This window comes from Kitasatospora sp. NBC_01287, assembly GCF_026340565.1.
GTDB lineage: Bacteria > Actinomycetota > Actinomycetes > Streptomycetales > Streptomycetaceae > Kitasatospora.
In genome coordinates this window covers 967,934-1,025,604 of record NZ_JAPEPB010000001.1, presented here as the reverse complement: position 1 = coordinate 1,025,604, position 57,671 = coordinate 967,934, and the positions used below count along the sequence as shown (strand labels likewise).

The window sequence follows — 57,671 nt, the reverse complement described above, 5'->3', positions numbered from 1 at the left end:
CAAGCCGACATCGACAGCCTGAACTTCCGCTACCGACACGTCTACGGCCAGCAGCCCGCTGTCCGCTGAAGGAGCAACCCCCAGTGACTGAAGTCTTTTCCGGGCGTGAGGTCTGGTTCCTCACCGGAAGCCAGGGCCTCTACGGCGAGCAGACGCTGCAGCAGGTCGCCGAGCAGTCCCGCGAGGTCGTCAACCAGCTCGCCCGCGCCGGGATCCCGGTCCGGCTGATCTGGAAGCCCGTCCTCACCGACGCCGCGTCGATCCGCCGCATCTGCCTGCAGGCCAACGCCGAGGACTCCTGCGTCGGCCTGATCGCCTGGATGCACACCTTCTCCCCGGCGAAGATGTGGATCGCCGGCCTCGACGCGCTGCGCAAGCCGCTGCTGCACCTGCACACCCAGGCCAACGAGCACCTGCCGTGGGCGACCATCGACATGGACTTCATGAACCTGAACCAGGCCGCCCACGGCGACCGCGAGTTCGGCCACATCCAGTCCCGCCTGGGCGTCGCCCGCAAGACCGTCGCCGGCCACGCGAGCGACCCCGCCGTCGCCGGCCGCATCGCCGACTGGGCCCGCGCCGCCGCGGGCCGGGCCGAGCTCGCCACGCTCAAGCTGGCGCGCTTCGGGGACAACATGCGCGACGTCGCCGTCACCGAGGGTGACAAGGTCGAGGCGCAGCTGCGCCTGGGCGTCTCGGTCAACACCTACGGCGTCAACGACCTGGTGGCCGCCGTGGACGCAGTGGCGGACGCGCGGATCACCGACCTGGTCAAGGAGTACGACGACCTCTACCGGCTGGCTCCCGAGCTCCGCGCCGGTGGCGAGCGCCGCGACGCGCTGCGCTACGCCGCTCGCATCGAGCTGGGCCTGCGCGATTTCCTCACCGACGGCGGGTTCCGTGCCTTCACCACCAACTTCGAGGACCTCGGCGGCCTGCGGCAGCTGCCCGGCCTGGCCGTCCAGCGTCTGATGGCCGACGGCTACGGCTTCGGTGGCGAGGGCGACTGGAAGACCTCCGTCCTGCTGCGTACGCTCAAAGCCGCCGCTGAGGGCCTGCCCGGCGGCACGTCCTTCATGGAGGACTACACCTACCACCTGGAGCCCGGCAGCGAGCTGATCCTGGGCGCCCATATGCTGGAGGTCTGCCCCTCCATCGCGGCCGGCACCCCGTCCTGCGAGATCCACCCGCTCTCCATCGGCGGCCGCGAGGATCCGGTGCGCCTCGTCTTCGACGCCGAGCCCGGCCCAGCCGTCGTGGTCGGCCTGGCGGACATGGGCGAGCGCTTCCGGCTGGTGGCCAACGAGATCGACGTCATCGAGCCCGCCGAGCCACTGCCCAGCCTGCCGGTGGCCCGCGCGGTCTGGAAGCCGCAGCCCGACCTGCGAACCTCCGCCGAGGCATGGCTGACCGCCGGCGCCCCGCACCACACCGTACTCAGCCGGGCGCTCGGCATCGACGTCCTGGACGACCTCGCGGAGATGCTCGCCGTCGAGCTCGTCGTCATCGACGAGAGCACCAGCATCCGCCGGTTCACCCGCGAACTGCGTTGGAACCAGGCCTACTACCGCCTTGCCCAGGGTTTCTAGGGCGTCCGCCGTCCGGGCCGGACTTCCGGCCGCCCCGGCACACCCGGTGCCCAGCCTGGGCGGCCCCCGTCCCACCAAACCGACTCGCCTCCACCGTCCTGCGCCCGGGGGAGCCGTTGCACCCCACCACTGCCCACCGCTCCAGCGCTACCGCGGCCGGTCAGCGGCCGGCCGGCGCACCCGTGCTGGAGCGGACCACGAGCTCCGGCGGGAGCGTGGTGTGCACCGGCGCGGTGGAGGGGTCCTCGATCCGCTGCAGCAGCAGCTCGACACCCGCCCTGCCGATCGCCGCGAAGTCCTGTCGGACGGTGGTCAGCGGAGGCGCGAAGTAGTCGGACTCCGGCAGGCCGTCGAACCCCGCCACGGCCACGTCCTCCGGGACGCGCAGCCCGGCCTCCCGCAGCGCCCGCAGCACCCCCAGGGCCATGTGGTCGTTGGCGACGAACACCGCCGTCGGTCTGGAGGCCCGGTCGAGGCCGGCGTGGGCCGCGGCCAGCAGTTTCCCGGCCTGGTAGCCCGACGCGGCGCTCCAGTCTCCACTCAGGTACTGCGGGACCGGGGCCCCCGCGTCGTCGAGGGCTGCGCGCCAGCCCTGGAATCGGCCCTCCGCCTCCAGCCACTCGCGGGGTCCGGCGACGTGCCACACGGAGGAGTGGCCGAGCGACAGCAGGTGCTCGGTGACCATCCGGGCGCCGGCGTACTGGTCCAGCGCCACGCCCGGCACGTCCAGGTCGTGGCCGCCCTCGACGGTCACGATCGGGAAGGGCGCAGCCAGCCGCAGCAGGGCGGTGACCGTCCGTTCGTGCGGCGTCATCACGACGCCGCCCTCGACGCCCCAGGCCGCCAGGTGTTCCAGCGCCTTGCGCAGCGCCGTCTCGCTCAGTTCGTCCAGGCTCACCGTCGCGATCAGGTACCCCTTGTCGCGGGCGGCGTGTTCGAGGCCGGCCAGGATGCTGGCCGGCCCGTACAGGGTGGTGTTCGCGGCGACGACACCCAGCGTGCGGGACCGCTTGGTGACCAGGGCACGGGCTGCCTGATTGGGACGGTAGTCGAGCTCGGCGATGACCTCTCGCACCCGGGTGCGGGTGGATTCGCGCACATTGGGGTGATCGCTGAGAACGCGTGACACCGTCTGGTGGGACACGCCCGCCACCTTGGCGACGTCGGCCATCGTCGGCGCACGCCTGTCGGCGGCCTCGCTCACATGCCCCTCCACGGCTCTGTCCCACTGCGGCACTCACGAACCAGCTTCACTCCGCAGCCTACTCAACCCGGGCCGGGCAGCGGACCCCCGGCGTCGACTCCTGGGTTCGGCCGACCCGCGCGAGCCCGTGCACCGCACCCACTCGGCCGCGAGGCCGGGACGACTCCTCGGGCCTCGCCGGATCACTGGTCCGGCGAAGCCGTTGACTCCCAGAGTGTTAGCGCCCACGATCTGAAATCCCAGCTGCTCACCCCTGGCCTCCGGTATTCGGTATCCGGTGGTGCGGACGCGACGAGCCGGCGGCAGTCCAGCCCGGCCCCTCCGGTGCCCGGTGCGCGGCGCTGCTGCGGGAGGCCGGCAGCGGGGCACTGCCTGCCCCTGCCGGGCTGTTGGGAGTGTCGAAGTCTCTGTCGGCGGCCGTGGCCGTTCCGCTGCCGCAGCGGCCGCCGACAGGGGTCCTGTCGCCGCGTGTGCGGCGGGACCGGCAGGCGGGTGAAGGGCGTGCAGTGCCGCACGCGGTCACCTCCACCCGTTGTGGTCGGCACGCCCTCGGGCGTGCCGACCGTTCGCCCTGGTGCCTCGATCGGCGTCCGCGCGTTCAGGCCGCGGACGCGGGGGCGACCCCTGGGCGGGGGCGGCACCAGTGACCCAAACGTGACCCTCCCGCCCCATTGACGGAACGTTTTGTGAGCGCTAACAATACGACGTCGGAAAGGGGATGGCGGTCGGCCGCCCCCGCGCAGCCCTTGAGATCCTCGCAAGCCCTGATTCGGGAGAGGTCATGCCGGAAACTAGAACCGCCAACGGGGCGCAGCCCGTGATGGCGGATGTGGCCGCTCTGGCCGGCGTGTCCCACCAGACCGTCTCGCGTGTGTTGAACGGCAGCCCGAACGTGCGGGCGCAGACCCGGGAACGCGTGCTCGCGGCGATTCGGAAGCTGGACTACCGTCCCAACACCGCAGCGCGGGCGCTGGTCACCCGTCGTTCCCGGACCCTGGGTGTGATCAGCTCCGACACCACTCTCTACGGGCCTTCTCAAATGCTCTACGGAATCGAGCAGGCCGCCCGGGCCGCAGGCTACTACATCAGCATTGCGAGCCTGCGCGACCAGGACACCCTCTCCGTCCACGAGGCCGTGGACCGGCTCCGGGGCCAGGCCGTCGAGGGAATCGCCGTCATCGCCTCGCGAGTCTCCGCGATGGTGGCGCTGGCACGGCAGATCGCCACCGTTCCCATGGTCACGGTCGGGCCCACGGATCCGGGTCGGCTGCCCGGCGCCGGCGTGGACAACGAGGCCGGCGCCCGGGCAGCGGTCCGCTACCTGCTCGACCAGGGGCACGGAACGGTCCATCACGTCGCGGGACCGGACGACTGGCTGGAGGCCAAGGCCCGTCGGGCGGGATGGCGGCGCGCACTCGAGGACCACGGGCGGCCGGTGCCCGACAGCCTGCTGGGGGACTGGTCGGCGCGGTCGGGATACCAGGCGGCCCTGCGGCTGGCCGACGACCCGCGGGTGACCGCGGTCTTCTGCGCCAACGACCACATGGCGCTGGGAGTCGTCCGTGCCCTCCACGAGACGGGGCGACGGGTCCCCGAGGACGTGAGCGTCGTGGGATTCGACGACATCCCCGAGGCCGGATTCCTCACCCCGCCGCTCACCACCGTCCGCCAGCATTTCGGGGAGCTCGGGCGCCGCGGTCTCGAACTGCTGCTGCACCGCGTCCAGTTTCCTGATCCAGAAGCCGCCGAGGGTGACAGAACCCACCAAGTGGCCGTAGTTGCACCCGAGTTGATTGTCCGAGCCAGCAGTGCGAGGCCCGGCCGCTGACTCCCACCGGATGTGAATCCGGTCGGTCCGCTCCCGCCTCCGATCAAGGACAAGAGCACCGCCGGCATCCCTCCGTCCACCGCACCATTTCGCATCGCCCGGTACAGATCAGAAGAGGACACACATGAGCGCCACCAGCATCCGCTCCAGCAGAGGCCTGCGCCTCGCCGCCATCGCCGCCGTCGCCTCGCTCGCCCTGACCGCGACCGCGTGCTCCAAGCAGGGGGCCGGCAGCAGCGGCAGCGGCGCCGGCTCCACCGGGACCACGGCCGCACCCGTGATCCAGGGCGACATCACCTTCAACGACGCGAACCTGACCAAGCTGGACGACGCGCTCAAGGGCGCGCTGCAGGGCAAGGACCTGTCGAAGCTGGACCTGGCCATGGTGGTCAACGTCTCGGTGGACTACTGGAACGCCGGCAAGGTCGGCTTCAACAAGGGTCTGGCCGACCTCGGCGTGCAGGGCACCTTTCAGGCCCCGGCGAACGGTCGGCTGGACCAGCAGCTCTCGATGATCCAGACCATGCGGGGCCAGAACATCTCCGCATTCTCGGTCTCGGCGATCGACCCGACCGCCATCAAGGCGCCCATCCAGGAAGCGAATTCGGCCGGCATCCCGGTGCTGGCGATCGACTCCCCGCTGCCCGCCGAGGACGGTGCCGCGCTCTACCTGGGCACCCCCAACTACCAGGCCGGGCAGAAGGCCGGCGAGGCCATGAAGGCCGCGCTGGGCGGCAAGGGCGAGGTGGTGGTGCTGGTCGGCTCGCTCACCGCGTCCAACGCCGTGCAGCGGATCCAGGGCTTCGAGGACGCGCTCAAGGGCACCGACATCAAGGTGGTCAACAAGCTGTCCGACAACATGGACGCCTCGAAGGCACTGACCAACGCGCAGACGGCCATCCAGACCGACCCGAACGTGACCGGCCTCTACGGCGTCTACTCCTACGACGGACCCTCCGCAGCCCAGGCCGTGCAGGCCGCCGGCAAGTCCGGCAAGGTCAAGGTCATCTCGGACGACTCCGACGCGCAGACCCTGAAGTTCATCCAGCAGGGCGTCATCCAGGCCACCGTGGTGCAGTCGCCCTATCAGCAGGGCTACACCGGCGCCTACCTGCTGGCCGCGCTCAAGGTGCTCGGCAAGGACGCCACGATGGCTCTGGTCAAGCAGTACCTCGAGTCCGACGGGACGACGTTGAGTTCCGGCGTCGGCGTGGTCACCCAGGTCAACCTGAGCGACTACCAGGCCAAGCAGACCCAGCTCGGCATCACGGGGTGAGGAACGTGACCACCAACGCTTCCCCGACCCGCACCGGACCGGCCGCGGTCCTGCGCGCGGTGCAGAAGAGCTACGGGCCGGTCACCGTGCTGGACATCCCCGAGCTCGAGCTGAGGCGTGGTCAGGTCACCTGCGTGGTGGGGGAGAACGGCGCCGGGAAGTCCACCCTGATGGGTGTGCTCTCCGGCACCGTCTCCCCGACCTCGGGGGAGATCCTGATCGCGGGGCAGGCCCTCCAGCCGGGCCGGCCGGACCACGCCAAGGCGCTCGGCGTCAGCATGGTCGCCCAGGAGTTCCCCCTGGTGGGCGGGCTCAGCGTCGCGGAGAACCTGCTGCTGGGCCGCCACAGTCGCGTCGCTGAGCAGGCAGGCCGGTTGCGGCGCGTGCTCTTCGACCGGTCAGGAACCCGCAGGGAGGCCCGGGAGCTGCTCGCGGACGTCGGAGTGGACGGCATCGATGTCGACCGCCCGGTCGAGCAACTCCCGGTACCGCTGCGGCAGATGATCGAGATCGCCAAGGGCTGGGGCAACCGCCCGCTGGTCCTCATCCTGGATGAGCCCACGTCCTCTCTCGGCCCCGTCGAAGCCGCCAAGGTCCTCGACCTCGCCCGCCGGCACACCGAGAACGGCGGGGCGGTCCTGTTCATCGGCCACCGCCTGGACGAAGTCCGCGACATCGCCGACCGCGTGGTCGTGCTGCGCGGCGGCCAACTGGTGGCCGACCTCACCCCCGAAGAGGCCACCGAGGAGCGCATGATCCGCGAGATGGTCGGCAGCGAGCTCGCCCACTCCGACGGCGCTCCGCCCGCCTCCCGGAGGGACCGCACCGTCCTGGCCGCCCGCTCCCTGACCGCCGACGGCCTCGGCCCCGTCGACCTGGAGCTGAAGGTCGGCGAGATCGTGGGTGTCGCCGGCCTGATGGGCTCCGGCCGCAGCCGCCTGCTGCACACGATCATGGGTGCCCAGCCGCGCACCGGCGGCGAGACGGAGCTGAACGGCAGGCCGTTCCGTCCGCGGCACCCGGCTGACGCCGTCGCGGCCGGGATCGGTCTGGTCCCCGAGGACCGTAAGGAGCAGTCGCTGCTGCTCCAGCACCCGGTCCGGTGGAACGCGACCCTGGCCACCCTGCGACGCGACTCCTGGAACGGCGTCCTCACCCCTGGCGGGGACAAGGAACGCTCGCGGCAGATCGTCAAGGACCTGGGGGTGCGGATGCACTCGCAGGAGCAGCCGATCGGCGACCTGTCCGGCGGCAACCAGCAGAAGGTCGTCTTCGGCCGCTGGCTGCACGTCGAGCCTGACCTACTGCTCCTGGACGAGCCCACCCGGGGCGTGGACGTCGGGGCGAAAGCCGAGATCTACCAGCTCATCGACAACGCCGCGCAGAACGGCCTGGCGGTCCTGGTGGCTTCCTCGGAGCTGGAGGAACTACTCCGGATGTGCCACCGGATCGTCGTCATGGCGCAGGGTCGGATCGTCGCCGACCTGCCGCGCGAGCACTTCAGCAAGGAACGGATCATGACAGCGGCGGCGGGCACGCAGCCGCTGACCGCAGGCTCGGAGGCAACGGCATGACCACTCAGATCACCCCCGCCACCAGGGGGGCAGGAGTGACCTCGCGCAGCCGGTTGCGCTCGCTGGTCGAGACTCCCGAGGTGGGCGTCGTCGTCGCGTGCGCCGCGGTGTTCGTCGCGCTCGCGCTCGCCAGGGACACCTTCGCGAGCGCGGTCAACCTGCAGGGCATGGGCTTCGACCTCGCCCAGTACGGCCTGATCGCGATCGGCGAGTCACTGGTGATCCTCACCGGCGGCATCGACCTGTCGGTCGGAGCGCTGCTGGGCACCTCGGTGATCCTCATCTCCTGGTTCAACGTGCGTGCCGGACTGCCGGCCGGGGTCGCCATGCTGGCCACCCTGGCCATCACCGGGCTGATCGGACTGTGGCACGGCTTGGCGGTCACCAGGCTGAAGATGCCCCCGTTCGTGGTCACCCTGGTGACCTACACCGTCGCCCAGGGCGTCACCCTGGCGATCACCTCCGGGACGTCCATCGTCGGCATCTCGGGCTTCTTCGGCGACATCGGTCAGTCCTACCTCGCCCAGATCCCGGTCCCGTTGATCCTCTTCGTCATCGTGGCGGTGGCGGCCTGGTTCTTCCTGGAGCGCACCTTCGTCGGACGGCAGGTCTACGCCGTCGGCGGCAACCCCGAGGCGGCCCGGCTGGCGGGTATCCGCGGCGACCGACGGATCGTCTCGATGTACGTGACCAGCTCGCTCCTCTCGGGCTTGGCGGCCATGCTGGTGCTGGGCCGGATGGGCGTCGGCTCCGCGAGTGGTGTCGGCGTCGGGTGGGAGCTCCAGGCCATCGCGGCTGCCGTCATCGGTGGGGTCAGCCTCACCGGTGGCCAGGGGCGGATCCTGGGCATCGTGGCGGGCACCGTGCTGCTGGAGCTCATCACCAACGGCCTGACCACGCTGCAGATCAACTCGAACTACACCAACATCGTCCTCGGCTGTGTCCTCGGCATCGCCATCCTCGCCGACCGGCTCCGCGCCAAGCACTTCTCGAGCAGGGCCTGACGCCGCGACACCCGAAGCGGGCGTGCGGGCCGGGCTGCGGCTGCTGACCTCAGCAGCCGCAGCCCGGCCCGCACGCCCGCTTGCCGCAGCAGCGTTGCCTGACCCGGGACTTACCGGTTCGCACGCCCAGGAAGCCGCGATTGCTCCACGGCCCTGGAGGATTCGTGTTCGGGCCATATCCGCCGCGTGAGAAGCCTTGACTGGCTCCCGGGGTGTCTCCATAGTGATGCCGAGGCCCCCCGCATCCAACGGGCCCTCCTCCCCCGCCGTGGCGAGCCCGCTGAGCCGCACTGGAATGTTAGCGCTAACAGTTTTGCACCCCCCACCCAACAGGGGAGTTCGTCTTGCTCAACCTACCAAGGTTGCGTCGCGGCAGTGGGAATACCGACACCAGCCGGCCGGTCGACCAGCCCTGGAAGTGACCCCTCGTGGTCAGGCGCCCGCAGAGGCGGGCCGTCGAAACGAATCTCCCTGCTCCGGTGGTGCCGAGGGGCGTGGACCCACGCTGTCCGATCCCCGCGGAGCCGCCGGGACCGCCGGACGCAGTCCGCGGTCACGGCCATCCCCGATGCGCCGAAATCCTGGCACCCGAGCCCGCGTCGACACGTGGCGCGACGCGGTGGCCCGTTGCCGCTCCCATCCGACTTCCTTCCCACTCGGAGGAGTTCAACCATGACCATGAGACCGTGGGTGCGCCGTGTCCGGCGCACCCTGATGGGGGCCGGGGCGACCCTCGCCCTCGCCGCCGGTGTGATCGCCGGCTCGGCCGCGCCCTCGCAGGCCGCCGTTCAGGGCCCGTGTGACATCTACGCGGCGGGCGGCACGCCGTGCGTGGCGGCGCACAGCAGCACCCGAGCCCTGTACGGCGCGTACAACGGCCCGCTGTACCAGGTGAAGCGGGTCTCCGACGGCACGACGAAGGACATCGGCGTGCTGAGTGTGGGCGGCTACGCAGACGCGGCCGCGCAGGACTCCTTCTGTGCCAACACCAGCTGCGTCATCACCGTGATCTACGACCAGTCGGGCAAGGGCAACAACCTCACCCAGGCGCCCGCCGGTGGCGCGGCCAGTGGCCCCGACAACCTCGCCAACGCGGTCGAGGCGCCGGTCTCGGTCGGCGGGCACAAGGCCTACGGCGTCTACATCGCCCCGGGCACCGGCTACCGCGACGACCACACCAACGGCATCGCCACCGGCGACCAGCCCGAAGGCATGTACGCCATCCTCGACGGCACCCACTACGACGGCGGCTGCTGCTTCGACTACGGCAACGCCGAGACCAACGACCACGACACCGGCAACGGCCACATGGAAGCCATCTACTTCGGCAACATCAAGGTCTGGGGCTACGGCAGCGGCAACGGCCCCTGGGTCATGGCCGACCAGGAGAACGGCCTGTTCTCCGGCGTCAACGCCGGCTACAACGCCAACGACCCGAGCGTCAGCAACCGCTTCCTGACCGCGATGGTCAAGGGCGAGCCCAACCAGTGGGCCATCCGGTCCGGCGATGCCCAGTCGGGCGGCCTGTCCACCTTTTACAGCGGACCGCGCCCCAACGTCTCCGGCTACAACCCGATGCACAAGGAAGGCGCCATCATCCTCGGTATCGGCGGTGACAACAGCAAGGGCTCCTCGGGCACGTTCTACGAGGGTGTGATGACCTCCGGCTACCCGAGCGACGCCACCGAGAACGCCGTCCAGGCCAATGTCACCGCGGCGGGTTACAGCAGCGCCAGCACCACCGGCAACACCCTGACGCCCGGCTCCCGTGTCTCGCTGCAGGCCACCACCACCTGCTGCACCGGGGACTACATCACGCACGACGACACGGACAACAAGGTCGTCATCTCCGCCGTCGACTCCTCCAGCTCGTCCGCAGTCAAGGGCGACTCGTCCTGGATCGTGCGGGTGGGGCTGGCGAACAGCTCCTGCCTGACCTTCGAGTCGGCCAACGACCCCGGCCGGTTCCTGCGGCACTACAACTTCGAGCTCTACCTGAGCCCGGACGACGGGGGCGCCACGTTCGCCCAGGACGCCACCTTCTGCCCGGGGGCCGGAAACAGCGGCACGGGCTTCTCGTTCCAGTCCGTCAACTACCCGACCAAGTATCTGCGCCACTACGACCACACGCTCTACGTCGCCAGCAACGGTGGCGCCAACGCCTGGGACAGCAGCAACAGTTGGAGCGCCGACACCAGCTGGTCGGTCGACCAGCCCTGGAGCTGACTCCGAGTTCGACAGTCGGGCGGCACGTAAGCGTGGCGGATTTGCGGCTGTGAGCCGGGGAATGGCCTGGCGGTGCCGACGGGGTCGTGTGTCCACGGCTCCGTCGGCCCGTTGCCCCGTTCAGGGCCGGCACGTTCATTGGAGTCCACTTCGCTTCCCGTGGCAGCATCCCGCTCCCCGCCGGTCGGCGTCGTCCGGTGGTCCGTGCGGCTGGTCCACGGTGCCACCGGCCGCCCCACCCCCGTCGTCGACTTCCGGACCAACGGCCCGGGCAGCCTACGTGCCGCCCCTCAACTTCTCGTGTCCGGAGCGTCCATGCCTCTCGATCCCTTCCTCGCTGACAAGGTGCACCTCCTCGACGGCCTCGACGGGCCGGACGCCCTCAGCGACCCGCAGGCCGCAGCGCGGTTGAGGGAGTACCTCCGCGATCCCGGCGAGTGGACCGCTCCGGACGTCTCGGTGGAGGACCGCACGGTGCCGGGCCCCCATGGGCAGGTCCCGATCCGGATGTACACCCCTGCCACCGAGCCGAGCCGCGCGCTGCTGTGGTTGCACGGAGGTGGTTTCCTGGGCGGCGGCCTCGACATGCCCGAAGCGCACCAGGCGTCCGCCGAGCTCTCTGCCCGAGCCGACGCGCTGGTGGTATCGGTCGACTACCGCCTGGCCGTGAAGGGTACGCACTATCCGGTTCCCGTCGACGACGCGCACGCCGCCTGGCTCTGGCTTAGCGAAACCCTGCGGCTGCGGTCCGGTTCATTCGGTCCGGTCGCTCTCGGCGGTGCGAGCGCGGGTGCCGCCATCGCCCTGTCCACGGCGATCCGACTCCGCGACCTGGACCAACTGTGCCCCGATGCCCTGCTGCTCGCCTATCCGTTCGCGCACTTCCCGAACCCGGCGCTGGACGTGGACACGGAGGCCGAGATGGAGGCGTTGCCGGCGTATCTGCGGTGCACCCCCGAAGCGATCGAGTTCCTGGTGAGCAACTACGTAGGGCGCCTGAGCGATCTGCCCGCGTCAGCGATGCCCGGAGCGGCAGATCTCGGCGGCCTTCCCGCGACCGGCATCGTCCTTGCCCAGTACGACGACCTGAGGCCGTCGGGCGAGCTGTTCGAACAGCGACTGGAGGAGGCCGGCGTCGGCGTACGGTCCTACTTGGCCGCGGGCATGACGCACGGTCATCTCAGAGCGTTGTGGTGAACCGTGCGGCGTTCGAGGTTTGCAGGTGGGGAGGGTGAGCGTTCGCACGCAGGTGCCCGTGACCGCTTGGGCGTGAAGCAACGGGCCCCTTGGTAGAGAGCTGGTTGTCGAGACCGCTTTCGCCCGAGGAGGCCCGTTGCCCAACCAGTTCAGCACTCCCGGTGCCGGCGAGTCCACTGCGCTCACTCCGGGGTGTGACTGCTACGTGCACCTGTACGGGGCGATCGGGGAGGGGCACCGCGCGCCGCGCTACGACAGCGACATGACGGACGCCGAATGGGCGGTGATCCGCGGCGCGATGCCGATGCCCGCCTGGCTGGAGGGGAAGGGCGGACGCCCTGAGGCGCACTGCCACCGGGGGGTGATCGACGCGGTGCGCTATCTGGTCGACAATGGCGTCAAGTGGCGCAATCTACCTGCGGACTACCCCTTCTGGCGGGCGGTGTACGACTTCTTCCGCCGCTGGCGCCGCCACGGCTACATCCGCGAGCTCTACCAGCGCTTGCGCCGCACCGAGCGCAAGAAGCAGGGCAAGGCGACGGAGCCGAGCGCGGGCATCATCGACTCTCAGTCCGTGGACGGCTCGGAGACCTGTCCGGCCACCTCACGCGGCTTCGACGGCGGCAAGCTGCGCGACGGGCGCAAGCGCCACGTCCTGACCGACACCGGCGGACTGCTGCTGGAGGTCACCGTCACCGCGGCCAACGTGCACGACTCCAAGGCCGCCCCGGAGTTGCTCGAGGCATTCATGGCCGAGCCCGGACGGCTGCTCGAACTCGTGTGGACGGACTCCGCCTACCAGGGCCAGGAACTGGCCGACGCCTTCGCCGCGCACGGGGTGAGAGTGGAGGTGGTCAAGCGCACCGACGGAACCAAGGGGTTCAGGGTACTGGCGCGCAGGTGGGTGGTGGAGCGCACGCTCGGCTGGCTCTCGCGCTCGCGGCGCCTGAACCGCGACCACGAGCGCCGCGACGACCACCACGTGCAGATGGTGTGGTGGGCCGCCTCGATCACCCTCGGCCGGCGGATGGCCCGCCAGCGCCTGCACTGGCCCGAGTTCCGCCCGCACCGGCTCCCCGCGCCGGGCCCGGCGCGGGGATGAACAACCCGCCCGGCACCCGCCCCAGCCAGCCCCTGGCCTGCAGCGCATAGGCCCGGTGACGGACCTTCTCGATCTCCTTCAGCCGCTCTGCGTCCCGCCCCAGCGCGACAGTCAACGCCTTGACCGCCACCGGGGCACCCGCACCCGCGACCACATCGAAGACCTGCCGATAGGCCCCGGCCAGCACCTCCACGCCCAGGCCCGGCTGCCACGCAGGCGGCCGCGGATCGTAACCCGTCCGCAGGACCGAAGGCACCGCGGGCACTGCCGGCTCCGGCACGCCGTCCCCCGCCTCGTGCGGCGGCTGCGGCGGCACTTGCGGTGCCGTCACCGGCGCCAGCGCGCGAGCGGTGGGCGTCACCGCAGTCAGCGGCTGCACCATCACGGCCTCGGCCTCCTCCGCCAGCGCACGCAGCACCTCCTCCCGGCCGATCCGCGCACACTCCAACCGCTCCTGATGGACAGCCACCTGCTCCTGGGCCTCGCGCAGCAGCTCCTGCCAGGCATCCAACTCTTCCCGGGCCCGCGCCTCACGACGCTCCAGCAACGCAATCACCGACGGCACGAACGACACCTCCACCACCGACCCAACCAACCGTCAGCTGGCTGCCCTGAAGAAGCCATCCACACACCACCGTGCTGAGGAAACCGCAGCTCATCGAGCTACAGAGCGGTTCACCACAACGCTCTCAACCGCGGCCCGTCTCTCAAGGAGGTCGACCGCTCGCTCGACTTCTTCGCCGCCATGCTCGCCGACTGACGAGGTGGCGAGCATCATGGACGGCGACGACGGCATCGCCATCAAGGGCGGCAACAGAGCCAGCAGTAACATCACCGTCAGCGGCAATCACTTCTACGGCACCCACGGCATCTCCATCGGCAGCGAGACCAGCAGCGGCGTGACCAACGTGCTCTTCCGCGACAACACCCTCACCGGCACCGATGCCCTCGGCAACACCAGCGGCTCCAGCGCCGGCATCCGGATCAAGAGTTCACCCACCAACAACAACAAGGTCAGTGACATCGGCTACCTGAACACCTGCCTGGACGCCGTCCGGGCACCGCTGGTGTTCGACACCCACTACTCCGGTGGCAGCGGCTCCAACACCCCCTGGTTCACCGGCATCGTCGTCGACGGTGTCACCGCACTCCACTCGCCGAGCGGCGCCAAGTCCACCCTGGTCGGCCTGGACGACGCCCACCCGCTCGAGGTGGCCCTGGAGAACGTCAACCTCGACGTCGCCACTTCGACCGCCGCCCACGCGAAGATCACTTCCGCAGGCAGCGACCTGGCCCCCAGCGGTGCCGGGGTCACCGTGACCCAGGGCGCTCGTGAGGGCACCGCACCCTCCTGCGTGTTCCCCGTGTTCCCGGCGCTCTGACCCGCGCGGACGACGGCCGGGGGCCGGGCCGGATCTCCTCGGCCCGGCCCCCGGCCATGCCGTCTGCCGCGGGTGCTGCCGGTCGCCGAATTCGCTGCGGATTCGAGGGGCTTCACTGCGACGCAGGTGGCCGGGAGGCCTTCGGTGGCGACGTCCGGAGAGGTCGGGGTCGGCGCAGATGGCGGCGGTGGCGGTCAGGCCGTCGGTGCCGGGCATGCGGATGTCCATTGTAGTCATCGCCAGGCGCAGGCCGACATCGAGCGGGTCCGTGCTGAAGGCGCGGGGCGGCCAAGTGGGCTGACGCATCGTCAGCGCTTCATCGGCTGACGCGAGACCTACCCCGACACCTGGCCGTCGCCGGCCTCGTCTGCGACCGCGCCGCCCGACGGGCCACCCGGCACAAGCCGAGCACAGAACTGGTACTCGCCCGACCCACCGCCTGCTGATCACCGACCAGCCGAACCGCCAGGCAGGCACGCCCCGAACCCGATTTCATCCGAGGTCGTGAGCTGGGTACTCGTACGCGACGGTCACGGGAGCGTGGTCGGACCAGCGCTCGGCGTGGGTGGCGGCCTTCTCGGTCTTCGTCCAGAGCGCTCGTTCAGCTAGGCCAGGGCTTGTAAAGTGTGCGTCGATCCGCCAGCCGGAGTCGTTGTCGAAGGCGCGGCCGCGGTAGGACCACCAGGTGTAGGGGCCGGTCTGCTCGGGGTGCAGCCGGCGGACCACGTCGACGTAGCCTGCTTCGTCCAGGACGCGGGTCAGCCAGGCGCGCTCCTCGGGGAGGAAGCCGGCGGACTTCTGGTTGGCCTTCCAGTTCTTGAGGTCGGCCTCCTGGTGGGCGATGTTCCAGTCGCCGCAGACCACGACCTCGCGGCCGTCGGCGGCGGCGCGGGTGCGCAGGTCGGTGAGGTGGGTGAGGAACTCGGCCATGAAGCGTTCCTTCTCGTCCTGGCGCTCGGTGCCGACCTCGCCGGAGGGGAGGTAGAGGCTGGCGACGGTCAGGCCGGGGAGGTCGATTTCGAGGTACCTGCCCGAATTGTCGAATTCGGTCGAGCCGAACCCGATCCGGGTGCGCGTCGGCTCGGTGCGCGACAGCACGGCGACGCCGGCCCTGCCCTTGGCCGCGGCCGGCGCCCAGAAGGCGTGCCAGCCATCCAACTCACGCAGCTCCGGCGGGAGTTGGCCGCTCTCGGCGCGGACCTCCTGGAGGCAGACGACGTCCGCCCCGGTGGCCGCGAGCCACTCGATGAAGCCCTTCTTGGCGGCGGCGCGAATCCCGTTGACGTTGGCAGTGGTTACGACGATCACGTGGGAAGCCTACCCGGCCCGCCGTCCGCGATCGTCCATGGCGGGCGGATCGTGAATGGGACATGAAAGACATGTCGCAGCGCGGCCAAGGCGTGCCATTGGTCTTGACCATCTCCCGGCGGACCACCTAGGGTCACTTACTGCAAAGACCTTTAATAAAGAAGGACGGATAAAGTCCGAGTCCCCACCTGGCGGAACGCGACCGCGGAGCGCGGCAGGGACGACCGGACACCCCCCGGACCTTCAGGATGCCGGCGGTCCCGTCCACAGCGGTCGACGGTCGGACAGGGTGGAGGACACGGTGGGGACAGCTCAGCTCACGGCGGTACCGGAGCCGAAGTACTGGCACCTGCGCACGGTGCTGCTGCGCGCCATCGACTCGGAGTTCTCCACCGGCCAGGTGATCCCCAACGAGCGCGAGCTCTCCGCCCGCTTCGGCGTGGCCCGGGCCACGCTGCGCCAGGCGCTCGACCAGCTGGAGCTGGAGGGCCGCCTGGTCCGCCGGCGCGGCATCGGCACCCTGGTCGCCGCGCCGCGGGTCGGTGTCCCGGTCAGCCGGCGCGAGGAGGGCTGGCCTGGCAGCAGCCGCGAGCAGGCCTGGCAGCCGGTCGACTGCGTGAGCGTGGCCGCCCCCGAGCGGCTGGCCAAGGCGCTCGGCGTCGAGGTCGGCGCGCTGGTGCACACGGTGCGCCGGTTGCGGGTCGAGCAGGGGCAGATCGTGGCCACCGAGCTGCTGCGCGTGGCCGAGGAGGCGCTGGAGCAGGTGCCCGAGATCCGGCTTTCGGGTGCGGCGGCCGAGGGCGAGGAGCAGGCCCGCGTGGTGCTGCGCCGTCTGGAGCGGCTGACCGTGGACGGCGAGTCGCGGGCGGTCGAGCTCGGCGTCGCCGAGGCCGAGGAGGCCGGTCTGCTGCAGCGTCCGCCGGGTACCCCGGTGCTGGTGGTCACCACCCAGTACGCCTCGGCCGGCCGGCTTGCGGCCCTGGCCGTCTCCACCTACCGTGCCGACACCTGCCGGCTGACCTTCGGGGAGACCGGCCTGGTCGAGGTCACCCCGGTGAGCGCGATCCGCACCGCCTCCTGAGCGGGAGCACCCCGAGCCACCCCGAACCACGCGAACCACCCCGAACCACGCGATGAGGCCCTGACCCGCACCGGCGGGTTCAGGGCCTCATCGCGTGGCGCGTGGCTCGGCGCCTACCCCCGCGCCACCGGCTGGTCCACCGCGAACAGCTGCTCCTCGACCTGGTCCAGCGCCACCCGCAGCGCGCCCAGCGCCACCACGTCCTCGCCCAGCGTGGAGAGCGCCACCTCGGGCGCGCGCAGGCAGTAGAGCGCCAACTGCTCGCGCAGCGGCTCCAGCACGTCGTCCAGGCCCGCCGCCCAGCCGCCGACCACCACCAGTTGCGGATCGATCGCCAGCACCAGCGCGGCCACGTCGTGCACCAGGCGGGTAAGGAAGCGGTCCATCGCGACCCTGGCCACCTGGTCGCCCTCGCGGGCCAGCGTGAGGACGCGGGCGACGGCGGCCTCGTCCAGCGGGTCGAGCGGCTTGCCGGTGGTGGAGAGCAGGCGCTCGGGAGTGGCCTCCTGGCCCAGCAGGTGCAGGGCGCCGATCTCGCCGGCCGCGCCGCCGAAGCCGCGGTGCAGCCGGCCGTTGATCAGCGAGCCGGCGCCGGGGCTCAGGCCTGCCAGCACGAAGACCACGTCGCCCATGCCGACCGCCGCGCCCTGCCAGTGCTCCGCGATGGCGGCCAGGTTGGCGTCGTTCTCGATCAGTACCGGGCAGCGGAACGAGCGGCGCAGCCGGGCGCCGAGGTCGAGGCCGGTCCAGCCGGGCATCGCGGTGCCCAGCCGCACCGAGCCGTCGCGGTCCACGATGCCGGGGCTGCCGACGCCCACCGCCCAGAGGTTGTCCCGGGAGATCCCGGCCTTGCGCAGCACCTCGGCGACGGTGGCACGCACCGCACCCAGGCGCTCCTCGGCGTCGAGCGCCTCGTCGACAGGGCGGGCGTAGCTCTCCAACTGGCGGCCGGTCAGGTCGGCGAGCACGACGCGCACCGCGTGCACCCCGATCTCGATGCCCAGGGTGTGCCCGGCCTCGGCCCTGAACCGGTACCAGCGGGCGGGGCGGCCGCGCTGGCGGCCGCTCTCCTGGGTCGCGTCCACCTCGGCGACCAGGCCGGACTCGATCAGGCCCTCGATCACGCCCTCGACGGTGGGCCGGGACAGCCCGGTCTCGCCGACCAGTTGGGTCAGCGTCACGGCCTGGCCGTCGCGCAGGGAGCGCAGGGTGACCGCGGCGTTGATCCGACGCAGCAGGGAGGAGTCCCCTCCGGTGAGCCGATCCGCCAAGACGCTGCCTTTCCGCGTTCGCGCGACTGCGTTGGCGCGCGATGACACGTGCGCGCCAGCCCCCCGGTGCTCCGCCGCACGGGCCGTCCGGCGCGACACCGGCGCCGCACCGGCGCCGCGGGGGTGAGCCGCAGGCCGGAGGGCGTCAGCCGGATCGTACCCGTGAGGCATCGGGGCCGCGAGTAAATGCGCAGCTCATGACCGGTTCGGTATCGAAAGTTGACCTACCGGCCGCCCCGGGCGGCCGGTGCGGGACGCGACCGGTTGACGAGGCGTCAGCGAGCTCCGGCGGGCTTCGGCGGGCTTCGGCTTGCTCCGGCTTGCTCCGGCGGGCTCCGGCAGGGCGCTGCGGGAAGCCGGCGGGGTCGGCGGGGTCGGCGGGTGCACTAGGGTCGGGGCAGCACGGTGAACAGAGGAGAGCGCCTTGCCCGGTCCCAGTGGTTCCCAGGTCGACCGGCAGCAGGAGGACGCCGCCGCGCTGCCGGCGTTCGTCCGCGCACAGACCCGGCTGTCACCGGTCCCGTTCGTGCCGGAGATCAGCCTGCACCTGGCGGATGAGGCGATCGAGCTGTGGGAGCGCACCGAGTCGGCGCGCGGTGAGATCGGACTGCCGCCGCCGTTCTGGGCGTTCGCCTGGGCCGGTGGGCTCGGCGTCGCCCGCTACGTGCTGGACCACCCCGAACTGGTGGCCGGGCGGGCCGTGCTCGACCTCGCGGCCGGCTCGGGCTTGGTGGGGGTGGCGGCGGCGCTGAGCGGGGCCGGCAGCGTGCGGGCGGCGGAGATCGACTCCTACGCGGTGGCGGCGATCGGGCTCAACGCGGCGGCCAACGGGGTGCGGATCGCGGCCGAGTTCGCGGACCTGCTGGACGGCGACGGCGGGCCGGCCGAGGTGGTGCTGGCCGGTGACGTCTTCTACGAGCGCGCGATGGCCGCCCGCTTCCTGCCGTTCCTGGAGCGGGCGCACGCGCGCGGCGCGCTGGTGCTGGTGGGCGATCCGGGACGGGCCTACCTGCCGCGCGAGCGGTTCACGGCGCTCGCCGAGTACGAGGTGCCGGTGCTGGCGGACCTGGAGGACCGAGCGGTGAAGCACACCACGGTCTGGCGGTTGTCCGGCAGCTGAAGCCCTTGTTCGGCAGCCGGGATCCCCTGTCCGGCAGCTGGAATCCCTGCGGGCGCGACGGCACCGGGTGGTAGGACCGGGGGATGAACGATCTGATCATCCGTTTCGCCACCACCGACGAGATCCCCGACCTGCTGGCCTTCTGGGCCCGCGCCGCCGAGGGGACCAGCATCACCGACGATCCGGCCGGGGTCGCCCGGCTGCTGGCGCGTGACCCCGAGGCCCTGCTGGTCGCCGAGCGCGACGGCGCGCCCGTCGGCACCGTGATCGCGGGCTGGGACGGCTGGCGCGCCTCGCTCTACCGCCTCGCGGTCGACCCGGACCACCGCCGCCAGGGCATCGGCGCCGCGCTGCTGGCGGCCGCGGAGGAACGCTTCGCCGCGCTCGGCGGCCGCCGCGCCGACGCGATGGTGCTGGAGCGCAACGAAGCGGGCAAGCGCACCTGGGACGCCGCCGGCTACCACCGCGAGGACCGCTGGCGCCGCTGGGTGAAGCCGCTGGTGGAGTAGGCCGCGATCGGGGCCGTCAGCTCGGTCGCAGCCGGCGGGAGCCCGCGTCGGCTCCTCGCCCCGGCCGGGCACGCGTCAGGCGAACGGCACCGCGTGCGCCTCGGTGAACGCCGCCGCGTCCCACCGCCCGCCGAGTTCCGGCGCCAGCGAGGTCGCGGCCAGCGCGGCGAAGTCCGCGGCGCCCGGTGCGCCGAGGGGCAGCGCGCCCAGCAGCGGGGCCCGCGCGGCCACCGGCAGGTCGGCCAGGTTGCAGCGGGTGGCGAGGTCCGGCTCGCTGGGCCAACTGCCGATCACCACACCGGCGCAGGCCAGCTTGCGGGCCCGCAGCGCCTCGGCGGAGAGCGCCGTGATGCTGAGCGTGCCGAGCCCGGGGTGGGCCACCAGGAGCAGTTCGGCCCCGGCCACCGACTGGGCCAGGTCCGCCAGGGTTAGCCCGTCGGCGTCGTAGCGGACCAGCAGGCCGCCCGCGCCCTCGACCAGCACCAGGTCATGACTGTCCGTCAGTTCTTCGACCGCGCCGACGAACTGAGGGACCGTCAGAAACGGTAGCCCGGAGCGCAGCCCGGCCCGCTCGGGCGAGAGCGGCTCGGGGTAGCGGACCAGTTCGCGGGTGGTCAGCCGGGCCCCGGCGGGACCGAGTAGCCGCACGACCTCCTCGGCGTCCCCGGGTTCGCCCGGGGCCACCCCGGTCTGGCCCGGTTTCAGCACCGCCGTGCGCAGCCCGGCGCGCACCGCCAGCGCCGCCACGGCCGCCGTCACGGCGGTCTTGCCGACCTCGGTGTTGGTGCCGGTCACGAACAGCACCCGACTCATGCGAGAACTCCAGTCATCGTGGTTCGCAGCCTGTGTCTCAGCCTGCCAGTGCCGCCGCGCGCACCGCGGCACTGATCCGGGCCAGGTCCTCCTCGCCCGTGACGTACGGCGGCATGGTGTAGATCAGGTCCCGGAAGGGCCGCAGCCAGACGCCCTCGCGGGCGGCGGCCTCGGTGGCCGCCACCATGTCCACCGGGTGGTCGAGTTGGACCACGCCGATGGCGCCGAGCACCCGGACGTCCGCGACACCCGGCAGGTCGGCGGCCTCCGCCAGGCCCTCGCGCAGGCCGGTCTCGATCCGCTTGACCTCGCTCTGCCAGTCCTGGCCGAGCAGCAGCCCGATCGAGGCGTTGGCGACGGCCGAGGCCAGCGGGTTGCCCATGAAGGTCGGCCCGTGCGCCAGCACCGGCACCTCGCCGCGGCTGATCCCGTCGGCCACCTCGGCGGTGCACAGGGTGGCGGCCATGCTCAGGTAGCCGCCGGTGAGCGCCTTGCCCAGGCACATCACATCGGGTGAGACACCCGCGTGGTCGGCGGCGAAGAGCGCGCCGCTGCGGCCGAAGCCGGTGGCGATCTCGTCGAAGACCAGCAGGACCTCGTGCCGGTCGCAGAGTTCGCGCAGCAGCCGCAGGTAGCCGGGGGAGTGGAAGCGCATGCCGCCGGCGCCCTGCACCACCGGCTCGACGATCACGGCGGCCAGTTCGCCGGCGTGCCGCTCGATGAGCTCGGCCAGCGAGGCCGCGTAGGCCGGGTCCGGCTCCGCGTCGAAACCGGCGGGCGGCTCGGCGGCGAACAGCTGGCGCGGCAGCACCCCGCCCCAGAGCTGGTGCATCCCGCCCTCGGGGTCGCAGACCGACATCGGGTGGAAGGTGTCGCCGTGGTAGCCGCCGCGCCAGGTGAGCAGCCGCTGCTTGCCGGGGCGCCCGACCGAGCGCCAGTACTGCAGGCACATCTTCATCGCGACCTCGACCGCGACCGACCCGGAGTCGGAGAGGAAGACGTGCTGCAGCGGCTCGGGGGTGATCTCCACCAGGGTGGCGGCCAGCCGGACGGCGGGCTCATGGGTGAGCCCGCCGAACATCACGTGGCTCATCCGCCCCAGTTGCTCGCGGATCGCCTCGTTGAGCACCGGGTGGTTGTAGCCGTGCACGGCCGCCCACCAGGAGGACATGCCGTCGACCAGCTCGCGGTGCCCGCCGGCCGGCTCGGCCAGCCGCAGCCGCACCCCGGCGGCCGACTCGACCAGGTAGGGCGCCCGGGTGCCGGGCATCGGCCCGTACGGGTGCCAGACGTGCGCCTGGTCGAGGGCGAGCAGGGTCTGAGGAGTGGTCAGGGGATCGGTCACAGGATCGGTCACACGATCGGTCACAGGATGCACGAGGAGCCTCAGGCGTTCGGGGCGAGCTCGGTGCCGGCACCGCGCAGGCGCACCCGCACCAGGTCGGCACGCAGGCCGTTCCCGTCGGTCCCGGTCCCGGTCCCGGTCTCGGTCCCGGTCTCGGTCTCGGCCGCCGGAGCCGGCGCCTGGTGCCCGCCGCACGGCCCGCAGCCGCCGCCCTGGTGCCCGCCGCAGCCGGCACCCGCACCGTCCGCCGCCTGCGCCGACTCCGCCGCCGCGCCGTGCCCGCCGCAGGCGCTCACGCCGCCACCGCCACCGCTGCCGCAGCCGCCGACCGTGGCGCCGGCCGAGGCAGCGGCAGCGGCCGCGTCCGCCCGGTGGCGGGGGAGGGTCCGCTCGCCCTGGCCCTCGACCTCGAAGCCCGCGTCCTTGATCATGTCGAGGTCGGTCTGACCGGCCTGGCCCTCGCTCGTCAGGTAGTCGCCGAGGAAGATCGAATTGGCGATGTGCAGGCCCAGCGGCTGCAGGCTGCGCAGGTGCACCTCGCGCCCGCCGGCGATCCGCACCTCGACGTCCGGGTTCACGAACCGCACCATCGCCAGGATGCGCAGGCAGTGCTGCGGGGTGAGGTGCCACTCCTTGGCCAGCGGGGTGCCCTCGAACGGGATCAGGAAGTTGACCGGCACCGAGTCCGAGCCCAGCTCGCGCAGCGCGAAGACCACGTCCACCAGGTCCTCGGGGCTCTCGCCCATGCCCGCGATCAGCCCGGAGCAGGCCGACAGGCCCGCGCCGTGCGCCTTCTGCACGGTGTCGACGCGGTCCGCGTAGGTGTGGGTGGTGGTGATGCCGCCGTAGGTGTTCTCGGAGGTGTTCAGGTTGTGGTTGTAGGCGTCGACGCCCGCCGCGCGCAGCCGCTCGGCCTGGTTGTCGGAGAGCAGGCCCAGGCAGGCGCAGATCTCGACGGCCGGCTCCTGCTCCTTGATCGCCGCGATGGTGTTGGTGACCCGGTCGATGTCGCGGTCCGTCGGGCCGCGTCCGCTGGCCACCAGGCAGACCCGCTTGGCACCGCCCTGGACCCCGGCGGTGGCGGCCTCGGCGGCCTGGTCGGGCTTGAGCCAGGTGTACTTCAGGATGCCCGTGTCGGACCCCAGCCGCTGGGAGCAGTACGAGCAGTCCTCGGGGCAGAGGCCGCTCTTCAGGTTGACCAGGTAGTTGAGCTTGACCCGGCGGCCGAACCACTGCCGGCGCACCCGCCCGGCGGCCGCGACCACGTCCAGCAGTTCGTCGTCGGTGGTGGCCAGGACGGCCAGGGCCTCCTCCCGGGTGGGGAGCTCGCGGTTCAGGCCTTTGGCGGTGAGGGTGTCGAGCAGATCCATGGATCCGATCCTGCCCGGACGACCTTGAGCGGCGCCATACCGAATCGACCAGAAGATCTCCGCGCGGGTGTGCGAGTTGTCACAGTGCAGGTCAGAGGGACCGTTCGCGCGCGATCGCCTCGGCGGCCGAGCGCCGGGGCGCGGCGCCTCCGGCCCGCCCCGGCCCGGGTCGTTCGCCGACGACCGTCCGGGTGGCATCCGGCCCGCCCCGGCCGCCCTCTGACAGACCGTCCGCCGCTCCCCGCCGACCTGCGGCATCGGGTCGCCGCATAGGATCGGGGACATGACCACCCAGGGGGACCCCCACTCGATACCCGCCGGCGCCGAGAAGACCCCAGGACGCGCCGACACGGTTTCGCGGGGCGGTGCCCGGCGGGTGCTGATCGGTTCCGTGGCGGTGGTGGTGCTCGGGGCCGGCGGCTGGGTGGTCTCCCGTCCGCACCCCGGTGACTGGCTGCCCGGCCTCGGCCCGTCGAGCAAGGACACCGAGTACCCGTCCGTGGTCGGCAGCCCGGCGCCCAGTTCCTCGGCGAACCCCAACACCTTCGACGTGAAGCGGCTCTTCCCGCCGACCCGGCTGATCGACCTGGGCGGCTACAAGGGCAGGCTCACCGGCGCCCGGCAGGGCAACGACTGCGCCGAGACACTGGGGGACGCCGGGCAGAGCCTGCTGCACCCGGTGGCCTGCCAGGGCTATCTGGCGGTCGACTTCAGCCGCCAGGACGGCCGGGTGGAGACCAGCGTGTCGGTGCTGCGGTTCAGTACCGACGGGACGAGCGCCACGGTGGCCGGACTGATGCGGGGCCAGGTCGGCCTGGTCAGGTTCGTGCAGCCGGACGGCAGCTTCGCCGATGCCGATGCCGATGCCGATGCCGCCGCCTCCGCCGGCCCTTCCGCGGCTCCATCCGCCGGGCCCGCGCCGTCGCCCGCCGTGCCCGGCGCGCCCGCCCTGCCCGCCGCGCCCGGCGGCAGCCCGGGTGCCGGCGCCGGGTCAGGTGCCGCGGCCGGCGCGAAGACCGACCAGGTGCCGCGGGTCGAGGCGGTCCAGCACTACGTCACGGTGACCAGCTCCCGCTTCATCGACGGGCACGCTCCACTCACCCCGCAGGACCAGCAGGATCTGGACGCGGCCACCCGGGCCGCCTCCTACACGGTCGGGATCGCCTTCGCCTGGTCCTGAGACGAGACAGGCGCGGGGAGGTCCCGTGGGGGGCGAGATCATCGCCCCCCGCACCGGAACTGACGGCCCGTCAGCCGGTGGCCCGTCAGCCCAGCCGGTTCACGCCGGTGACCCGCAGCACCGCGCGCCCCTCGGCGTCCGAGCCGTGCAGGTCGACCTCCGCGCTGATGCCCCAATCGTGGTCGCCGGCCGGGTCGTCGAAGATCTGCCGCACCCGCCAGATCCCGTCGACCTCGTCCTCCTCGATCAGCAGCATCTTGGGGCCGCGCGCGTCCGGGCCGGTGCCCAGGTCGTCGTGCTCCTCGTAGTAGGCGTCCATCGCCTGCGCCCAGCGCTCGGCGTCCCAGCCGTACTCGCCGTCCAACTCGCCCAGCGCGCCGTAGTGTTCGAGTGCGGAGAGCTCGACCCGGCGGAACATCTCGTTGCGCACCAGGACCCGGAAGGCCCGCTCGTTGGCCGTCACCGGCAGCGGCTTGCTCTCCAGCTCGCGCTGCTCCTCGGCGTCCTCGCTCGGGTTGGCGAGCTGCTCCCACTCGTCGAGCAGGCTGGAGTCGACCTGGCGGACCAGCTCGCCCAGCCAGGCGATCACGTCCTTGAGCGCCTCGGTCTTGCTGTCCTCGGGGACGGTCTGCTCCAGCGCCTTGTAGGCGCCGGCCAGGTAGCGCAGCACGATGCCCTCGGTGCGCGCCAGGTCGTAGTGGCCGACGTAGTCCACGAAGGTCATCGCACGCTCGAACAGGTCGCGGACCACCGACTTGGGTGCCAGCGCGTAGTCGCCGATCCACGGGTGCGCGCGGCGGTAGACCTCGTAGGCGTGGTCGAGCAGCTCCTCCAGCGGCTTGGGCCAGGTGACCTCCTGGAGCCGCTCCATCCGCTCCTCGTACTCGATCCCGTCGCGCTTCATCTCGCCGATCGCCTCGCCGCGCGCCTTGTTCTGCTGTGCGGCCAGGATCTGGCGCGGGTCGTCGAGGGTCGCCTCGACCACCGAGACCACGTCCAGCGCGTAGCTCGGCGACTGCGGGTCGAGCAGCTCGAAGGCGGCCAGCGCGAAGGTGGAGAGCGGCTGGTTGAGCGCGAAGTTCTCCTGCAGGTCCACGGTCAGGCGCACGATCCGGCCCTCGGCGTCCGGCTCCGCCAGCCGCTCCACCACGCCGCCGGCCAGCAGCGAGCGGTAGATGGCGATCGTCGAGCGGATGTGCCGGCGCTGGGCGCCGCGGTCCTCGTGGTTGTCGGTGAGCAGCTTGCGCATCGCCTCGAAGGCGTTGCCGGGACGGCCGATCACCGCGAGCAGCATCGCGTGGCTGACCCGGAACCGGGAGACCAGCGGCTCGGGCTCGGCCCCGATCAGCCGCTCGAAGGTCTCCTCGCTCCAGCCGACGAAACCTTCCGGCGCCTTCTTGCGCACCACCTTGCGCTTCTTCTTCGGGTCGTCGCCGGCCTTGGCGACCGCCTTGTCGTTCTCCACCACGTGCTCGGGCGCCTGGGCGATCACCTGGCCGACGGTGTCGAAGCCGGCCCGTCCGGCCCGCCCGGCGATCTGGTGGAACTCGCGGGCCCGTAGCACCCGGACCTTGACCCCGTCGTACTTGGAGAGCGCGGTGAACAGCACGGTGCGGATCGGCACGTTGACGCCGACGCCCAGCGTGTCGGTGCCGCAGATCACCTTCAGCAGACCGGCCTGGGCCAGGCGCTCGACCAGGCGGCGGTACTTGGGCAGCATGCCGGCGTGATGCACGCCGATGCCGTGCCGCACGAAGCGGGAGAGGTTGCGGCCGAACTTGGTGGTGAAGCGGAAGTTGCCGATCAGCGCGGCGATGGCGTCCTTCTCCGCCTTCGAGCACATGTTGATGCTCATCAGCGACTGGGCCCGCTCCACCGCCTCCTTCTGGGTGAAGTGCACGACGTAGACCGGGGCCTGACCGGTCGTCAGCAGCTCCTCCAGGGTGTCGTGCAGGGTGGTGCGCTTGTACTCGTAGAAGAGCGGCACCGGGCGGGTGGCCGAGCGGACCACGGTGGTCGGCTTGCCGTTGCGCCGGGTCAGGTCCTCCTCGAAGCGGCGCACATCGCCCAGGGTGGCCGACATCAGCAGGAACTGCGCCTGCGGCAGCTCCAGGATCGGGATCTGCCACGCCCAGCCGCGGTCGGGCTCGGCGTAGAAGTGGAACTCGTCCATCACCACCTGGCCGATGTCGGCCCGCTCACCGTCGCGCAGCGCGATGTTCGCGAGCACCTCGGCGGTGCAGCAGATGATCGGCGCGGTCGGGTTCACGCTCGCGTCGCCGGTCATCATGCCGACCTGCTCGGTGCCGAAGATCTTGCAGAGGTCGAAGAACTTCTCCGAGACCAGCGCCTTGATCGGGGCGGTGTAGAAGGTCCGCTTGCCCTCCGCCAGCGCCGCGAAGTGCGCGCCCGCCGCCACCAGGGACTTGCCCGACCCCGTGGGGGTCGCCAGGATCACGTTGGCGCCGGTGAACAGCTCGATCAGCGCGTCCTCCTGGGCGGGGTAGAGCGTGATGCCCCGCTCCTCGGCCCACGCGGCGAAGGTGGTGTAGAGCGCGTCGGCGTCAGCGGGCTTGGGCATCAGGTCAAGGAGGGTCACCGGCCTATCTTGCCTGCTGCCCCTGGGCCTGGGCAAAGACCGGCTGTGCGCAGGGGCACATTGCCCGCTTCGAGCGGGCCGTGCCAGGCTGCCGGTCATGATCCTGCAACCCGTCGCGTCCGCCCGCCCGGCCGCGCCCGCCGCCGTCTTCGACTGGCTCGACGAGGCCGCCGAGCTGCGCGCCCGGGCCGGGCTCACCCGCACGCTGCGCAGCCGCCCCGCCGAGGACCCGGTGCTCGACCTGGCGAGCAACGACTACCTCGGCCTGACCCACCACCCCGAGGTCACCCGGGCCGCCGCCGAGGCCGCGCTGCGCTGGGGCGGCGGGTCCACCGGGTCGCGGCTGGTCACCGGCACCACCGAGCTGCACACCGAGCTGGAAGTCGAACTGGCCGACTTCTACGGCGTTGAGGCCGCGCTGGTCTTCTCCTCCGGCTACGCCGCCAACCTGGCCGCGCTCACCGCCCTCACCGACCCCGACACGCTGATCGTCTCCGACGCCTACAACCACGCCTCGCTGATCGACGGCTGCCGCCTCTCCCGGGCGGCCGTCCACCGCGCTCCGCACGCCGACCCGGCCGCCGTGGCCGCCGTGCTCGAAGGCCGCGCGCAGCCGCGCGCGCTGGTGGTCAGCGACACCGTCTTCTCGGTGGACGGCAACGCCGCCCCGCTGCCCGCGCTGGCCGCCGCCGCCCGCGCGCACGGCGCGGCGCTGCTGGTGGACGACGCGCACGGGCTCGGCGTGCTCGGCGCGGGCGGGCGCGGCGCGCTGACCGCCGCCGGGCTCGCGGGGGAGCCGGACCTGGTGGCCACCGCGACGCTCTCCAAGTCGCTCGGCTCGCAGGGCGGCGTGGTGCTCGGGCCCCAGCGGGTGATCAGGCACCTGGTCGAGACCGCCCGCACCTTCATCTTCGACACCGGGCTCGCCCCGGCCGCCGCGGGCGCGGCGCTCGGCGCGCTGCGCCTGCTGCGGGCCGAGCCCGAGCGCGCGGCTCGCGCCCGCGAGGTCGCCCGCACCCTGTCCGCCCGCCTCACCGCCGCCGGCCTGCTCGCCAGCGTCCCGGACGCGGCCGTCGTCTCGGTCCGCGCCCCGGGCCCCGAGCAGGCCCTGGCCTGGGCCGCCGACTGCCGCACCGCGGGCCTCGCGGTGGGCTGCTTCCGCCCGCCCTCAGTCCCGGACGGCTACTCGCGCCTGCGACTGACGGCGCGGGCCGATCTGACCTCCGATCAGATCGATCTGGCGGTGCGGACCCTGGCCGCGACGGCCGCCGCGCACTGACCGGTCCCGCCGTGACCGGCGCCGGCCCTGGCCGCGACGCCCGGCGCTGATCGGCCTGCCTCGCCCCGGCCGGCCCAGCCCCGGCCGGCCCGGCCCCGGCCGGCGATCAGGCTCCGACCCGCGCCGGCTCCGGGGTGCCCACCGGCTCCGGGCGCGGCGCGGCGCCCCGCGCCCGGCCCCGCGTGCGGGGTGTCAGCGCGACCAGGAGCAGCGGCGCGGCCACGAGGCCGAAGCAGGCGGTGGCCGGCAGGTGTCCGGCCAGCGGGCCGGTGGCGGCCAGGCCGAGGGCGGAGCCGGCGTTGAACGCGGTGTTCACCCAACTGCCCGCCTTGGTGCGGTGCTCCGGCGCCGTCCGCTGGTCGGCCAGCACGTAGGCGGTGGCCAGGGTCGGGCTGACGAACAGGCCGGTCAAGGCGATCCCGACGGCCAGGGCGACGAGCCCGCCCGCCCAGAGCGCGCAGCCCGCGACCGCGAGCAACCCGGCGAGGCCGGCCGCCGTCAGCGTCAGCCGGGCCGCCACCGGGCGGCGCCAGTGGACGGCGCCGTGCGCCAGGCCGCCGACCGCGCTGCCCGCGGCCAGCGCGGCCTCCAGCCAGGCGAGCGCGCCGGACTGGCCGCGGGCACCGGCCGCGACCACCAGAAGCAGGCTGAGCCCGCCCAGCGCGGCACCCAGCGCCGCCGCGACGGCGACCGGCCGCCCGATCCCGGGGACCAGCCCGAGCCCGGGCGCCCGCCGGGCGCCCTCCGAGGAGGTGGCGGGGGCGGGGGCCGGGATGAGCGCGGCCAGGCCCAGCGCCCCGGTCACCACCAGCGCCGCGCTGAGCAGCAGTCCGGTGGGGCCGCCGAGCAGCCCGACCAGCAGCGGCCCACCGACGTACAGCAGTTCCTCGGTCACCGCGTCCAGGCTGAAGGCGCGCTCCAGCATGCCGTGGACGCCGAGCAGTTCGCTCCACCGGGCGCGCAGCACCGGCCCGAGCGGGGGAGCGAAGACACCTGCCACGGCCGCCAGTGCGAGCAGCGCGGGCCGGTCGCGGACCACCGCGAGCGCGAGCAGGGTGGCACCGTAGAGCAGGCCGAGCACCGGCAGCACCCGCCGGGCGCTGTGACGGTCGATCAGCCCGGCCCGCACCGGGGCCAGCGCGGCGCAGGTCAGCCCGAAGAGGGCGAGCGCCGCGCCCACGGCCGAGTAGGAGCCGGTGCGGTGCTGCACCGTCAGCACCAGGGCGAGCGAGACGGTGCCGTAGGAGAGCCGCCCGACCAGGGCGACGGCGAAGACGGGGGTGACACCGGGCACGCGCAGCAGCGCCCGGTAGGAGGACGAAGACATGGGGGTTCCTCAGGAAGTGCCGTGGGACAGGGACGCCGAGGCACCGCACCGGGGGAGCTTCACCGGTGCGGGCGTGGGCGAGGTCTATGCCATGAGGAGGAGGAACACGTCCCTCACGCTAGCAGCCCAGGGCCCGCTACTGTCAGGGTTTACGGTCGTTAACCACTTCTGGAGTTAACACCCTCAGACCTGGAGGACCTCCCATGACCCGGTTCGTCACCCTGGACGTCGCGGACGCCGTCGGCACCATCCGGCTGGCCCGCCCGCCGATGAACGCGCTGGACATCGCCATGCAGGACCAGCTGCGCGAGGTCGCCCAGGAGGCCACCGACCGCGCCGACGTGCGCGCGGTGGTGATCTGGGGTGGCGAGAAGGTCTTCGCGGCCGGCGCCGACATCAAGGAGATGCAGCGCATGACCTACACCGACATGGTGGCCCGCGGCGGCGCGCTGCAGGAGGCGTTCACCGCGGTCGCGCGGATCCCCAAGCCGGTGGTGGCCGCCGTGACCGGCTACGCGCTCGGCGGCGGCTGTGAGCTGGCGCTCTGCGCCGACATCCGGATCGTGGCCGAGAACGCCAAGCTCGGGCAGCCGGAGATCCTGCTCGGCCTGATCCCCGGCGCCGGCGGCACCCAGCGGCTGGCCCGGCTGGTGGGCCCGGCCAAGGCCAAGGAGCTGATCTTCACCGGCCGCCAGGTGCGCGCCGAGGAGGCGCTGCGGATCGGCCTGGCCGACCAGGTGGTGCCGGCCGAGGAGGTCTACCAGGCGGCCCTGGCCTGGGCCGGCAAGCTCGCGGCCGGCCCGGCCTGGGCGCTGCGCGCGGCCAAGGAGGCGGTGGACCGCGGGCTGGAGGGCGACATCGACAGCGGCCTGGCCCTGGAGCGCTCGCTCTTCGCCGGCCTCTTCGCCACCGAGGACCGCGAGATCGGCATGCGCAGCTTCGTCGAGGAGGGCCCGGGCAAGGCCAAGTTCAACTGATCAGCGCCGCTGTCCCAGGCTGAGCAGCACCTCCGCGCCGACCGGACGGTAGCCCGCCGCCTGGAAGGCCCGCACGCTGGTCGCGTTGCCCGGCGCCTGCTGGGCCCAGACCACGTCGCCCTCGGGGAGCAGGTGGCGGGCGCTGATCCCCAGTGCCCGCCCCAGCCCGCGGCCCTGCGCGCCGGGGTCCACCTCGACGGCCGCCTCCCAGCGCCCGGCCACCCCGCGCCCCAGCACCAGCACCCCGCCCGGCACCGTCCAGACCCGCACTCCGTCGCGGAAGGCCAGGGCCCGCACCACCCGCGGGTGTTCGCGGTCCTCGATCTCGACCAGCGGCAGCGGCGGTTCGCCGGTCAGCCGGCCGGCCACGGTCAGCAGGTCGACGTTGCCGATCACCCGCCCGGTGCGGGCGGCGAAGGCGGTCAGGAAGGCGGGGCCGAGCGGGGCGGCCAGGGGATCGCTGGTGATCCGGGCCAGCTCGGCCCGCACCCAGGCCGGGTCCTCGTCGGTGAAGACCACCGCGTGCGCGCTGAACGCGAGCACCCCGGCCGTGCGCCCGCCCGGCTGCGCCACCACCGTCACCCCGCCGTCCGGGGGCGGGAACACTCCCCGGGCCGCGTCGTCCAGGAAGTCGCCCAGGGTGTTCTGCTGAAGGGTCGTCATGCCGGGGAGCCTAGTGCCGCACCAGGCCATGGCGATCAGCGATTCGTACTCCCTCGAACGGGTGAGGACCGGCATGGTGCCGGGCCGCCCCGCCGCAGCTCGGGCACGATCGTGAAGCCCAGCTGTCGCCCCCGTTAAGAATTCCTCGATGGACCGTCCCCCCTTCCACCAGGCAGATTGCTCCGTGCCCGGTGCGGAATGGCGCCGTTGCCGGGCTCCACTTCGTTCCCCTCGCCCGTCACCCCCACCCGCGCGTCAGGAGCCCAGGCCGTGAAGGCACTCGTCAAGAAGCAGGCCGAGCCCGGACTCTGGCTGACCGAGGTCCCGGAGCCCGAGATCGGCCCGACCGACGTGCTGATCAAGGTGCTGCGCACCGGCATCTGCGGCACCGACCTGCACATCCGCAAGTGGGACGGCTGGGCGCAGCAGACCATCCGCACCCCGATGACCATCGGCCACGAGTTCGTCGGCGAGGTCGTCGCCCTCGGCCCGGCGGTCGCCGACGTCAGCGTGGGCGACCTGGTCAGCGGCGAGGGCCACCTGGTCTGCGGCAAGTGCCGCAACTGCCTGGCCGGGCGGCGCCACCTGTGCCGCAACACCATCGGCCTGGGCGTCAACCGGGACGGCGCGTTCGCCGAGTACGTCGCGCTGCCCGCCTCCAACGTCTGGGTGCACCGGGTGCCGGTCGACCTGGACGTCGCCGCCATCTTCGACCCGTTCGGCAACGCCGTGCACACCGCGCTCTCCTTCCCGCTGGTCGGTGAGGACGTGCTGGTCACCGGCGCGGGCCCGATCGGCATCATGGCGGCGGCCGTCGCCAAGCACGCCGGCGCCCGGCACGTGATGATCACCGACGTCAGCCCCTACCGCCTGGACCTGGCCCGCCAGGTGGGCGTCTCGCTGGCGCTGGACGTCTCGGAGCACACCATCGAGGAGGGCCAGCAGAAGCTCGGCCTGCGCGAGGGCTTCGACGTGGGCCTGGAGATGTCCGGCCGTCCCGAGGCGCTGCGCTCGATGATCGACAACATGACGCACGGCGGCAGGATCGCCATGCTCGGCCTGCCCGCCGAGGACTTCTCGATCGACTGGGCGAAGGTGGTCACCTCCATGATCACCATCAAGGGCATCTACGGCCGCGAGATGTTCGAGACCTGGTACGCGATGTCGGTGCTGCTGGAGGGCGGCCTCGACCTGACCCCGGTGATCACCGGCCGGTACGCCGCCCAGGACTTCGAGGCCGCCTTCGACGAGGCGGCGAGCGGTCGCTGCGGCAAGATCATTCTCGACTGGTCGACGATCTGACCTTCCCCCGGCCGACACCCCGGCCCGTGGGCGCCCATCCCGCGGCCCGCGGATCCGCCACCTTCGCGGCCCGCGGGGCCGACCTCCCGGGGCCCGCGGGCCGTCACCCTTCCAAGGAGCCTGCTGCGATGTTCGATTCCGTCCGCGCGTCCGTCAACGAGACCCTCGCCGAGATCACCGAGGCCGGGCTGTTCAAGCCCGAGCGGGTGATCGGCAGCCCGCAGAGCGCGTCCGTCACGGTGAGCGGCGGCGGCCGCGCGGGCGAGGTGCTCAACTTCTGCGCCAACAACTACCTGGGCCTGGCCGACCACCCCGCCGTGGTCGCCGCCGCCAAGGAGGCGCTGGACCGCTGGGGCTACGGGATGGCCTCGGTGCGGTTCATCTGCGGCACCCAGGACGTGCACAAGGAGCTGGAGGCGCGGCTGTCGGCGTTCCTCGGCCAGGAGGACACGATCCTCTACTCCTCCTGCTTCGACGCCAACGGCGGTGTCTTCGAGACCCTGCTCGACGAGCGCGACGCGGTGATCTCGGACGCGCTCAACCACGCGAGCATCATCGACGGCATCCGGCTCTGCAAGGCCACCCGCAAGCGCTACGCCAACCGCGACATGGCCGAGCTGGAGCAGCAGCTCAAGGAGACCCAGGACGCCCGGCGCCGGCTGATCGTCACCGACGGCGTCTTCTCGATGGACGGCTACGTCGCCCCGCTGCGCGAGATCTGCGACCTGGCCGACCGCTACGACGCGATGGTGATGGTGGACGACTCGCACGCGGTGGGTTTCGTCGGCCCCGGCGGGCGCGGCACCCCCGAGCTGCACGGCGTGATGGACCGGGTCGACATCATCACCGGCACCCTGGGCAAGGCCCTCGGCGGCGCGTCCGGCGGCTACGTCGCCGCCCGCCGCGAGATCGTCGCCCTGCTGCGCCAGCGCTCGCGCCCGTACCTGTTCTCCAACTCGCTCGCGCCGGTGATCGCGGCCGCCTCGCTCACCGTTCTCGACCTGCTGGAGACCTCGCACGAGCTGCGCGAGAGGCTGCGCGCCAACACCGCGCTGTTCCGCTCCGCGATGACCGGGGCCGGCTTCGAGATCCTGCCCGGCGACCACCCGATCGCCCCCGTGATGATCGGCGACGCGGCCAAGGCCGGCCGGCTCGCCGAACTGCTGCTGGAGCGCGGGGTGTACGTGATCGGCTTCTCCTACCCGGTGGTCCCCAGCGGCCAGGCCCGGATCCGGGTCCAGCTCTCGGCGGCGCACTCCACCGAGGACGTCGAGCGGGTGGTGGCGGCCTTCATCGACGCCCGGGCCGCGCTGGAGGCCTGAGCCTGCCCGATCGGCCGGGGATCGGCGGCTGATCGACGACCGATCGGCGGGTGGGCGGATCCGCTGATCAACGCTGGCAGAATTGAGGCGTGATCGACGCCAGACGCCTGCGCACCCTGCGTGCCGTGGCGGACCACCGAACGGTGACCGCCGCGGCCGCCGCGCTCTACCTCACCCCGTCGGCCGTCTCCCAGCAGCTGGCCGCCCTGGAGCAGGAGACCGGGCACGCGCTGCTCGCCCGGGACGGGCGCGGGGTGCGGCTGACGGCGGCCGGCGAGATCCTGGTCGGCCACGCGGACGCGGTGCTGGCCCAGCTGGAGCGGGCCGAGGCCGACCTCGCCGCCTACGCGGGCGGTGCTCAGGGCCAGGTCACGGTGGCCTCCTTCGCCACCGGCATCGCGCTGGTGCTGGCGCCCGCGATCGGCGCGCTGGCCACCGCCGCCCCCGGCGTGCGGCTCCAGGTGCTGGACGTCGAGGGCGACGCCAGCCTGCCGATGCTGCTGGACGGACAGGCCGACCTGGTGGTGGCCGTCGAGTACCGTGGCGCGCCCCGGGCCGACGACCAGCGGCTGGCCCGCTTCCCCCTCTACGCCGAGCCGTTCGAGGCGGTGCTGCCGCTGGACCACCGGCTCGCCGGGCGGCCCGGGCCGCTGCCGATGGCCGAGCTGGCCGCCGAGCCGTGGATCGGCCCCTACCCCGGCAACCCCTGCCACGACGTGGTCCTGCTCGCCTGCGAGCACGCCGGCTTCACCCCGCGCCTGGTGCACTCCTCGGACGACTTCAGCGCGGTGCTGGCGCTGGCCTCGGCGGGCGCGGGGGTGGCCCTGGTGCCGCGTTCGGCGCTGCGCGGGGTCGACCTGTCGCGGGTCGCGGTGCGCCCGGTGGACAGCGAGCTCGCCACCCGCAAGGTCTTCGCGGCCGTGCGCGGCGGCGCCGAGCAGCACCCGCTGATCCGCCCGGTGCTACGGGCGCTGGAGGCGGCCGCGGCCGAACTGGGCCGGCCCGTGGCAGCCGCCGCGGAGCCCGCCTGACCGGAGTACGGCTGTTCGGAGCCCGCCCGAGCGGAGCCCGCTCGCCGCCGCTCTGCCCGTAGGGTGGGTGAGGTCGATGATCATCCGTATCCCAGGAGCCCCGATGAGTCAGACCCCCGCCCTCGACGCCGCGCTCCCGGTCGGGGTGATCGGCCTGGGCGACATCGCGCAGAAGGCCTACCTGCCGGTGCTCACCGCCCTGCCGGGCCTCGATCTGCGGCTGATGACCCGTGACCGGGCCAAGCTCGACCGGCTCGGTGACACCTACCGCGTCGAGGCGGCACACCGGTTCACCGACCTCGGCGAGCTGATCGCCAGCGGCATCCGGGCGGCGTTCGTGCACGCCGCCACCGACCAGCACGTCGCGATCGTCGAGCAACTGCTCACGGCCGGCGTCGAGGTCTACGTCGACAAGCCCCTCGACCACACCCTGGACGGGGCCCGCCGCCTGGTCGACCTCGCCGACCGGTGCGGCCGCTCGCTGATGGTGGGCTTCAACCGGCGGCACGCGCCCGGCTACGTGCAGGCGAAGGAGCGCCCGCGCGACCTGATCGTGCTGCAGAAGAACCGCGAAGGCCTGGCGGAGGCGCCTCGCTCGCTGGTCTTCGACGACTTCATCCACGTGGTGGACCTGCTCCGCTTCCTCGTGCCCGGCGAGATCGAGCACGTGGACGTCCGGGCCCGCGAGCGGGACGGCCTGGTGGAGCACGTAGTCCTCACCCTTGCTGGGGACGGCTTCACGGCGCTGGGCATCATGAACCGGGTCAGCGGCTCGACCGAGGAGATCCTGGAGGTCTCCGGCGGCGACTCCAAGCGCGCCGTGGTGAACCTCGCGGAGGTCATCGACCATCGCGGTCAGCCCACGGTCCGCCGGCGCGGTGACTGGGTCCCGGTGGCCCGCCAACGCGGCATCGAGCAGATCGTGGTGAGCTTCCTGGACGCCGTCCGGTCCGGCAAGGTCCTCGACGCCCACGATGCCCTGCGCACCCACGAGTTGTGTGAGGAGATCGTCGGACGCATCGAGAGCGTCTGAGGACTGACCGCAAGCCCGCACGACAGGAGGGGCCGGTTGGCAGGGCGGTGTCGCTCAAGCGAGGTGAGTGCCACGCCCGCTGCGGCGATGCGCGCCGTCCCGGCCCAGGGGTGGGCCGGGACGGCGCGGTGAGGGATCAGCTCAGGTGGAAGGAGGTGTCGTCGAGCAGGAACGCGGTCTTGGCGCTGCCGGTCTCGTGCGAGGTGAGCTTCACGATCACCGTGGATCCGAACTCCGCTGCCACGTAAGGTGTCAGGTCGATCGAGACCGGGACGTAGCCGCTGGTGGCGTCCAGGTTGGTCCAGGTCCGCAGGACTGCGATCCGCTTGCCCGAGTACTGGTCGTCCAGCTCCAGGGTCAGGCTGTCCTGCGCGGTCGGCGCGGTGTTCGTGGAGTCGACGTGCAGCCAGAAGGAGAGCGAGGCCCGGGTGTAACCGGGCGTGGTCTCCACACCCTGGGAGAGCGAGTCGTCCTGGGCGGCACTGTGGCCCAGCCAGGCGTACCCGGCGCCCGAGTGCGGCTGGTGCGCGGTGGACTGGGTGATGATCCCGGGCGAGGACTGGGACCACCAGCCGGGGTAGTTGCCCTTGGCGTCCGCCGGGACCTCGAAGCCGGGGTCGACGATCTGCTCGATGCCGAGGCAGCCGTGCTCACCCGAGTCGAAGAAGCCGTACCAGAACCGCGTGCTTGCCTGGTGGCCGGCGTCGTCCCGCACCGTGACGGAGACGTCGTGGTAGCCGCGGTCCTGGGTGCGGCCGTGGATGACCCCGGTGCGCGGGTCGATGCCGAGGCCGCGCGGCAGGCCGGTGGCGCGGTAGGTGAGCCGTCGCGCGCCCTGGTCGGTGGCGATCACCGGGACGCTGACCCGCTGGCCCGGTGCGGCGGTCTGGTCGCAGATCGTGCTGACGACGAGCGGCTGGTTGGCCACCACGGGATGTGAACCCGAGCAGGTGTGCTGGTCGTTGGACCAGGTGGTCTGTACGGCGAACGGGCCGGTGGCGAGTTGCAGGTTGAACAGGCCGCCGGGTGTTCCCTGGGTGATCCAGGCGCACTTGTCGCCGTTCTCCTGGCCGGCCGGGTCGATCCAACCGCCCATCGCGTTCTGGTCGGTGAGGGTCTCGGCGTACTCGTGCCCGCCGAGGATGGAGTAGCCGTCCAGTCGGCCGCGCGGGCCGGGGTTGATCCAGTTGGTGCCGCAGTACTTGTTGTCGGTCAGGTACGGCATGATCGTGTACGCCAGCGTGCCGTAGCTGGAGCGCTCGAAGGTGTGCCAGGCGCACCAGGTGTCGAGTTCGTGCCAGCTGTCCGGGTCCATGCCCTTGGCCGTGGTGACCACGTACTGGACGTTGCGGTTCTGCGCCGTGGTGGTGTTGCCGAAGTGCTTGGCGGCGGCCGCTGCTTCGGCTGCGATCTGGGGTTCGGTGGCGCGGTCGGGCGCGGCGGCCGTGTTGTCCACCCAGACACCGGCCAGCGCGCCGCCCTGCGGGTAACCGACGTGGGAGGCGTCGGAGGGGCAACTCCCGCTGCCAGAAGCCACGTTCTCGCAGTACTGGGTCAGCACGCCACTCCAGGCGTCGCCGTTGGTGCCCAGGCCCTTGAAGAACGACTGCTGGTAGGGCGCGGCGTTGTCGGGGTCGTTGGAGAGCGTGGTGTTGCCGTCGGCGTCCTGGCCGGCCGTGCCCCACTGGGAACCCCAGTAGATGACGTAGACCTTGGGCGGTCCGGAGGTGACGCCGACCGAGTCCTGGCCGCCGCGGTAGGTCATGTTCGGCTGGTCGTTGTTGACCACGACGTCGGGCGTGGCCGGGTCGGCGTTGGCCGTCGGCCCGGACTGCGGCCCGGACTGCGGCCCGGACTGCGGACCGGACTGCGAGGCGGGGCGCGCGCTCAGCGCGGCGTGCGGGTGACCCGGCTGGATCTGGACCCAGTCGCCGTGCGTCTGAACCCACCCGGCGGATGCCGGATGCGACGTTGCGTCCGGCACGCCGTCGGAGGCCTGTGCGGTGCCGGCGAGCCCGGTCAGCACCATGCCGAGTGCGAGCAGGGTGGAGGCGAGCAGCCCCGTCCCGCGCCGCGCACTTGAACGTGATGAGGTCACAGTGGTTCCCCTTCTCGGTGTCTTCGGTGTCTTCGGTGGCGGATGCGCGCACCGATCTGGTCGGCATGTACAATTGCACATGTCACACGCCAGGCATGGCCGCGTGTCCGATAAAGTTCGGGAAAGTCTGATGCTGTGCGAAACGGGCTGATCGAGCGTCAGGGGGAAGGCGTGCCGGAGCCCGGTGCCAGCTGAACCCGCCACCCCGTGGTGACCGTTCGCCGCTCGGAGTTCGGCATCCGGCTGCCCTTCCCGGCCGTCCTCAGGAGCTGCCCGAACTACAATGCGCTGACCGGAGCCGCCCGGAACTCCCCGAAGTTCACTCGGTCCGCCGCGCTGCCGCTTCCGCCGCTACGGGGACGACCTCGGCGATCGACTCGTTACCGGAGCAGTGATGGAACAACTGGAGCTTCGTCATCTGCGCCTCGTGTGTGCGATCGCCGACGCCGGTGGCCTGCGTCGCGCGGCGGCGCTGCTGGGCTACTCGCAGCCGGCCGTGAGCACCCAACTCCAGCGGATCGAGAGTTATTTCGGCGGGGAGCTGTTCATCCGCAGTCGGGTGGGGGTGGCCCCGACCCCGTTCGGCGTGAAGGTCATCGCGCAGGCCCGCGACGTGCTCGCCCAGGTGGACGGCATCGGTCGCAGCCTGGCCGGGGAGACCGCACGGTCCGGCCGGACCCTGCGGCTGGCCGCGACCAACACCCCGATCCTCTCCGGCCTGGTCGTTCGGATCCGCAAGGCGCTGCCGGCGCTGGCGCTGACCATCAGTTCCGTCTACTCCTCGGCGGAGATGGTCGAACTCCTGGAGGCCGGTGAGCTGGACGCCGCGATCGGCATCGACTATCCCGGTATGGAGCTGCGGCACTCCGAGGCCGTCGCGCTGCGCGCGATCGTCACCGAGCCGTCGTTCGTGGCGCTGCCGGCGGACCACCGGCTGGCCCACCGGGTCGAGGTCTCGCTGTCCGAACTGGCCGAGGACGCCTGGTTCGTGACACCCGACGACGGCGCCGGCTGGCCCGGGGTCTTCTACGTCGCGTGCCAGGTCGCCGGATTCCGACCGGCCACCGTGCACCAGTTCCTCGGCGACCGGCGCCAACTGCGGGACATGATCGCCGCCGGGCTGGGTGTCTCGGTCGTGCAGGCGACCTTCCGCCCGTCCGTCGGTGTGCTGGTCAAACCCCTGACCGGCAGGCCGGTCTGGTGCCGCTACCTGCTGGCCTGGCAGTCGGGCGGTGTCGCCGACGAGGTCGTCGAGACCGTCCACCGGTCCGCGTCCGCGGCGTACCGCGACCTCTCCGGACACCTACCGCACCAGCGGCCGTGGTCCCCGCGGACGTTCGGAGCGCCTCGACGCTGATCGGCCGCCGTGTCATGGGGGTTGGCGGCCACCGCGATTTCCGACAGTCGCGGGTGTTATCACCCCTCGGGCGATGTCCTATCACGTGGTGCGTTGTCAGTGGCTGAGGTCAGTGAGATGTTACATGTCACGTCTCACTGACCCCACCCGAGGCGGACCCCCACGTTCACTCAGGAGCATTGATGCGCCATCGATTTGCCCTGCCCAGATTCCTGGCCGCCACCCTGGCGGCCGGGATCGCGACGGCCGGTCTGCTGGCTCCGCCGGCGTTCGCCGCGACCGCCCCGAAGTCCTCGACCAGCGCTCCCGCCCCCACCGCGGGCGCGCCCCGGTCGTCGGCGCCGCTCGGCGCCACCACCAGCCGGTCCACGCAGGCCGACGTGCGAAGCCAACGGGTCAACGCCGCACAGCAGCCTCCGGTCAGCCCGGCCGCGCCGGCGACACCGGTGCCGGCCAAGTCATCGGCCTCATCGACGTCGACCGCGTCGAAGCCCAGCGCACGCTCCAAGGCCGCGAACCTCGCGGCGGCGCAGTCCTGTACGGCCGCCGACTTCGGCAGCCGGTCCGGGGCCGCGCTGGTCTCCTACATCCAGTCCTCGACCACGGACTGTGTGAACACGCTGTTCACCGTCACCGGCTCCGCCGCGCACAGCGTCTTCAACGAGGCGCAGATGGTCACCGTGGCCAACGCCTTCCGCAGCAGCTCGGCCACCTACCCCGGTGACAACTCCACCTCGGTGTGGCAGCTGGTGCTCTTCCTGCGCGCCGGCTACTACGCGCAGTACTACGACTCCACGGATGTCGGGACGTACGGCCCGACCCTGGCGACCGCCATCGAGGGCGCACTGGACACCTTCGTGGCGTCCCCGCACTTCATGGACGTCAGCGATGCCAACGGCGGCGTCACGGGCGACGCCATCGTCCTGACGGACAGTGCCAACGAGCAGCCCCGCTACCTGAGCACCTACAAGCGGGTGCTCAACGCCTACAACAGCTCCTACGACGCCTACGCCAGCATGGACGCGGCCGTCAACGACGTCTTCACCCCGATCTTCCGCGGCCACCAGAACCCGGCGTTCATCACCGCGGTCACCGCGGACCCGAGCATCATCGACACCCTCGACGCGTTCGCGCTGAACCACGCGTCCGCACTCAGCGGGGACTCGTACTACCTGGACTCCAACGCCGGCACCGAGGTCGCCCGCTTCCTGGACACCGCCGCGCTCCAGGCCAAGGTCCGTCCGCTGGCGAAGGGCCTGCTGGGCGCCTCGGCGATCACCGGTACCTCGGCGCCGCTGTGGGTCGGTGTCGCGGGGATGACCTTCACCGACGACCTGGCCCAGTGCTCGTACTACGGCACCTGCAACCTCGCCACCCAGCTCACCGCGGCCTCGCTGCCGACCACGACGGCCTGCGGATCGACGATCACCCTGCTGACGCAGGCGCTGACCGCCGCGGACCTGACGGCGGTCTGCAGCAGCCTGCAGAGCGAGGTCCCGTACTTCCAGAACCTGGACAAGGTCACCAGCCCGATACCCGGCCAGTACGAGACGAACGTCCGGCTCGCCATCTTCGCGAGCTCCAAGGACTACCAGACGTACTCCAGCTGGATCTTCGGCAACAGCACCAACAACGGTGGTGAGACGCTGTCCGGGGACATCACCGACCCCACCAACCAGCCCGTCTCCGTCCAGTACCAGTGGGACACCGACAACGGCTTCCCGGCGCGGGTCTGGAACCTGAACCACGAGTTCACGCACCTCATGCAGGGCGCCTACGACATGAAGGGCGACTTCGCCACGCAGATCACGGTCCCGGACATCTGGTGGATCGAGGGCCAGGCCGAGTACGTCTCCTACAGCTACCGCAACGTCGCCGACACCGAGGCGATCGCCGACGCCAGCCTGCACACCTACGCGCTGAGCACGCTGTTCCAGAGCACGTACGACAACTCCGACCAGACCCGTACCTACCCGTGGGGCTACCTCGCGGTGCGGTACATGTTCGAGAAGCACCCCGCGGACATCGCCAACATGCTCACCCACTTCCGCACCGGTGACTACGCGGGCGGTTACGCGGTCTACAACAGCATCGGCACCGGCTACGACGCCGACTTCAGCGCCTGGCTCGACGCGCTCGCCAACGCCGGCTCGAACGGTCCCTCGACCCCCTGCACGGACCCCGACGCCCGCGCCATGGGCCAGAACTGCTACCGCACCAACGAGTCGGCCGCCGCCGGCAACGACGAGGGCCTGTTCGTCTACCTGCCGGCCGGTACCTCGACGCTGACCATCACGACCAGTGGCGGCACCGGTAACGCGGACCTCTACTACAACCCGGACACCTGGGCCTCGCCCACCGCGTTCACGGCTTCGTCGACCAACTCCGGCAACAACGACAGCATCACCGTCACCAGCACCAACGCCGCACCCGGGTACCGCTACATCGACCTGCACGCCACCACCGCCTTCAGCGGGGTCACCGTGACCACGCGTTACGTGTTCGGCACCGGTGGAGGCACCGGCGGCGGAACGCTGCCGGCCTGCACGGCGACCGACACCCGCGTCATGGACCAGAACTGCTCGCGCGCCAACCAGGCGGCCACCGTGGGCAACAGCGACTACTACTACCTCTACCTGCCGGCCGGCACCTCGAACCTGACCGTCACCTCCAGCGGCGGCACCGGTAACGCGGACCTCTACTACAACCCCAACACCTGGGCCTCGCCCACCGCGTACACGGCCGAGTCGACCAACTCCGGCAACAACGAGACCATCACGGTCACCAACACCACCGCCGGATACCGCTACATCACCCTGTACGCCGCGACCGGCTTCAGCGGAGTCACGGTGTCCACGCAGTACTGAGCAGTACTGAGCAGTACTGACGCGGCCGGCTGCGGCCGCCGACGCACGGAAGCCGGGTGGGAAGGCAACGGCGCCTTCCCACCCGGCTTCGCCATGACGCGGTGGTGATCAGCATGGAGGCGGGCCCGAGGGAGTTCGAGGGGGCCGGGGCCGAGGAGATGAGCGCGGCGGGCCGACCCGGGCAAGACGCAGGTGCCCGCCGCGCCACCCTGGGGGCGGTGCGGCGGGCACGAGGTGACAGCCGGTCAGGCGGCGTGCGGACGGCCGGAACCATGGGTCCCGCCGTCCGCACCGAGCGTCCGTGAGCTGCCGGTGTACCGGCAGCCGACGGCGTGCCGGTGGGTCAGGAGGCCGACGGCGAGGGCGAGGCGTCGTCCGAAGGGCCGCCGGAGGGGCGGGTCGGCAGCAGCGGGGCACAGGTCTTGTAGGCGGCCGCGGTGTTCGGGTCGGCGGTGTTGAGGCTGCGCAGCGGGTTCCCGCCATCGCTGCTCGGCAGGGTCACGTTGTGATCCTTGAGGCAGCTGGTGAAGGCCTGGAACGTGGCGCTGTTGAAGCCGCCGCCCTTGCCGCCCTGCCCGCCCTGCGGCCGCAGCGAGGCGCAGGCCTGCATCGCGGCCGCTCGCGACGGGTCGGCCGAGGCGCCGCCGCCGAAGTAGCCGCCACCGCCGCCGTATCCGCCGCCGCCACCAGGGCTGCCGCTCGGACGTCCGCTCGGCCGGCCGGACGGACGTCCGCTGGGCCGACCGGTGGGCAGCGTGACGCCGTGCTGCTGCAGGCAGGAGGTGTACGCGGCCATCGCCTGCGAGTTCTTGCCCGCGCCGGAGGCGGAGGGCGAGGCGGAGGCCGCCGGAGGGGTCGAGGCGGAGGTCGACGACGAGGAGCAGCCGGTGAGCAGCAGGCCGGCGGCCAGCAGCGCGGCAGCGCCGGCGGTGCGCATGGTGGTCCGGGACAAGGGCCGGTGCCTCCTGGTTCGGAACGGACGTGCGGAGGTGATCAGGTATGAGTGCCGCTGACGCAGCGGGGGGCTTGACGTCAACGGCGTCTTCGACTGAACAGCACCGTCGTTTAGGAAGCCTGGGCCTTCCTGGGAACTTCCCGGCACCCGCCACCCCTGTTCCGGGCCAGAGCGGGGTTCGGTTGCCCTTTTTGCCCGAATAAAGCCTGATTTGCCGCTCCCCCTCCTCACCTTCTCCTGGTGGCGTTCCCAGCTTCTTCGAAGCGGCACCAAGCCGAACCTTTGCCCGGCAACTGGGGTTATAGACGCATACCCCCGGTGGGCGTACAACGGAATCACCCACTTCGGAGCCACCAGTTGGAGGAATCCGCGATGCCCAAGATCAACGTCTATCTGCCGGACGAGCTCGCCGAGGCGGTCAAGGAGGCCGGGCTCTCGGTCTCGCCGATCTGCCAGCGGGCCCTGGAGCAGGCCGTCCGCCGGGTCACCGGGATCCGTGAGGTCGTCGCGCACGACCTCGACAGCTTGGACGACTCCGGCCACCTCGCCCGCTTCACCGCCCGCTCGCGCACCGCGCTGAAGCTGGCCGCGGAGCTGGCCGCCGCCGAGGGGTCGCCGAACGTGGGTAGCGGCCACCTGCTCGGCGGCCTGCTCGCGGAGGGGGGCAACCTCGGGCTCCAGGTCCTGGGCGCGCTGCTGATCGACCCCCAGCACCTCAAGGACACGCTGGCCCGGATCGAGCTCAACGACGAGCCGACCAAGCCGATTGAGCCGACCACGCCGACCACGGCGGCCGCCGCTCCCGGTACCCGGGCGACCACGGCGCCGGGCGGCGCGGCGGGCGGCGGCCCGGCCACCGCCCCCGTGCTGCGGCTCAGCGGCCCGGCTGCCGAGGCGGTCGAGCAGACGGTCAACGAGGCGATCGCGCTCGGCCACAACTACGTCGGGTGTGAGCACCTGCTGCTCGGCCTGATCGCCGAGCAGCAGGGCGCGGGCGGCCGGATCCTGCGTGAGTACGGCGCGGAGCAGCGGCTCACCCGCCGCGCCGTCGCCGCGGCCCTGATCGGCTTCGCGCACGTGCGGGCGAACCACCCGCAGTCCCAGCCCCAGCCCTCGGCCGAGCAGTTGGAGGCGCTGGCCGCCCTGGTCCGCCGCGAGTTGCAGCCGCTGATCGAGCGGATCGAGCAGTTGGAGGCGCGCGGCTGACCCCCCCGCACGCGCTCACCGCCGCGCGCCGGCCCCCGCGCCCGCTCCGGCGACACTTTTCATATGCCGTTCCGGTGATCTACCCCTTCGAAGGCCCCGATCGGACCGGCGGCACCGCGGGCACGTGCGCGCCGTACCGTCGGTCGGCCCGCACGCTGACCCGCACGTCGGCCCGCCCGCCGACCCGCCCGTATCGGACCGTTGGGCGCGTCGGCCGCTGAGGGGCCGCTGTCGGTGGGCGGCGATAGGGTCCCTTTCAATCGACCCGCGCCTCACCATCCCCGAGGGGAAACTGCCATGAGCGGCACCGACAGCAGCAAGCACGAGGGATTCTCGGCCGAGGAGCGGGCCGCGATGAAGGACCACGCCAAGGAGCTGAAGACGGCCGCGCGCCGCAGCTCGCGCGCGGAGAAGGCGGCGGAGGCGGAGCGGGACGTGGTCGCGAAGATCGCCGAGATGCCGGAGTCCGACCGGATCATGGCCGAGCGCATCCATGCCGTCGTCACGGCCAGCGCCCCGACCCTCGCGCCGAAGCTCTGGTACGGAATGCCCGCCTACGCGCTGGACGGCAAGGTGGTCTGCTTCTTCCAGAGCGCGGAGAAGTTCAAGACCCGCTACGCGACACTCGGCTTCAGCGACCAGGCGAAGCTGGACGAGGGCACGATGTGGGCGGCCGGTTTCGCGCTGACCGAGGTGACGGCCGAGGCGGAGGCCCGGATCGCCGCGCTCGTGAAGCGGGCGGTGAGCTGAGCCGCGCCATTGCGTTCTGTTACACGCTGTCGCGCGCTGTCAGGTTTCGAGGTGGGCGCAGGGCGCGGGCGGCTTCCTGGACGCGGGGTTCGCAGTCGTCGAGTGCCTCCTCGGTGAAGCCCTCCGCCACCGGTTCGGGCGTGCAGCCGCGCAGGCCTTCGAGCAGCGCCTCGCGAGCGTAGGAGTGGATGGTCGACTCCCAGGCGTGCACCAGGGCGTCGGTCGCCCCGGCGACGCGGAGGCGTCCGAGGCCCTTGGCGGGTGACTCGGTCGAGCACCGGGCACCCTCGGCGGCGGTGGTGAGGGCGTCCAGCAGGTACGGGCCGTCCTCGGACTCGCCGAACCGGGCGGCAGCGCTGCCCAGGTGTCGCAGGGCCTGGGCGATGCCGGGCGTCCCTCCGGCGGCCGGCGGAGAGCATTCGGCGCTTCTCAGCTGAGGAGAAAAACAAGCACGCACGATTGCTTTTTTCTCGCCGCTGACCCACCATCAGTACCGACCCCGCCAGCGCGATCGAAGAGGCCCCCGCATGCCGCGCCCCGGATCGGTACCTGACACCCCGCTCACCTCGCCCGCCCCGCTCGCCGCCGCGCCCGCATCGCTCGCCGCGGCCGGACCCGCCGGCACCCCCGTCGCACCGTTGCGGATCGGCAACGCGTCCGGCTTCTACGGCGACCGCTTCAGCGCGGTGCGCGAGATGCTCACCGGGGGGCCGCTGGACGTGCTCACCGGGGACTACCTGGCCGAGCTGACCATGCTGATCCTGGCCCGGGACCGGCTCAAGGACAGCAGGCTCGGCTATGCCAAGGTCTTCCTGCGCCAGTTGGAGGAGTGCCTGGGGCTCGCGGTGGAGCGCGGGGTGCGGATCGTGGTCAACGCGGGCGGGCTCAACCCCGGGCAGCTCGCCGAGCGGATCGCCGAGTTGGCCGACCGGCTGGGCATCGGGCTGCGGGTGGGCCAGGTGACCGGGGACGATCTGCTCGGCCGGGCGGCCGAGTTCACCGAGCCCACCGGACTGCTGGCCGCCAACGCCTACCTGGGCGCGTTCGGCATCGCGGAGTGCCTGCGCGCTGGTGCCGAGCTGGTGGTCACCGGGCGGGTCACCGACGCGGCGCTGGTGGCGGGTCCGGCGGCGGCGCACTTCGGCTGGGGACCCGGTGACCTGGACCGGCTCGCGGGGGCGGTGGTCGCGGGTCACGTGCTCGAGTGCGGCGCGCAGGCCACCGGTGGCAACTACGCCTTCTTCACCGAGCACGACGTCAGCCGCCCCGGCTTCCCGCTCGCCGAGCTGCACGCCGACGGCAGCAGCGTGATCACCAAGCACCCGGGCACCGGCGGCGCCGTCACCCTGGGCACGGTCACCGCCCAGCTGCTCTACGAGACCGCCGGGCCCCGCTACCTCGGACCGGATGTGACGGCCCGGTTGGACAGTGTGCGGCTCGACCAGGTCGGCCCCGACCGGGTGCGGATCAGCGGCGTGCGCGGCGAGGCGCCGCCGTCCACGCTCAAGGTCGGGTTGAACCGGATCGGCGGCTGGCGCAACGAGGTGGTCTTCGTGCTCACCGGGCTCGACATCGAGGCCAAGGCCGCCCTGGTGCGCACCCAGTTCGAGCAGGCCCTGCCGACCGAGCGGCGGCCCGCCGAGGTGCGCTGGACGCTGGCCCGTACCGACCACCCGGACGCGCCCACCGAGCAGCGGGCCAGTGCCCTGCTGCAGCTCACCGTGCGCGACCCGGAGGCGGCCAAGGTCGGCCGGGCCGTCAGCTCGGCGGCGGTCGAGCTCGGCCTGGCCGGCTACCCGGGCTTCCATCTGACCGCGCCACCGGGCCCCGGCGCCCCGTACGGCGTCTTCGAGGCCGTGCACCTGGACGCCGAACTGGTCGAGCACTGGGCGGTGCTCCCGGACGGCACCCGCCGCGCGATCCCACCGACCGCGCACACCGCCCCCGCCCCCGCGACGCCCGAGCTCCCCGCGCCCGAGCTCCCCGCGCCCGAGCTCCCCGAACCTGAACTGCCCGCCCCCCTGCCCCCCGCCCCCACCCGCCGCGTCCCGCTCGGCCTGCTGGCCGGCGCCCGCAGCGGCGACAAGGGCGGTGACGCCAACCTCGGCGTCTGGGTGCGCGGCGAGGACGCCTGGCGCTGGCTGGCCCACACCCTGACCGTCGACCGGCTGCGCGAGCTGCTCCCCGAGACCGCCGACCTCCCGGTCACCCGCCACCTGCTGCCCAACCTGCGCGCCGTCAACTTCGTCATCGAGGGCCTGCTCGGCGAAGGCGTCGGCGCCCAGGCGCGGTTCGACCCGCAGGCCAAGGCGCTGGGGGAGTGGCTGCGCTCCCGCACCCTCGACATCCCGGAGGCCCTGCTGTGACCGTCCTGCCCACCCGGGTCGACCCCGCCTCGGCCGAGCACGGCGCCCACCGCGAGGCGATGCTCGCCAAGCTCGACGAGCTGGCCGCCGAGCACGCCAAGGCGCTGGCCGGCGGCGGCCCGAAGTACGTGGAGCGCCACCGCGCCCGGGGCAAGCTGCTGGCCCGTGAGCGGATCGAGCTGCTGCTCGACGAGGACTCGCCGTTCCTGGAACTCTCCCCGCTGGCCGCCTGGGGCAGCGACTATCCGGTCGGCGCCGCGCTGGTCACCGGCATCGGCACGGTCGAGGGCACCGAGTGCGTGATCACCGCCAACGACCCGACCGTGCGCGGCGGGGCCAGCAACCCGTGGACCCTGCGCAAGGCGCTGCGGGCCAACGAGATCGCGCTGCGCAACCGGCTGCCGCTGATCAACCTGGTCGAGTCGGGCGGCGCCGACCTGCCCAGCCAGAAGGAGATCTTCATTCCGGGCGGCGCGCTCTTCCGCGACCTCACCCGGCTCTCCGCCGCCGGGATCCCCACCGTCGCCGTGGTGTTCGGCAACTCCACCGCCGGAGGCGCCTACGTCCCCGGCATGAGTGACCACACGGTGCTGGTCAAGGAGCGGGCCAAGGTCTTCCTCGGCGGGCCGCCGCTGGTCAAGATGGCCACCGGCGAGGAGTCCGACGACGAGTCGCTCGGCGGCGCGGAGATGCACGCCCGCCGCTCCGGCCTGGCCGACCACTTCGCCGCCGACGAGGTGGACGCGGTGCGGATCGCCCGGCGGATCGTGCACCGCCTGCACTGGCGCAAGGCCGGGCCAGGCCCCGATCCCGCCGCGCTGCCACCGAAGTACGCCGAGGAGGAGCTGCTCGGCATCGTCCCGGGCGACCTCAAGACCCCCTTCGACCCGCGCGAGGTGATCGCCCGGCTCGTCGACGGCTCCGACTTCGACGAGTTCAAGCCGCGCTACGGCACCAGCCTGGCCACCGGCTGGGCCGCCCTGCACGGCTACCCGGTCGGCATCCTGGCCAACGCGCAGGGCGTGCTGTTCAGCGCCGAGTCGCAGAAGGCCGCCCAGTTCATCCAGTTGGCCAACCAGCGGGACATCCCGCTGCTCTTCCTGCACAACACCACCGGCTACATGGTCGGCAAGGAGTACGAGCAGGGCGGCATCATCAAGCACGGCGCGATGATGATCAACGCGGTGTCCAACAGCACCGTCCCGCACATCTCGGTGCTGATGGGCGCCTCCTACGGGGCCGGCCACTACGGGATGTGCGGGCGGGCCTACGACCCGCGCTTCCTGTTCGCCTGGCCGAGCGCCAAGTCCGCGGTCATGGGACCGGCCCAACTCGCCGGTGTGCTCTCGATCGTGGCCCGCCAGTCGGCCGCCGCCAAGGGGCAGCCCTACGACGAGGACGCGGACGCCGCGATCCGCGCCATGGTGGAGCAGCAGATCGAGGCGGAGTCGCTGCCCGCCTTCCTCTCCGGCCGGCTGTACGACGACGGCGTCATCGACCCGCGCGACACCCGCACCGTGCTCGGCCTCTGCCTCTCCGCGATCCACAGCGCCCCGGTCGAGGGCGCGCGCGGCTACGGCGTCTTCCGGATGTGATGGGTTCTCAGATGATCAAGATGATCAGTACGCTGCTCGTCGCCAACCGCGGCGAGATCGCCCGCCGGGTCTTCCGCAGCTGCCGCGAACTCGGCATCGCCACCGTGGCGGTGTACGCCGACCCGGACGCCGACGCCCCGCACGTGCGCGAGGCCGACCTCGCCGTCCGGCTGCCCGGGGCCGCTCCCGCCGACACCTACCTGCGGGCCGACCTGCTGGTCCGCGCGGCCCTGGCGGCCGGTGCGGACGCGGTGCACCCCGGCTACGGCTTCCTCTCGGAGGATCCGGCCTTCGCCCGCGCGGTGCTGGCGGCCGGGCTGACCTGGGTCGGCCCATCGCCCGAGGCGATGGCCGCGATGGGCTCCAAGAGCGCCGCCAAGCGCCTGATGGCCGAGGCGGGCGTGCCGGTGCTCGCCCCCGTCGACCCGGGCGCCGCCGCCGCGGCCGACCTGCCGCTGCTGGTCAAGGCGGCGGCCGGCGGCGGCGGGCGCGGCATGCGGGTGATCCGCGAACTCGACGCCCTCGCAGCGGAGCTGGCGGCCGCGGCCGCCGAAGCGGCGGCCGCCTTCGGGGACGGTGAGGTGTTCCTGGAGCCGTACCTGCCCGGTGGCCGGCACGTCGAGGTGCAGCTGCTCGCCGACACCCACGGCACCGTCTGGGCGCTCGGCGAGCGCGACTGCTCGGTGCAGCGCCGCCACCAGAAGGTGATCGAGGAGACCCCGGCCCCGGGTCTGGAGCCCCGCCTGCGCGAGCGGCTGGCCGGCGCGGCCACCGCCGCCGCCCGCGCGATCGGCTACACCGGCGCGGGGACCGCGGAGTTCCTGCTGGCCCCGGACGGGCGCTTCTTCTTCCTGGAGATGAACACCCGCCTGCAGGTCGAGCACCCGGTCACCGAGTGCGTCACCGGGTTGGACCTGGTGGCCCTGCAACTCGCCGTCGCCGAGGGCGAGGCGCTCCCCGCCGAACCCCCCGCGCCCACCGGTCACGCGATCGAGGCCCGGCTCTACGCCGAGGACCCGGCGGCCGACTGGCAGCCGCAGAGCGGCACCCTGCACCTCGTCGAGTTCCCGTCCGAGCAGGACGGCCCGCACGGCCGGCTGCGGATCGACTCCGGCGTCGAGAGCGGCAGCACGGTCGGCGTGCACTACGACGCCATGCTCGCCAAGGTGATCGCCTGGGCGCCGACCCGGGCCGCCGCCGCCCGGCGGCTGGCCGCCGCGCTGGCCCGCACCAGGATCCACGGCCTGACCACCAACCGTGACCTGCTGGTCCGGGTGCTTCGCCATCCAGCTTTTCTGGCAGGCGAGTTGAGCACGGCCTTCCTGGCCGAGCACGGATCCGCCCTGCTGCCCGCCGCCGACAAGCGCGAGCTGCCGCTCGCCGCCCTGGCAGCCGCGCTCGCCGACGCGGCGGCCCGCCCCGGCCCGCTGCCCTCGGGCTGGCGCAACCTGCCCTCCCAGCCCCAGATCAAGCGCTACCGTGCCGATGAGGCAGGTGAACTGACGGTCCGTTACCGGCACACCAGGGACGGCCTGCGGGCCGAGGAGCACCCCGGTGTCCGCCTGCTCGCCGCCGCCGGGCACCAGGTCACCCTGGAACTGGACGGCCTGAGCCGCGACTTCCGGGTCGCCGCCTACGGACCGGCGATCGAAGTTGACACACCGTCAGGATCTTTCAGCCTCACCGCCTTGCCCCGCTTCCCCGAGCCGGTGGAGCAGCTCGCCCCCGGCGCCCTGCTCGCCCCGATGCCCGGCACCGTGGTCCGGCTGGCCGCGGCGGTCGGCGAGCGGGTGGCGGCCGGGCAGCCACTGCTCTGGCTGGAGGCGATGAAGATGGAGCACCAGGTCACCGCCCCGGTCGACGGCACGGTCACCGAACTGCGCGTCACCACAGGCCGCCAGGTCGACCTGGGCACCCTGCTCGCCGTCCTCGAACCCGACCCCGAACCCGACCCCGACCCCGCGCCCGGCACCCCCGCGCCCGGCACCCCCGCGCCCGGCACCCCCGAGACCGACAGCTGACCGGAGGACCTCCGCATGTCCGCACCGAGCACCCCCGAGAGCCCGTTGATCGAGACCCCCGAGCGGATCGCGCTGCGCAAGGCGGTCGGCGACCTGGGCCGCCGCTACGGCTCGTCCTACTTCCTCGCCCGGGCCCGGGCCGGCGAGCACACCGACGAACTCTGGTCCGAGGCAGGAAAGCTGGGCTTCCTCGGTGTCAACCTCCCCGAGGAGCACGGCGGTGGGGGCGCGGGTGTCTACGAACTCTCGATCGTCCTGGAGGAGTTGGGCACGGTCGGCTGCCCGCTGCTGATGCTGGTGGTCTCCCCGGCGATCTGCGGCACCATCCTGGCCCGGTTCGGCACCGAGGAGCAGAAGCGGGCCTGGCTGCCGGGCCTGGCCGACGGCAGCCGCCGGATGGCCTTCGCGATCACCGAGCCGGACGCTGGCTCCAACTCGCACAAGCTCTCCACCGTCGCCAAGCGGGACGGCGCGGACTGGATCCTGAACGGCCGCAAGGTCTTCATCTCCGGCATCGACGGCTCCGACGCCGTCCTGGTGGTGGGCCGCACCGCCGACGCCCGCACCGGCAAGCTCAAGCCCGCGCTCTTCATCGTGCCGCGGCGGACCCCGGGCTTCGAGTACCGCCCGATCCCGATGGAACTCCTCTCGCCCGAGCGGCAGTACCAGGTCTTCCTGGACGACGTCCGGCTGCCCGCCGAGGCGCTGGTGGGCGATGAGAACGCGGGGCTGCAGCAGCTCTTCGCCGGGCTCAACCCGGAGCGCATCATGACCGCCGCCTTCTCCCTCGGAGTGGCCCGCCAGGCGCTCGACACCGCGGTGGAGTACGCCAAGAGCCGCACCGTCTGGGACACCCCGATCGGCGCCCACCAGGGCCTGGCGCACCCGCTGGCCCAGTGCGCCATCGAGGTCGAGCTGGCCCGCCTGATGATGCGCAAGGCCGCCCACCTCTACGACGCGGGCGACGACATGGCCGCCGGCGAGGCCGCCAACATGGCCAAGTACGCCTCCGGCGAGGCGGCCAGCCGCACCGTCGACCAGGCCGTGCAGACCCTGGGCGGCAACGGCCTGACCCAGGAGTACGGGCTGGCCGCGCTGCTGGCCGCCACCCGGGTCGGCCGGGTGGCGCCGGTCAGCCGGGAGATGATCCTCAACTACGTCGCCCAGCACACCCTGGGCCTGCCGCGCTCCTACTGACGGAGCCGAGCCGAGCCGGTCCGCCCGGACGGGTGCCCGCGGGCCGGCCACGGCGCCGGGGCGTGCGCGCCCCGGCGCCCGGGTAGCACCTCCGGCACGGCCCCCACCCGGCCGTGAGTCGCCGATCCGCAGGAGTCCCCATGGTGTTCCGCAGCGAGTACCCCGACGTCCCCGTCATCGACCAGCCGATCCATGAGCTGGTGCTGGCCGCCGCCGCCCGCTTCGGCGACGCGCCCGCCCTGGTCGACGGCCTGACCGGGGAGACCCTCAGCTACACCGAACTCGCCACCGCCATAGGCCGGGTGGCCGCCGGGCTGGCCGAGGCCGGGGTGGCGAAGGGTGACGTGGTGGCGCTGCACAGCCCCAACTCCATCGCCTACCCCGTCGCCCTCTACGCGGCCGGCCGGGCGGGCGCGACCGTCACCACCGTCTCCTCGCTCGCCACCCCGCAGGAGCTGGCCGGCCAGCTGCGCGACAGCGGCGCGCGCTGGATCCTCACCGTCAGCGCGCTGCTGCCCGTCTCGCTGGCCGCCACGGAGGGCGGAGGAGAGGGCGCCGGCGAGGGCGGCAAGGAGGTGCGCGAGATCATCCTGCTCGACCAGGGCGGACCGGCGCGGTACCGCACCCTGGCCGACCTGCGCGCCACCACCGCCCCGCTCCCCGAGGTGGCCATCGACCCGGCCACCGACCTCGCGGTGCTGCCCTACTCCAGCGGCACCACCGGCCTGCCCAAGGGTGTGATGCTCACCCACCGCTCGGTCGCCACCAACCTCGCCCAGATCGAGGCGGTCGAGGCCGGCGTGCCCGGCGAGCGGGTGATCGCGGTGCTGCCGTTCTTCCACATCTACGGACTCGTCATCCTTCTGCACCGCCCGCTGCTGGCCGGCGCCACCGTGGTGGTGCTGCCCCGCTTCGACCTGGAGCAGTTCCTGCGCACCATCCAGGAGCAGCGGATCGAAGGGGTGATCGTCGCCCCGCCCATCGTGCTCGCGCTGGCCAAGCACCCGCTGGTCGACTCCTTCGACCTCTCCTCGATCCGCTACGTGCGCAGCGCCGCCGCCCCGCTGGACGCGGCGCTCGCCGCCGCCTGCGCCGCCCGGCTCGGCCTGCCGACCGTGCTGCAGGGCTACGGCATGACCGAGCTCTCGCCCGCCACCCACCTGGTCCGACTGGACGACCCCGACCCCGCGCCCGGTTCGGTCGGCAAGCTGATCGCCGGCACCGAACTGCGGGTCCGCTCGGTGGCCCCCGACGACCAGGCCCCCACCCCTGGTGCCCAGGCCCCCACCCTCGACGGCCAGGCCCCCGACGCGGCCCCCGACCCGGCCCCTGCCAGCGGCGAGGACCTCGCGGCCGGCCAGCTCGGCGAGATCGTGATCCGCGGTCCGCAGGTGATGAAGGGTTACCTCGGGCGGCCCACCGACACCGACACGATGATCGACGCGGACGGCTGGCTGCACACCGGTGACATCGGCTACGTGGACGAGCGCGGCTACCTCTTCATCGTCGACCGGGTCAAGGAGCTGATCAAGTACAAGGGCTACCAGGTCGCGCCCGCCGAGCTGGAGGCCCTGCTGCTGACCCATCCGCAGATCGCCGACGCCGCCGTGGTCGGGGTCACCGACCAGGACGGCACCGAACGGCCCAAGGCCTTCGTGGTCCGCACCCCGCGGAGCACGCTGACCGAGGCCGAGGTGATCGAGTTCGTCGCCGCCCAGGTCGCGCCGTACAAGAAGGTCCGCGCGGTGGCCTTCCTGGCGGCGGTGCCCAAGTCGGCCAGCGGCAAGATCCTGCGGCGCGAGCTGCGCGGCCGCTGACCTGCGCCCAGCGGTCCACCGGTCCACCGGTCCACCGGCCCACCGGTCCACCGGCCCACCGGCCCACCGGCCCAGCGGTGGTCCACCGGCCCTGCGGCCCGGCCCCCGTCCGCGAGAATCCCGGCCCCCGTCTGCGAAAATGCGGGGGCCGGGGTCCCACTCCTCCCACCGGGCCCACCCCCCCACAGCCGTCCGGAGCGCACTGTCATGACCAGCCCCGCCCGCACCCCCCAGCAGGACCGCAGCCGCGCCACCAGACGCCGGCTGCTGGAGGCCGCCGTGGAGTGCCTGGCCGAGCTGGGCTGGAACGGCAGCACCGTCACCGTGGTGGCCGAGCGCGCGGGGGTGACCAGGGGTGCCGCCCAGCACCACTTCCCGACCCGTGAGGACCTCTTCACCGCCGCCGTCGAGCACGTCACCGCCGAGCGGCTGGCCGCCGTGCGGGCCGACGCCGGCGAGCTGCCGCCGGCCGGCCCGGCCCGCACCGAGGCGGTGGTCGACCAGATCGTGCGCCTCTACACCGGCCCGCTCTTCCGCGCGGCGCTCCATCTGTGGGTGGCCGCCGCCACCGAGCAGCAGCTGCGCGAGCGGATCATCGCGCTGGAGAACCGGGTCGGGCGCGAGTCGCACCGCGCCACGCTGGAGTCCCTCGGCGTGGCGCAGAGCGCGACCGGCGTGCGCGAGTGCGTCCAGGCCACCCTGGACCTGGCCCGCGGACTGGGCCTGGCCAACCTGCTCACCGACGACGCCGCCCGCCGCTCCGGCGTGGTCCGCCAGTGGTCCCGGATGCTGCAGGCCGCCCTCGACGCCGCGTCAGCTGACGGCGCACCGGAGTGACACCGGGTCATCCACTCCGGTGCGCGGTCGCCGCGCCGCCGATCACCAGGCAGTCTTGAGGGGTGCACGCACCTGAGTCAGGCCCCCCGCCCGAGGGGGGCGCCCAGTCCGCCGGGGCGGGCGGCGGCGCGGGCCTTCCCGGGATCGTCCCCGCGCGCCTGGACGGCCACCGCCTGGTCCCGCTCGCCACCGCCCTGCTGGACGCCGACGGCGTGGTCCTGCACTGGAGCGAGGACGCCGAGCGCCTGCTCGGTTGGCGGGCCGAGGAGATCGTCGGGCAGTTGGCCGCACCGCTGCTGACCGGCGCCGGTGAGCGCACCGAGGTGCTGGAGCTGTACGAGCACATCCTGACCGGGCGCCGCTGGTCGGGCGTCTTCCCGGTCCGGCACAAGGACGGCCACCAGGTCGAGCTGGACTTCCGCACCTACGGCATCGCCGGCCCCGGCGGGCGCCCGCTGGTGCTGGCCACCGGCTCCGACGTGCGTGCCCTGCGGCAGGTGGAGGCCAACCTCGCGGTGGTGGACGGCTTCTTCACCCAGTCGCCGATCGGCCTGGCCGTCTACGACACCGATCTGCGCTACGTCCGCCTCAACGAGGCGCTGGCGCGGATGGACGGCCTGCCGGCCGAGGAGCACCTGGGCCGGCGGCTGGACGCGGTGCTGCCCGGCATCAACAGCACCGAGATCGAGACCGTGATGCGCGCGGTGCTCGCCACCGGCGAGCCCGTCGTCGACGCCCGCTCCTACGGGCACACCCCGGGTGAGCCGGACCAGGACCGGGCCTGGTCGGCCTCCTACTTCCGCCTCGCGGACCCCTCCGGGCGGGTGCTCGGGGTCAGCTCCTCGATCATCGACGTCACCGAGCGGTTCCAGGCCGAGGCGCGCGCCGCCCGGGCCCAGGAGCGCCTGACCCTGCTCGCCGAGGCCACCTCCCGGATCGGTACCACCCTGGACATGCAGCGCACCGCCGAGGAGCTGATCGCCGCCGTCGTTCCGAAGTTCGCCGACTTCGCCACCGTCGACCTGCTCGACCCGGTGCTGCAGGGCGAGGAGCCCAGCCTGCTGGCGCCCGACCAGGGGGTGCTGCTGCGCGCGGTCGCCGCCGGCGAGGTCCCCGGGTCGGGCCTGACCGGGGTGGCCGACGCGGTCGGCGAGACCACCGCCTACGACTCCCACCGCAACTACACCAAGAGCCTGCGCAGCGGGAAGTCGATGGTGATCGCCAAGATGGACGAGCCGACCCTGCGCAAACTGGCCGCGCGCGAGGAGCGGGTCGCCCCGGGGCTGGCGGCCGGCATCCACTCCTACCTGCTGGTGCCGCTGCTGGCCCGCGGCATGGTGCTGGGTGGTGCCGAGTTCGTGCGCACCCGCAACCCCGAGTCGTTCAGCGAGGCGGACGTGGCGCTCGCCGAGGAACTGGTCGCCCGCACCGCCGTCTGCATCGACAACGCCCGCCTGTACCGCCGCGAGCGGGACACCGCGCTGACCCTGCAGCGCAGCCTGCTGCCGCAGGAGATCCACCGCACCCTGGGCCTGGAGATCGCCTACCGCTACCTGCCCAGCAGCGTGGTCAGCGAGGTCGGCGGCGACTGGTTCGACGTGGTGCCGCTCTCCTGCGGGCGGGTGGCGCTGGTGGTCGGCGACGTGATGGGCCACGGGATCAGGGCGGCGGCGACGATGGGTCAGCTGCGCACCGTCGCCCGCACCCTGGCCACCCTCGACATGCCGCCGGCCCAGGTGCTGGCCCGACTGGACGAGACCGCCACCGGCATCGGCGAGGGCCAGTTCGCTACCTGCGTGTGCGCGGTCTACGACCCGGTGGACCGCAGTTGCGCGGTGGCCTGCGCGGGCCACCTGCCGCCGGTGGTGATGGACGCCGACGGCGTCGCGCGATCGCTCCAGGTGCCGCCGGGGGTGCCGCTGGGGGTGGGCGGGGTGGCGTTCGAGAGCATCGAGTTCACCCTGCCCGAGGGCAGCGTGCTCGCCCTCTACACCGATGGCCTGGTGGAGCGCCGCGGCGAGGACATCGACCACGGCATCAACGAGCTGTGCGCCACCCTGGCGGCCCGCGAGCGGACCCTGGAGGCGCACTGCGACGCGGTGGTCTCGGCCCTGGTGCGCGACGGAAGCGAGGACGACGTGGCGATGATCATGGCCAGGGCGCTGCCACTGCCCGGGGACCGGATCGCCACCCTGCCGCTCACCGGCGAGGGCCCGATGCCGGCCAGGGCACGCCGCTTCACCCGCAGCACACTGGCCGCCTGGGGCCTGGCCCCGCTGGCCGACTTCGCCGAGCTGCTGGTCAGCGAGCTGGTCACGAACGCCCTGGTGCACGCCCAGCAGCCCCGGCGGCTGCGGCTGTTCCGCGACCGGATGCTCACCCTGGAGGTGGCCGACGCCGGGCGGCAGGCCCCCAGGCTGCGTCCGGCCGGCTCGGAGGACGAGGGCGGACGCGGGATGTACCTGATCAACGAGCTGGCCCACCGCTGGGGCAGCCGGCCGACCCATGACGGCAAGGTGGTCTGGGCGGAACTGGAACTGCCGCTGGGGAGCTGACGGCGCACCGTCGGCTCCCCACCGGCCGTGCGCCCGGCCGTCCCGCGCCCGTCCCGCGCCCCGTGGCCGACGCGCGGTCAGCGCCGGCGCAGCAGCCGCCAGGAGAGCCCGGCGCCCAGCAGCACCAGCACCGCCGCG

At 72.6% G+C, this 57,671-nt stretch carries 45 protein-coding genes and 1 pseudogene (2 of these 46 running past the window's edge); 31 read left to right on the top strand and 15 right to left on the bottom strand.

Annotation, left to right across the window (positions count from 1 at the left end):
• Together OG455_RS04105 and araA are read left to right on the top strand one after the other, a co-directional pair.
• Positions 1-69, top strand: partial view of an L-ribulose-5-phosphate 4-epimerase gene (locus OG455_RS04105; protein ID WP_266290284.1) — the final stretch only. It extends 603 nt beyond the left edge of the window; the window shows 69 of its 672 coding nt (coding positions 604-672); its start codon lies beyond the left edge, outside the window; its stop codon occupies positions 67-69.
• 14 nt (positions 70-83) lie between these two features.
• Entirely contained in the window at positions 84-1,589 is a 1,506-nt protein-coding gene (araA, locus tag OG455_RS04100; protein WP_266290282.1) for an L-arabinose isomerase, read from the top strand.
• 160 nt (positions 1,590-1,749) lie between these two features.
• On the opposite strand, the gene OG455_RS04095 is transcribed toward araA, so the two are convergent.
• The gene (locus OG455_RS04095; protein WP_266290280.1) at positions 1,750-2,793 is read right to left on the bottom strand and encodes a LacI family DNA-binding transcriptional regulator; all 1,044 of its coding nucleotides are present in this window, start codon (positions 2,791-2,793) and stop codon (positions 1,750-1,752) included.
• Between the two features lie 718 nt (positions 2,794-3,511).
• Between OG455_RS04095 and OG455_RS04090 the strand changes: the two genes are divergently transcribed.
• From OG455_RS04090 to OG455_RS04060, 7 genes are all read left to right on the top strand, one after another.
• Positions 3,512-4,621, top strand: a complete 1,110-nt coding sequence (locus tag OG455_RS04090) for a LacI family DNA-binding transcriptional regulator (protein ID WP_323185410.1) — start codon at positions 3,512-3,514, stop codon at positions 4,619-4,621.
• A 124-nt stretch (positions 4,622-4,745) separates the two neighbouring features.
• Positions 4,746-5,897, top strand: coding sequence for a substrate-binding domain-containing protein (locus OG455_RS04085; protein ID WP_266290278.1), 1,152 nt, complete (start codon positions 4,746-4,748; stop codon positions 5,895-5,897).
• 5 nt (positions 5,898-5,902) lie between these two features.
• Positions 5,903-7,471: a sugar ABC transporter ATP-binding protein gene (locus tag OG455_RS04080; protein WP_266290276.1), complete on the top strand. Its 1,569-nt coding sequence runs from the start codon at positions 5,903-5,905 to the stop codon at positions 7,469-7,471.
• Entirely contained in the window at positions 7,468-8,475 is a 1,008-nt protein-coding gene (locus tag OG455_RS04075) for an ABC transporter permease (protein ID WP_266290274.1), read from the top strand. The genes OG455_RS04080 and OG455_RS04075 overlap by 4 nt, the downstream gene beginning before the upstream one ends.
• 672 nt (positions 8,476-9,147) lie before the next feature.
• On the top strand, positions 9,148-10,701 hold the full coding sequence (locus OG455_RS04070; protein WP_266290272.1) for an alpha-L-arabinofuranosidase B: 1,554 nt from the start codon (positions 9,148-9,150) through the stop codon (positions 10,699-10,701).
• Between the two features lie 315 nt (positions 10,702-11,016).
• The gene (locus OG455_RS04065) at positions 11,017-11,898 is read left to right on the top strand and encodes an alpha/beta hydrolase fold domain-containing protein (protein ID WP_266290269.1); all 882 of its coding nucleotides are present in this window, start codon (positions 11,017-11,019) and stop codon (positions 11,896-11,898) included.
• Positions 11,899-12,034: 136 nt separating this feature from the next.
• Entirely contained in the window at positions 12,035-13,000 is a 966-nt protein-coding gene (locus tag OG455_RS04060; protein WP_266290267.1) for an IS5 family transposase, read from the top strand.
• Here OG455_RS04060 and OG455_RS04055 read toward each other — a convergent pair.
• The gene (locus tag OG455_RS04055) at positions 12,909-13,565 is read right to left on the bottom strand and encodes a hypothetical protein (RefSeq protein ID WP_266290265.1); all 657 of its coding nucleotides are present in this window, start codon (positions 13,563-13,565) and stop codon (positions 12,909-12,911) included. The two genes, OG455_RS04060 and OG455_RS04055, sit on opposite strands and share 92 nt — an antisense overlap.
• Positions 13,566-13,776: 211 nt before the next feature.
• Here OG455_RS04055 and OG455_RS04050 point away from each other — a divergent pair, with 211 nt between their 5' ends.
• Positions 13,777-14,382 carry a glycosyl hydrolase family 28 protein gene (locus OG455_RS04050; RefSeq protein ID WP_266290263.1) on the top strand — a complete coding sequence of 202 codons (606 nt, stop codon included), beginning with the start codon at positions 13,777-13,779 and terminating at the stop codon, positions 14,380-14,382.
• A 156-nt stretch (positions 14,383-14,538) separates the two neighbouring features.
• Here the strand turns inward: OG455_RS04050 and OG455_RS04045 are convergent.
• Positions 14,539-14,610 (bottom strand): annotated as a pseudogene (locus OG455_RS04045) (DNA-binding response regulator); the annotation flags it as partial.
• A gap of 264 nt (positions 14,611-14,874) precedes the next feature.
• Entirely contained in the window at positions 14,875-15,690 is an 816-nt protein-coding gene (locus OG455_RS04040; RefSeq protein ID WP_266290261.1) for an exodeoxyribonuclease III, read from the bottom strand.
• Positions 15,691-15,991: 301 nt separating this feature from the next.
• Here OG455_RS04040 and OG455_RS04035 point away from each other — a divergent pair, with 301 nt between their 5' ends.
• Positions 15,992-16,771: a GntR family transcriptional regulator gene (locus tag OG455_RS04035; protein ID WP_266290257.1), complete on the top strand. Its 780-nt coding sequence runs from the start codon at positions 15,992-15,994 to the stop codon at positions 16,769-16,771.
• 113 nt (positions 16,772-16,884) lie between these two features.
• Here the strand turns inward: OG455_RS04035 and OG455_RS04030 are convergent, their stop codons facing one another.
• Positions 16,885-18,042 (bottom strand): ROK family protein, encoded by a 1,158-nt coding sequence (locus tag OG455_RS04030; protein ID WP_266290255.1) that lies wholly within the window; start codon positions 18,040-18,042, stop codon positions 16,885-16,887.
• A gap of 424 nt (positions 18,043-18,466) precedes the next feature.
• Between OG455_RS04030 and OG455_RS04025 the strand changes: the two genes are divergently transcribed.
• Together OG455_RS04025 and OG455_RS04020 are read left to right on the top strand one after the other, a co-directional pair.
• On the top strand, positions 18,467-19,162 hold the full coding sequence (locus OG455_RS04025) for a methyltransferase (protein ID WP_266290253.1): 696 nt from the start codon (positions 18,467-18,469) through the stop codon (positions 19,160-19,162).
• 83 nt (positions 19,163-19,245) lie between these two features.
• On the top strand, positions 19,246-19,671 hold the full coding sequence (locus tag OG455_RS04020; protein WP_266290251.1) for a GNAT family N-acetyltransferase: 426 nt from the start codon (positions 19,246-19,248) through the stop codon (positions 19,669-19,671).
• Positions 19,672-19,746: 75 nt separating this feature from the next.
• Here OG455_RS04020 and bioD read toward each other — a convergent pair whose 3' ends face one another.
• The 3 genes from bioD to bioB are packed head-to-tail and all read right to left on the bottom strand — an operon-like array spanning position 19,747 to position 23,199.
• Entirely contained in the window at positions 19,747-20,484 is a 738-nt protein-coding gene (gene bioD, locus OG455_RS04015) for a dethiobiotin synthase (protein WP_266290249.1), read from the bottom strand.
• Between the two features lie 37 nt (positions 20,485-20,521).
• Complete coding sequence (locus OG455_RS04010) at positions 20,522-21,829, bottom strand: adenosylmethionine--8-amino-7-oxononanoate transaminase (protein WP_266290247.1); 1,308 nt, start codon at positions 21,827-21,829, stop codon at positions 20,522-20,524.
• Positions 21,830-21,870: 41 nt separating this feature from the next.
• Positions 21,871-23,199: a biotin synthase BioB gene (bioB, locus tag OG455_RS04005; protein WP_266290245.1), complete on the bottom strand. Its 1,329-nt coding sequence runs from the start codon at positions 23,197-23,199 to the stop codon at positions 21,871-21,873.
• Positions 23,200-23,482: 283 nt separating this feature from the next.
• Here bioB and OG455_RS04000 point away from each other — a divergent pair, with 283 nt between their 5' ends.
• Complete coding sequence (locus OG455_RS04000) at positions 23,483-24,379, top strand: hypothetical protein (protein ID WP_266290243.1); 897 nt, start codon at positions 23,483-23,485, stop codon at positions 24,377-24,379.
• Positions 24,380-24,464: 85 nt separating this feature from the next.
• On the opposite strand, the gene OG455_RS03995 is transcribed toward OG455_RS04000, so the two are convergent.
• A complete protein-coding gene (locus tag OG455_RS03995; RefSeq protein WP_323185634.1) occupies positions 24,465-26,960 on the bottom strand; it encodes a DUF3516 domain-containing protein in 2,496 nt (831 codons plus the stop codon).
• Positions 26,961-27,075: 115 nt separating this feature from the next.
• Here OG455_RS03995 and OG455_RS03990 point away from each other — a divergent pair, with 115 nt between their 5' ends.
• A complete protein-coding gene (locus tag OG455_RS03990) occupies positions 27,076-28,257 on the top strand; it encodes an 8-amino-7-oxononanoate synthase (RefSeq protein ID WP_266290238.1) in 1,182 nt (393 codons plus the stop codon).
• Between the two features lie 106 nt (positions 28,258-28,363).
• Here the strand turns inward: OG455_RS03990 and OG455_RS03985 are convergent, their stop codons facing one another.
• Entirely contained in the window at positions 28,364-29,584 is a 1,221-nt protein-coding gene (locus OG455_RS03985; RefSeq protein ID WP_266290236.1) for an MFS transporter, read from the bottom strand.
• Between the two features lie 203 nt (positions 29,585-29,787).
• On the opposite strand from OG455_RS03985, the gene OG455_RS03980 reads away from it, so the two are divergent.
• Positions 29,788-30,561 (top strand): enoyl-CoA hydratase/isomerase family protein, encoded by a 774-nt coding sequence (locus OG455_RS03980; RefSeq protein WP_266290234.1) that lies wholly within the window; start codon positions 29,788-29,790, stop codon positions 30,559-30,561.
• On the opposite strand, the gene OG455_RS03975 is transcribed toward OG455_RS03980, so the two are convergent.
• Positions 30,562-31,224, bottom strand: a complete 663-nt coding sequence (locus OG455_RS03975) for a GNAT family N-acetyltransferase (protein ID WP_266290231.1) — start codon at positions 31,222-31,224, stop codon at positions 30,562-30,564.
• A gap of 270 nt (positions 31,225-31,494) precedes the next feature.
• On the opposite strand from OG455_RS03975, the gene tdh reads away from it, so the two are divergent.
• The 4 genes from tdh (at position 31,495) to OG455_RS03955 (ending at position 35,912) form a co-directional block, all read left to right on the top strand.
• Positions 31,495-32,526, top strand: a complete 1,032-nt coding sequence (tdh, locus tag OG455_RS03970) for an L-threonine 3-dehydrogenase (protein WP_266290229.1) — start codon at positions 31,495-31,497, stop codon at positions 32,524-32,526.
• A 128-nt stretch (positions 32,527-32,654) separates the two neighbouring features.
• On the top strand, positions 32,655-33,848 hold the full coding sequence (locus OG455_RS03965; RefSeq protein ID WP_266290227.1) for a glycine C-acetyltransferase: 1,194 nt from the start codon (positions 32,655-32,657) through the stop codon (positions 33,846-33,848).
• Between the two features lie 89 nt (positions 33,849-33,937).
• Entirely contained in the window at positions 33,938-34,879 is a 942-nt protein-coding gene (locus tag OG455_RS03960; protein WP_266290225.1) for a LysR family transcriptional regulator, read from the top strand.
• Positions 34,880-34,982: 103 nt separating this feature from the next.
• Positions 34,983-35,912 (top strand): Gfo/Idh/MocA family protein, encoded by a 930-nt coding sequence (locus OG455_RS03955; RefSeq protein ID WP_266290224.1) that lies wholly within the window; start codon positions 34,983-34,985, stop codon positions 35,910-35,912.
• A 136-nt stretch (positions 35,913-36,048) separates the two neighbouring features.
• Here the strand turns inward: OG455_RS03955 and OG455_RS03950 are convergent, their stop codons facing one another.
• Complete coding sequence (locus tag OG455_RS03950) at positions 36,049-38,010, bottom strand: putative Ig domain-containing protein (RefSeq protein WP_266290223.1); 1,962 nt, start codon at positions 38,008-38,010, stop codon at positions 36,049-36,051.
• A gap of 394 nt (positions 38,011-38,404) precedes the next feature.
• On the opposite strand from OG455_RS03950, the gene OG455_RS03945 reads away from it, so the two are divergent.
• A complete protein-coding gene (locus tag OG455_RS03945) occupies positions 38,405-39,367 on the top strand; it encodes a LysR family transcriptional regulator (protein ID WP_266290222.1) in 963 nt (320 codons plus the stop codon).
• Between the two features lie 182 nt (positions 39,368-39,549).
• On the top strand, positions 39,550-42,234 hold the full coding sequence (locus tag OG455_RS03940; RefSeq protein WP_266290221.1) for a M9 family metallopeptidase: 2,685 nt from the start codon (positions 39,550-39,552) through the stop codon (positions 42,232-42,234).
• Between the two features lie 343 nt (positions 42,235-42,577).
• Here OG455_RS03940 and OG455_RS03935 read toward each other — a convergent pair whose 3' ends face one another.
• Positions 42,578-43,186 carry a hypothetical protein gene (locus tag OG455_RS03935; RefSeq protein ID WP_266290219.1) on the bottom strand — a complete coding sequence of 203 codons (609 nt, stop codon included), beginning with the start codon at positions 43,184-43,186 and terminating at the stop codon, positions 42,578-42,580.
• A 375-nt stretch (positions 43,187-43,561) separates the two neighbouring features.
• On the opposite strand from OG455_RS03935, the gene OG455_RS03930 reads away from it, so the two are divergent.
• Together OG455_RS03930 and OG455_RS03925 are read left to right on the top strand one after the other, a co-directional pair.
• Complete coding sequence (locus tag OG455_RS03930) at positions 43,562-44,395, top strand: Clp protease N-terminal domain-containing protein (RefSeq protein ID WP_266290217.1); 834 nt, start codon at positions 43,562-43,564, stop codon at positions 44,393-44,395.
• Between the two features lie 297 nt (positions 44,396-44,692).
• Complete coding sequence (locus OG455_RS03925; RefSeq protein ID WP_266290215.1) at positions 44,693-45,145, top strand: iron chaperone; 453 nt, start codon at positions 44,693-44,695, stop codon at positions 45,143-45,145.
• A gap of 19 nt (positions 45,146-45,164) precedes the next feature.
• Here OG455_RS03925 and OG455_RS03920 read toward each other — a convergent pair whose 3' ends face one another.
• Positions 45,165-45,602 (bottom strand): hypothetical protein, encoded by a 438-nt coding sequence (locus OG455_RS03920; RefSeq protein WP_266290212.1) that lies wholly within the window; start codon positions 45,600-45,602, stop codon positions 45,165-45,167.
• 70 nt (positions 45,603-45,672) lie between these two features.
• Here OG455_RS03920 and OG455_RS03915 point away from each other — a divergent pair, with 70 nt between their 5' ends.
• The 7 genes from OG455_RS03915 to OG455_RS03885 all read left to right on the top strand — a co-directional run bounded on the left by OG455_RS03915 (position 45,673) and on the right by OG455_RS03885 (position 57,533).
• Positions 45,673-47,511 (top strand): acyclic terpene utilization AtuA family protein, encoded by a 1,839-nt coding sequence (locus OG455_RS03915; RefSeq protein ID WP_266290209.1) that lies wholly within the window; start codon positions 45,673-45,675, stop codon positions 47,509-47,511.
• Positions 47,508-49,106, top strand: a complete 1,599-nt coding sequence (locus OG455_RS03910; protein WP_266290207.1) for an acyl-CoA carboxylase subunit beta — start codon at positions 47,508-47,510, stop codon at positions 49,104-49,106. Before OG455_RS03915 ends, OG455_RS03910 begins: the two co-directional genes overlap by 4 nt.
• Positions 49,107-49,126: 20 nt before the next feature.
• Entirely contained in the window at positions 49,127-51,127 is a 2,001-nt protein-coding gene (locus tag OG455_RS03905; protein ID WP_266300654.1) for a biotin carboxylase N-terminal domain-containing protein, read from the top strand.
• Between the two features lie 15 nt (positions 51,128-51,142).
• Positions 51,143-52,324 carry an acyl-CoA dehydrogenase family protein gene (locus tag OG455_RS03900; RefSeq protein ID WP_266290205.1) on the top strand — a complete coding sequence of 394 codons (1,182 nt, stop codon included), beginning with the start codon at positions 51,143-51,145 and terminating at the stop codon, positions 52,322-52,324.
• A gap of 143 nt (positions 52,325-52,467) precedes the next feature.
• Positions 52,468-54,141, top strand: a complete 1,674-nt coding sequence (locus OG455_RS03895) for an AMP-binding protein (protein WP_266300653.1) — start codon at positions 52,468-52,470, stop codon at positions 54,139-54,141.
• A 207-nt stretch (positions 54,142-54,348) separates the two neighbouring features.
• Positions 54,349-54,978 carry a TetR/AcrR family transcriptional regulator gene (locus OG455_RS03890; protein ID WP_266290203.1) on the top strand — a complete coding sequence of 210 codons (630 nt, stop codon included), beginning with the start codon at positions 54,349-54,351 and terminating at the stop codon, positions 54,976-54,978.
• A 62-nt stretch (positions 54,979-55,040) separates the two neighbouring features.
• On the top strand, positions 55,041-57,533 hold the full coding sequence (locus OG455_RS03885; protein ID WP_266290201.1) for a SpoIIE family protein phosphatase: 2,493 nt from the start codon (positions 55,041-55,043) through the stop codon (positions 57,531-57,533).
• Positions 57,534-57,610: 77 nt separating this feature from the next.
• On the opposite strand, the gene OG455_RS03880 is transcribed toward OG455_RS03885, so the two are convergent.
• A protein-coding gene (locus OG455_RS03880) for an MFS transporter (protein WP_266290199.1) crosses the window boundary here: on the bottom strand, positions 57,611-57,671 show its end. Its footprint extends 1,526 nt past the window's final position; 61 of the gene's 1,587 nt are visible here — the last part of the coding sequence; its start codon lies off the right edge, out of view — the gene reads right to left on this strand; it ends in the stop codon at positions 57,611-57,613.

Bases quoted from the DNA above. Each gene is read 5' to 3' on its own strand.
- OG455_RS04090 (WP_323185410.1), top strand. From the start codon at position 3,512: ATGGCGGTCGGCCGCCCCCGCGCAGCCCTTGAGATCCTCGCAAGCCCT.
- OG455_RS04085 (WP_266290278.1), top strand. From the start codon at position 4,746: ATGAGCGCCACCAGCATCCGCTCCAGCAGAGGCCTGCGCCTCGCCGCC.
- OG455_RS04075 (WP_266290274.1), top strand. From the start codon at position 7,468: ATGACCACTCAGATCACCCCCGCCACCAGGGGGGCAGGAGTGACCTCG.
- OG455_RS04070 (WP_266290272.1), top strand. From the start codon at position 9,148: ATGACCATGAGACCGTGGGTGCGCCGTGTCCGGCGCACCCTGATGGGG.
- OG455_RS04065 (WP_266290269.1), top strand. From the start codon at position 11,017: ATGCCTCTCGATCCCTTCCTCGCTGACAAGGTGCACCTCCTCGACGGC.
- OG455_RS04050 (WP_266290263.1), top strand. From the start codon at position 13,777: ATGGACGGCGACGACGGCATCGCCATCAAGGGCGGCAACAGAGCCAGC.
- OG455_RS04020 (WP_266290251.1), top strand. From the start codon at position 19,246: ATGAACGATCTGATCATCCGTTTCGCCACCACCGACGAGATCCCCGAC.
- bioD (WP_266290249.1), bottom strand. From the start codon at position 20,484: ATGAGTCGGGTGCTGTTCGTGACCGGCACCAACACCGAGGTCGGCAAG.
- bioB (WP_266290245.1), bottom strand. From the start codon at position 23,199: ATGGATCTGCTCGACACCCTCACCGCCAAAGGCCTGAACCGCGAGCTC.
- OG455_RS04000 (WP_266290243.1), top strand. From the start codon at position 23,483: ATGACCACCCAGGGGGACCCCCACTCGATACCCGCCGGCGCCGAGAAG.
- OG455_RS03995 (WP_323185634.1), bottom strand. From the start codon at position 26,960: ATGCCCAAGCCCGCTGACGCCGACGCGCTCTACACCACCTTCGCCGCG.
- OG455_RS03990 (WP_266290238.1), top strand. From the start codon at position 27,076: ATGATCCTGCAACCCGTCGCGTCCGCCCGCCCGGCCGCGCCCGCCGCC.
- OG455_RS03985 (WP_266290236.1), bottom strand. From the start codon at position 29,584: ATGTCTTCGTCCTCCTACCGGGCGCTGCTGCGCGTGCCCGGTGTCACC.
- OG455_RS03980 (WP_266290234.1), top strand. From the start codon at position 29,788: ATGACCCGGTTCGTCACCCTGGACGTCGCGGACGCCGTCGGCACCATC.
- OG455_RS03975 (WP_266290231.1), bottom strand. From the start codon at position 31,224: ATGACGACCCTTCAGCAGAACACCCTGGGCGACTTCCTGGACGACGCG.
- OG455_RS03965 (WP_266290227.1), top strand. From the start codon at position 32,655: ATGTTCGATTCCGTCCGCGCGTCCGTCAACGAGACCCTCGCCGAGATC.
- OG455_RS03955 (WP_266290224.1), top strand. From the start codon at position 34,983: ATGAGTCAGACCCCCGCCCTCGACGCCGCGCTCCCGGTCGGGGTGATC.
- OG455_RS03945 (WP_266290222.1), top strand. From the start codon at position 38,405: ATGGAACAACTGGAGCTTCGTCATCTGCGCCTCGTGTGTGCGATCGCC.
- OG455_RS03940 (WP_266290221.1), top strand. From the start codon at position 39,550: ATGCGCCATCGATTTGCCCTGCCCAGATTCCTGGCCGCCACCCTGGCG.
- OG455_RS03930 (WP_266290217.1), top strand. From the start codon at position 43,562: ATGCCCAAGATCAACGTCTATCTGCCGGACGAGCTCGCCGAGGCGGTC.
- OG455_RS03925 (WP_266290215.1), top strand. From the start codon at position 44,693: ATGAGCGGCACCGACAGCAGCAAGCACGAGGGATTCTCGGCCGAGGAG.
- OG455_RS03915 (WP_266290209.1), top strand. From the start codon at position 45,673: ATGCCGCGCCCCGGATCGGTACCTGACACCCCGCTCACCTCGCCCGCC.
- OG455_RS03905 (WP_266300654.1), top strand. From the start codon at position 49,127: ATGATCAGTACGCTGCTCGTCGCCAACCGCGGCGAGATCGCCCGCCGG.
- OG455_RS03900 (WP_266290205.1), top strand. From the start codon at position 51,143: ATGTCCGCACCGAGCACCCCCGAGAGCCCGTTGATCGAGACCCCCGAG.
- OG455_RS03890 (WP_266290203.1), top strand. From the start codon at position 54,349: ATGACCAGCCCCGCCCGCACCCCCCAGCAGGACCGCAGCCGCGCCACC.